The following is a 55,448-nucleotide window of genomic DNA, read 5'->3' as shown; positions in this document are numbered from 1 at the left end:
TGACGTACTCGGTACCCTTATAGTCCATCACGCCGCGAATGCAGTCACCCGAGTCGATGTGATGCTTCTTGCTCAGTTCGACGTAGCCGTTGCTGGTCTTCTTCGTCCCAAAATACAGAGGAAGAGCCGTGATCTTGTCATTCTTCCTCTGGGAACCGAGCGTGACGGTAATATCTCCGGAAACTTGGCGGTCGTAATCGACGGTGAACGTGAAATCACCTGTTTTGCCAACAGAGCCGCCCGTTATGCACAGCTGGCCATTCTGTAGATCGCCGCAACCCGACGGGGTTGCACTCGCGGCCGGTGCGGCGATTACACAAGCGGCGAGAACAGCTGCAAGAGATGCCGCCGTGCCGACCGAACGCCTCATCTTCATGTCGATTCCCCTCTTTTTCTTGCATGGGGGAATGCAGACAGCGGCAACCTGCTCTGAGGCTGACGACTTTGCGATTTTCCCCCGTGGTCGGAGGGGAGTTTATCACGTATTTGATCATCCCATGCGCCGGAAATCAGCCAGCCTTGGTGGGCGATTTTCGCGGATTTTTGATCCTTGCGCGGATTACGCATGCCTCCTGTCGTGCTCGTGCCGTGACGCTCCCCCCCCGCGCGGGAGCGCTCTACAGCGCCCCATGCGTGCGCAACCCTTCACTCGCACCGGGCAAGCGTGCCCCGACCTGCCGCCTCGTAGCCTTCGTGGCGTGCATCCGCGAGGCGATCGCAGAGCGCGGAGAAGAGCCCACATTGTGCGGGATCGGCGAGCAGGTAGGGCTCAGCAGCATCGGCTCGGTGCACTGCCACCGCAGGCAGCTGGCAGGCAACCAGAGCCGCTCGCGCCGGCGACCCGCTGCGCGCGCTCGACCTGCCCGCAGACCCGGTTGTCACATCAGGCGAGTGGGGCGTGGCCAAGCCCCAGCCGGAGTTCTTCCAGCGGGTCATTCAGGTTGCCGGGGTACCGGCCGACTGAATATCTCGACGTCGGCGACCATCCCGCCAACGACGTGTACCCGGCGAAGGCGGCCGGGCTGCGCACGGCGCACCTGCGGCGTGGCCCGCGGGGGGACTTCCGGGCCGACGCTCCTGAAACGGTTGCATCGGCGGACTGGCGGATCAGTGGACTCATGGACCTGATCAGCATCGTTCGGTGACAACCGCGAAGCGGCCTCGCCAAGTTGGCGGCGCTGCTTCGAGTACGCGCGGCATGCGACGTGAGTACCGTTCGGTATGGATGCCCGAACGGTGACAGTATGCCGCTGACCCTCACCTTCGGCTGACGCCCCCGCGTCAGGTGCGCCCCGTCCCCCGGTAGAGGTCCAGCTCCCCGTCGAGTTCCACGGCGAGCACGGTGGCGTACTCGTCCGCGTCCCCCGCCGCCGGCGCGTCCAGCCAGGTCACTCCCGGCACCTCGTGCAACCCGCCCGTGACCCGGTGGCCCAGCTCGGCGCCGGTCCAGTGGACGAAGATCCCCAGCTTGGCGTCGCGGAACCATGGCTGCATCGGCATGCGGCAACGCTAGAGCCCGGGCGACCCGCACGGGCGGCGATCGCTCTGCCCGTGGATTTTCACCGTCCCCGGCCACCAGGGGGCCGGGGCACCACCGGATCTCCCGCCGATCCTCACGCATGGCCCGCGGCCCACCGGGTACGCGAGGCGAAGCACGCCCGGGGCGCGGTTCCGCCTCCGGTGTGGCCTGTACGACCGTCGCTACCTGGGGATCTGCCATGGAGACACCCGCACACAACGACCTGCCGACGCCGGCCCAGCAGGCGCTGGACGCGCTGACCGTGAACGCCGAGGACCAGGCCGCGCTGGACGTCCTCGCCCACAGTGACGTGCTCGTCCCCGTGCCGGACGACGCGGTCGACGGGGAGGGCGCCGACGCCACGACCGTGGCCCTGCCCGTCCTGGAACAGCCCGGAGGCGATCCGGTCGTCCCCGTCTTCACCACGGAGGGCGAGATGGCCGAGCTCCTGCCCTTCGTCTCCCGCTACCGCCTCATCCCCCTCGGCGCCCTGGCCTCCCAATGGCCCGACGAGGATCTCTCCCTGGCCATAGACGGCAATTCCACCCACGCCCTGACGCTCACCTCACAGGGGGTACGCACTCTGCTGGCCCGCTGATGAAGCGCCCCGAAGGGCCGTGGGGAACGGCGCGAGAAGCCACGAGTGACCCGCACCCGCGCAGGAAAGTGATCACCCCACCCCCATGGGCGACAAAAATAGACCCATGGAATACATCGCCGGCGCGGCAGGGGCACTGGTCCTGGTCCTGGTGCTGACCAGCATTCTCCGCACCCTCGTGGTCCCCCGGGGCCTCTACTCCGTGCTGGTCTTCCGTCTCTGGTGGGCCCTGCGCCGAGTCCTCCGGCTCACCGCCGTCCGCAAGGACTACGCATCCATCGACCGCGCACAGACCTGGCTGGCCCCGCTGATGCTCATCGGCATGCTCGCCACCTGGCTCGCCGGTGCGCTGCTCGGCTTCGGCCTCCTGCTGTACTCGCTGTCCCCGCTGTCCTGGACCACCGCGTTCCGGGAGGCGGGGTCCAGCCTGTTCACGCTCGGCTTCGCCGGCGGCGCCCGGCTGAAGCTGTCGGTGCTCGACTTCGTCGCCGCGGCCACCGGGCCGGTCGTGATCGCGCTGCAGATCGCCTATCTGCCCACCCTGTACGCCGCCTACAACCGCCGTGAACTGGAGGTCACCCTGCTCCAGGCACGGGCCGGGGAACCCGCCTGGGGGCCGGAGATCCTCGCCCGGCAGTGGCTGGTCGACACCGAGACCGCGCTGCCGACGCTGTATCGCGCCTGGGAACGCCTCGCCTCGGACATGGGCGAGAGCCACTCGACGTACCCCGTCCTGCTGACCTTCCGCTCCCCGCGCCCGCACCGCAGCTGGCTGGTCGGTCTCGTCGCGGTGATGGACGCGGCCGCGATGCAGCTGGCGCTCGCCCCGCGGCTCGCCCCGCCGGAGGCCCGGCTGGTGCTGCGGGCCGGCTTCACCGCCCTGCGCGACATCGCCCGCGCGCTGCGCATCCCCTTCGACGCCGACCCGTCGCCGGACGCGTCCATCCGGCTCACCTTCGCCGAGTTCGACGCGGCCGTGGCCATGCTGGAGTCGGCCGGATTCCGGGCCGAGCGCCCGCCGAAGGAGGCCTGGCCGCACTTCCAGGGCTGGCGGGTCAACTACGAGGCGATCGCCTACGAACTGTGCCGGCGCTGCGACGCCGTACCCGCTCTGTGGACCGGTCCCCGTGACTTCCCCGGTGGGCCGATCCCGCCCGAGCGCCCGGCGGACCGCAGACCGGGCGCAGGACGGCCGGAACTGCCCCCCGCCGCCGGGTAGTCCCCGGCCCGGCGCGGGAAGATCCCAGCGAGAACAGGTCCGGACGCGTGTCGAAGGAGCCGATGGTCGTGAGGGTCGTCCTGCTGGGCACCGCCGCCGGTGGCGGCTTCCCGCAGTGGAACTGCGCCTGCTCGCTGTGTACGGCGGCAAGGGACGGCAAGCTTCCCTCCCGGACCCAGGAGTGCGCGGCCGTCACCGGCAACGGCCGCGACTGGTGGCTGCTGAACGCCTCGCCCGACCTGCGCACCCAGCTCGCCGCCACACCGGCGCTGTGGCCGGGACCCGGACCCCGGGACACCCCGCTGCGCGGCGTCCTGCTCACCGACGCCGAGGCCGACCACGTCACCGGCCTCGCCGAACTGCGCGGAGCGGCGGGTTTGAAGGTCTACGCGACGTCGCCGGTCCGCGCCGTGCTGGCGCCCGCCCGGGCCGCCCTGGACCGCTATGCCTCGTGGGAGTGGCCGGACAACCTGGCCGACGGCGGGTTCGTGCTGGCCGGCGGGCTCGTGGTCACGGCCCATCCGGTGGGCGTGAAGATTCCGAAGTACGTGCCCGTGCAGTCGCCGGAGCCGGCCGGCCCGTGGGTGACGGCGTACCGCGTCGAGGACCTGGCCAGTGGGGGAGTGCTGGTGTATGCGCCCTGTGTGGGCGCCTGGAGTCCGGCGCTGGACGACCTGTGCGCCGAGGCCGACTGCGTGCTGCTGGACGGCACCTTCCACGCGGCCGACGAGATGGGCACGGCGGTGCGGTCCGGCGCCGGGCAGGCCGCCATGGGGCATCTGCCGGTCACCGGTCCGGACGGCACTCTCGCCGCGCTGGCCCGGCATCCCGGCGCACGCCGGATCTACACCCATCTCAACAACACGAACCCGCTGCTCGACCCCGCCTCACCGGCACGCGCGCGTGTCGCCGAGGAGGGCGTCGAGGTCCTGCCCGACGGTGCCGAGCTGGTGCTCTAGGTGTATTGACCTGAAGCGTTGTTCCCGCGGCTGATCGGTGGGTGGCCGCGGTGCGGCGAGTGGGGTGCCCCCTTTGGGGGAGCGTGCATGGCGTCGCGGGGCTGGGGGCACCGCCCGGCCGAAGGCTGGGGGAGGGAGTTCGACGACAGGGCCTAGTGGTCCTGCCCGGTGCTCCAGCGCTCCTGCCCGGTCAGCATGCGCTCCAGCACTTCGCGCTGCAGCGGCAGCACCTCGGCATGCAGCGCGCGGCCCTTGGCGGTGAGCGCCACCCACACCCCGCGCCGGTCCTCCGCGCACACCGAGCGCTCCACCAGCCCGTCCTTCTCCAGCCGGCCGATCAGCCGGGACAGCGCGCTCTGGCTGAGATGAACCCGGCCGACCAGGTTCTGCACCCGGCACTGGTCGCCCTCCGCGGGCGACTCGGTCGCCAGGATGTCCAGCACCTCGAAGTCGCTGGCGCCCAGCCCGTGCGGGTGCAGGGCACGGTCGATCTCGCACATCGTGCGCGCGTGCACGGCGAGGATGTCCCGCCACCGTTCCTCGAGCCGGGCGTCGGCCGTCTTGACTGCCATACCCGCACCGTAGCACCGATCCAGCCAATCGTTGAGCGTGCAACTAGTGCGGGTGTGGGCGGAGGCCGCGGTGCTCAGGCGGCCGGGTCCTGGAGCAGGCCGATCAGGTTGCCGTCGGGGTCCTTCACGGAGGCGATCAGCCTGCCGTTGCCGACGTCGCGCACGTCCTGGACCACCTCGGCGCCCGCCGCCAGCAGGGCCGCGAGGCGCTCCCGGAGGTCGGTGACGTGCCAGAACGGCACCGGACCGGTCAGGCCCTGAGCGTGCCCGTTGGGGTCGAGGCCGACATCCTGCCCCTCGGCCTTGAAGCCGACGTAGTAGGGCTGGTCCGCGTACGGCTCGACACCCAGCAGGGCGGTGAACAGGGCCTTGGCCCGGTCCTTGTCCTTGACGGGGTAGATGATCGTCTGCACGCCGGCGGTCATGGGGCTCTCCTTCTGAGGTGCGTGGCCCGACGGTTTCTCCGTCGGTGCACCTCACGCTAGGACGGGGGAGCCCGCTCCGGCTTCTTCGATCCTGACCGGTTGCGGGCTCCCCGGTGGCCCTATTCGTTGTGCAGTACTTCGGCGACGGTGAGGCGGGCCGCGCGCCGCGCGGGGACCAGCGCGCCCACCACGGCGATCACCAGACCCGCCAGCGCCAGTTCCGCCAGCTTCGGCGCGTGCCAGACGTCCGTCATGTACGACGGCAGGGTGATGTCGATCCCTGCGGCCATCCGTGGGACGACCACCTCGTAGGCGGCGATGCCCAGCGGGACGCCCAGCACCGATCCGGTCACGCCGAGCACCGCCATCGACGTCACCGTCATCACCGTCACCTGGCGCGGGGTCATCCCGATCGACTTCAGCATGCCGAGGTCGCGGCGCCGGTCGTGGGTGTTGAGCACGGCCGTGTTGAACACGCCGAGGGAGGCGACCAGGGCCAGCAGCAGGGTGAGGGCCGTCGCCGAGTCGATGATGGTCTCGGCGCCGCTGCTCGGGCCGGTCAGTTGGGTACTGAGGCCCTTGTCGACGGCTCGGGCGGCCCGCGCGTACGCCGTCCCGTCCGCGTCCTTGCGCAGTTTGACGTGATAGGCGAACGCCTTTCCGTCCGGGACCAGCGCGGTGAACGTCGGCCAGGTACCGGCGACCACCCGGTCGTTGTCCTGCATCAGCTCGCCGACCACGGTGACCTCCTCCTCGCGGCCGCTCTTGCGCAGCCGGAGGTGGTCACCGATGTGCACCCCGTTGCGGCGCAGGAAGGCCGAGCCGACCACGACCTCTCCCGGACGGTGCATCCAGCGCCCCCGGACGAGCACGTCGTCCAGCGGCAGGTCGGGCCCGCGCCTGCCCTCGATGATGACCCTCTGTGTGGACCCGTCGAGCCGCGCGTCCTCGTCCCCCCGGGCCGTCACCCGTGCCGCCCCCGGCAACGAGCCCAGCAGCGACTGGAGTTCGCGGTCGCCGTGGACCGGCAGCACCTGCTTGCCATGGGCGTAGCTGCTTGCGTAAACCGTGACGTCGTACGCATCCCTGCCGCCTCCGAAGAGGGTCATCGTCGTCGCCAGACCCGTCGCGAACGTCACGGTGGTCACGCCCAGGACCACCGCGGCCAGCGTGAGCGCACTGCGCGCGGGCCGGGCGAACGGCAGCCCCGCCCCGAGGCTCACCGACCTGGGCAACCGCAGCCCCGCGAGCCGCCGTTGGATGCCGAGCGCCCGCCCGGTACGCGGTGCGCTGCCCGCGCTGATCGCCCGCGCCGCCGACAGCCGCTGGGCGCGCACGGACGGGCCGAGCGCGGCCAGTACACAGACCAGCGGCATGCCGAACAGGGACAGCCCGTTCACCCAGGGCGCGATGCCGATGCTGTCGTGCAGCACCCCTGAGTCAGGCCCCGTGAACACGAACTGGAAGAACGGCTTGGCCAGCAGGTTGCCGACGAGCGTGCCGAGTGCGCAGCCCAGCACGGCCGGTACGGACACCATCACGAGATAGACGCCCAGCACCTGCCCCGGAGTGAACCCGAGGGCCTTGAGGATGCCGATGTGCCGGAAGCCGGAGACCACGGCACCGCCGACGACGTTGGCGACGATCAGTACCGCCACCAGGACGCCGAGGATGCCGAACGCCATGAGGTACGGCGCGTACGCGCGCGCGTTGCTGCCGATCCGTTGCTTGAGCGTCAGATAGCTCTGCGATCCGCTCAGCGAGCCCTTGGGCAGCGCCTCGGTCACCCGGGCCAGCCCCGCGCTCAGCGCACTCTGCGAGGACGCGTCCCGGAACCGGTACAACATCTGCGTGGTGTGCGGGTGCAGGGCCGTGATCTGGTCCGGGGCGACCCACACGTCCGCCGTGTCGCTCAGATCGAAGGCGAATCCGACGATGGTGAGGGTCGGCCCGGACGGCAGACGGAACTTCTTGCCGATGTCGGCGCCGGTCCAGTCGGACTGTCGGTTGAGGACCATCTCGCCCGGCCGGGTCGGCCACCGGCCCGCCCACAGGTGCAGCCGGTCCACCGCCCCGCCGGGCCCGGAACGGCCCACGACCGTGACCTCGCCGCCGAGACCCAGGTCCTCCATGCCACGCGGCACGTCCACCGTCGCCTGCGGGAACGGACCGGCCACCGCCTCCACTCCCGGCTGCCTCGCAGCTCGTTCCAGCTGCGCGTCCGACGCCTTGCCCGGGTCGAACTCGGCGACCACATGCGGCCCGTGCTGCTTGCCGAAGACATGGTCGAACGGTGCCGACGCCGCGTCCACCAACCCCAGCGCGACCACGATCGACCCCGTCGACACCAGCGTGACCAGCCAGATCACCAGAGTCTGCAGTATCCGCCTGCGCACGGCCGCCCGCGCGGCCTTCCACGCCGCCCTCATACCGACGGCTCCAGGGCGTGCTCGCCGGTCACCCGGCCGTCGGCCAGCTGCACCAGCCGGCTCGCACAGCGCTGCGCAAGATGCTCGTCGTGCGTGACGATGACCAGGGTCTGGCCCATCTGGTTCAGGTCGATCAGCAGGTCCATCACCTGCTCCCCGGCCCGGCTGTCCAGCGCGCCGGTCGGCTCGTCGGCCAGCAGCAGCGCGGGCCGGTTCATCAACGCCCGTGCCACAGCGACCCGTTGCCGCTCACCACCACTGAGCACCGCGGGGTAGGCGTTGCGGCGGTCCGCGATGCCCAGCTCCTCGAACAGCTCCAGCGCCCGCCGCCGGGCCTGCCGGGCCGGAGTGCCGGTCAACTGTGCGGCCAGCGCCACATTGTCGAGCGCCGACAGATCGTCGATGAGGTTGAAGAACTGGAAGATCATGCCGATCCGGCGCCGCCGGTACAGCGCGAGCCGCTTCTCGCTCAGCTCCCCGACACTCTCGCCGTGGACGACGACACGGCCGGCCGTCGGCCGGTCAAGACCGGCGATCATGTTGAGCAGCGTGGACTTGCCGCACCCCGAGGGGCCCATCACCGCGACCGCCTCCCCGGCCCGGATCTCCAGCGACACCCCGTCGAGTGCGACCGTCTCGCCGTACTCCTTGCGCACACCGTCGAGCCGTACGACGGTGTCACCCGTTCTCACCTCAGTGACCATGGCCAGGACGCTAGACGCGCGACACCGTCCCCGGCATCCCTCCCCGGATGGCACTGCGCCCCCGGACTCATCCTCCGGATGCAGACCGCTGAATCCCCAGGTCGATGCGGATGTCAGTGCCGTCTGCGACCATGAACGGCATGGGGGAGTACGACATGCTGACGGCGGCGCTCGCGGTGGCGTGCGCGGCCGTTCTCGGGCTGACGGTGGCGCTGGTGCGCACCCGGCGCCGCTGGCAGGCGGCGGTCGGGGAGCGCGGCTGGCTGCTGGAGCGCGAGCGGGAGAGCGCCACGGAGGCCGCCATCACGGCCGAACGGGACCGGATCGCCCGCGAGTTGCACGACATCGTCAGTCACAACGTCAGCCTCATGGTCGTCCAGGCGAGCGCCGCCCGCGAGGTGCTGGGCACGATGCCGGACGAGGCGGCCACGGCCCTCAGGGCCGTGGAGGACGCCGGCCGGGGCGCGATGACCGACCTCAGACATCTGCTGGGACTGCTGGCCCCCGCACAGGACGGCACCGACGGCGCCCCCGACCCGGGACCGGACGCGGACGCGGTGAGCACACCCCTCGCCCCGCAGCCCGGCCTCGACCGGCTCGGCCCGCTCGTGGACCGGATATCCTTCGCCGGGCTCCCGGTCGAGGTCCGCATCTCCGGCGAGCCGCGCCCGCTGCCACAAGGCATCGACGTGACCGCGTACCGGATCATCCAGGAGGCCCTGACCAATGCGCTCCGACACGGCGACGGCGGCTCGGCGGAGGTGACCGTGCGGTACGCGGACCACGCTTTGCGCGTGGAGGTCCTCAACACCGGCCCCAGCGTGCTGACCGGCACCGCCCCGGCCATCCCGGGACCGCGGGCCGCCGGCACCGGCCGAGGCCTGATCGGCCTGCGCGAGCGGGTCGCCGTCTACGGCGGTGACCTGGACGCCCGCCGCAGACTCGGCGGTGGCTATCGCGTCCGCGCCCGCATACCCCTGGACCGTCCATGACGGCGGACGCGTCCGGGCGGGCGCCCCGGGTGCTGATCGCCGACGACCAGACGCTGATCCGCACCGGCTTCCGGCTGATCCTCACCGCCCGGGGCATCGAGGTGGTCGGCGAGGCCGCCGACGGCGCCGAGGCGGTGTCCGCGACCCGCCAACTGCGCCCGGACGTGGTCCTCATGGACATCCGCATGCCGGCCATGGACGGCCTGGAGGCCACCCGTCGCATCCTGGCGCAGACGCCCGACTGCCGGGTGCTCATGCTGACCACGTTCGACCTGGACCGGTATGTGTACGAGGCCCTCTCCATCGGGGCCAGCGGCTTCCTGCTCAAGGACGTCACCCCGGAACACCTGGCGGCGGCCGTACGACTCGTCGGCACCGGCGACGCCCTGCTCGCACCACAGATCACCCGGCGCCTGGTCGAGCGCTACGCGGCCGAGGCCGAGCGGACACCCGAGGCCGTACCCGCCGACCTGGCCACGCTCACACCGCGCGAACGGGAGGTCCTGACCCTGCTGGGCCGCGGCCTGTCCAACACGGAACTGGCCGCCGAGCTGACCCTGAGCGAGGCCACGGTCAAGTCCCACGTGGCCCGGATCTTCGCCAAGCTGGGTTTGCGCGACCGCGCCCAGGCAGTGGTCCTCGCCTATGAGACGGGGCTGGTTCGCCCCGGGGCGCGGTAGCGCCGAAGGGGCGCGGGGAACTGCGCGACCAGCCACGACGGCGCTGCAGACGCACGACGGCACAGCGCGGCACCCCAGTGGGCACTTCCGCTCAAGCCGACTCCCGCCGCACCAACTCCGTAGGAAAAATCACCGCCGCCGGATCCTCCCCGCCGATCTGCGCGAGCAGCACCCGCACCATCTCGTTGCTGATCCGGTCCCACGGCTGCCGGATCGTGGTGAGCTGCGGAGTCGCGGCCGTAGCCGCAGGCGAGTCGTCGAAGCCTCCGACAGCGATGTCGTCCGGTACCCCCTTCCCGGCCCGGCGCAGCGCCGCCAGCACGCCCTGCGCCATCAGGTCGGAGGCGACGAACACCGCGTCCATGTCCGGGGCCTGCGCCAGCAGCCGCTCCGCGCCCGCCTCACCGCTCGCCCGGCTGTAGTCCCCGGAGACGATCAGGCTCTCGTCGGCCCCGATGCCCGCCTCGGCCGGCACCTCCTTGTACCCGGCGAGCCGCTCCACACCACCGGGGGTGTCCAGCGGACCGGTGACCGCACCGATCCGCCGCCGGCCCAGCGACAGCAGATGCCGGACCATGTCCCGGGCTCCGTCCCGGTCGTCCGCGGCCACATAACTCACCTTGGAACCGAGACCGATCGGCTTGCCGCAGGCGACGAGCGGCACGCCCGCCTCCCGCAGCTCCTGCGCGACGGGGTCGCCCGAGTGGCTGGACACCAGCAGTACCCCGTCGACGTGCCCGGCGGTGATGTACCGCGTGATGCGCCGCCGTTCGTCCTCGGTGCCCGCCAGCATCAGCAGCAGCGGCACGTCGTGCGCGGCCAGCGCCTGCGTGCAACCACGCAGCAGGACATTGAAGTTGGGGTCCTCGAAGAACCGCTCCTGCGGCTCGGTCAGCAGGAAGCCGACCGAGTCCGAGCGGCCGGTGATCAACGATTCGGCGCCGTCTCCGGCAACGGCTGGGACCCGACCGACGCCACCTCCGGCAACGGCTGGGAGAACCAGGCCCTGTTCGGCTACGACGACAAGGCGCTCTCCTCCATGACGTGGTTCAGCCACCGCTGAACCACCGGTGACGGGCCCGGCCGTAAGGGGCGGACGGGCCTTCGCCGATTTTCCCGGGTCATATGCACCCACTCGGTCGCACGGCCGTTCGGTACCGGACAACGACCGCCGAGTCCCTGACGTGCCGGAGTCGGCCGCGCGACAGTGGGAACACTGCGTACGGGGCGGTCGGGGACGGAGGCGGACGGATGATGGGAAACCCCTCGGGCCGGATGCGGCAGACGATTCTGGAATGGCTCAAGGACCCCGCGGCCCACTTTCCGGCGCACCGTCGCCGCGATCTCGCCGAGACGGGAGTCACCGCGCGCGCCGTGGCCGCCAAGCTGGGCGTGCCCCGCCGGACCGCCGTCGCCCACCTGGACTTTCTCGCCCGGCTCGGCCTGCTGCGCACCCGCCGCAGCTGCTGGGGCACCTGCTACCGGCGCGACGAGATCCGCATCGCGGAGGTGGCCCGGGTTTTCGAGAAGGGCTGGTGAGGGCACGACAACGTCGGAACGGGCCGACCGACCGCGAAGGGCACGCGCATGGACCGACCCACGGCACTCGTCCCGCTGCACCACGTCTCCCTGGGCGCCCGCGGCCCCGAGGACGTCGTCGTCGACGCGGACGGGCGCGTGCTGACCGGAGTGGAGGACGGCCGGATCCTGCGCGTCCATCACGCCGGCGACCCGCGCACGGCACGCGTGGAGGTGCTGGCGGACACCGGCGGCCGTCCACTCGGACTCGAACCCCTCCCGGACGGCGGCCTGTTGGTGTGCGACGCGGAACGCGGCCTGCTGCGCGTCGACCCTGGCGACGGCAGCGGCAGTACGGTCCACGTTCTCGCCGACTCGGCGGCGGGGGAGCGGCTGCGCTTCTGCAGCAACGTCGTCGCCCTGCCGGACGGCACCGTGTACTTCACCGTCTCCAGCCGCCGCTACCCACTGGACCAGTGGATCGGCGACATCGTCGAGCACACCGGAACCGGACGGCTGCTGCGCCTGCCGCCCGAGGGCGGTGAGCCCGAAGTCCTGCTGGACGGGCTCCAGTTCGCCAACGGTCTGGCGGCCGGTGCCCACGGCTCCTTCCTGGTGATCGCCGAGACCGGCGCCTGCCGCCTCACCCGCTACCACCTCACCGGTCCGCGCGCCGGCCACGCCGACCTCTTCGCCACGCTGCCCGGCATGCCGGACAACCTGTGGCGCGAGGGCCCCGACGGCCCGCTCTGGGTCGCGCTCGCCAGTCCCCGGGTTCCGCCGCTGGACCTTCTGCACCGCACGCCGCCCGCGGTGCGCGGCGCCGCCGCCCGGGCCGCCGTACGCGCGCCGTACCGGCCGAGCGGGACGATCGGGGTGATGGCCCTGGACGACACGGGACGGACCGTCCGGCACCTCACCCGCCGCCGCTCCGGCTTCCGCATGGTCACCAGCGTCTGCGCGAGCGGGGACCACCTCGTCCTCGGCAGCCTGTGGGAGCCCGGTGTCGCGGTCTGCGCACGGACCGCGGGCCGCTGACACGGCGGTACGCTGGTGCCCGGCCGTGATCACCCGTCGGGGCAGGCCGAACAGGAGACGCACCAGCATGACAGCCCCGGAAGCCCAGAGCCTCCGCGTCCGCCCCACCCCACGGCGGCGGTCCGAGTGGCGTGCCCAGATACCCGTCGTCGCGATGGTCGCCCTCGGCGGCGCCCTCGGCGCGTGCGCCCGCTATGGCCTCGCCCTCGCCTGGCCCACGCCGCCCGGCGGTTTCCCCTGGGCGACCTTCGTCACCAACGTCATCGGCTGCGCGGTGATCGGCGTCTTCATGGTGCTCATCACGGACGTGTGGGCCGCCCACCGCCTCGTACGCCCCTTCTTCGGCACCGGCGTGCTCGGCGGCTTCACCACCTTCTCCACCTACGCCGTCGACATCCGCAAGCTGGTCGACGCGGGCCGCCCGGGCCTCGGGCTCGGCTATCTCGCCGCGACGCTGTGCGCGGCCCTCGCCGCGGTGTGGCTCGCCTCCGTCGCCGCCCGCCGCGTGCTGATCGGGAGGAAGCGATGACGTCACTCACCGGCCGGGCCCTCAGGCTGACCGTCTACATCGGCGAGGACGACACCTGGCACCACAAGCCCCTCTACTCCGAGATCGTGCACCGCGCGCACGCGGCGGGACTCGCCGGGGCGAGCGTCTTCCGGGGCATCGAGGGCTTCGGCGCCTCCTCGCTCATCCACACCTCCCGCCTGCTCTCCCTGAGCGAGGACCTGCCCGTGGCGGTCGTCGTCGTGGACACCGAGGAGCGGGTACGGGCGTTCCTGCCGCAGCTCGACGAACTCGTCGACGAGGGGCTCGTGACCCTGGAGGAGTGCGAGGTCGTCCGGCACGTAGGGCGCACCGGTGGCCCCGAGGGCACGGATCCGAAGGGTAAGAAGTCGTTGTGAACTGGCTGCTCGTCATCGCGGGGGCCGTGGTCGGCGCACCGCTGCGCTATCTCACCGACCGTGCCGTGCAGTCCCGGCACGACTCGGTCTTCCCCTGGGGCACCTTCGTGGTGAACGTCACCGGCTCCCTGATCCTCGGGCTGCTCACGGGCGCCTTCACCGCCGGGGCGGCCGGGCCCCATCTGCAACTGTTGGTGGGCACCGGGTTCTGCGGAGCGCTGACGACGTACTCGACCTTCTCCTACGAGACCCTGCGGCTGTCCGAGGCCGGCTCCGGCCTCTACGCTGCCGCCAACGTCGTGGCGACCGTGGTGGCGGGCCTCGCCGCCGCCTTCGCCGGAGTCTCGATCGCCGCCGCCCTGTGGGCCTAGGCGCTTGCCAGAGCGCCGGGCGCAGCAAGTACTGTCTACAACAATGTCGACCAACTCTCGTCAGAACTGGATCCCATGAGCGCCATCTCCGTCGGTCAGGCCGTCGTCCTCGGAGTAGTCGAGGGGGTGACCGAGTTCCTCCCGGTGTCCTCCACCGGTCACCTCAAGATCACCGAGGGGCTCATGAACATCCCCGTCGACGACAAGTCCGTCGTCGGGTTCTCCGCCGTCATCCAGGTCGGCGCCATCGCCGCCGTGCTCGTGTACTTCTTCAAGGACATCAAGCGGATCGTCTCCGCCTGGTTCCGCGGTCTGACCAACCGCGAGGAGCGCTACCACCACGACTACAAGTTCGCCTGGTGGGTCATCTACGCCACTATCCCGATCGTGCTGGTGGGCCTGGCCGCCAAGCCGCTGATCGACGGGCCGCTGGGCTCCCTCTGGGTCGTCGCGGGCTCCCTGATCCTCGGTTCCGTCGTGATGTGGTGCGCTGACCAGATGGGCCGGCACAAGCGCGGTGAGGACGACACCTCGTTCAAGGACGCGATGTGGGTCGGCTGCTCGCAGATCCTCGCCCTGCTCTTCCCCGGCTTCTCCCGCTCCGGCGCCACCATGTCCACCGCGCTCATCCTGGACCTGGACCGTGTCGCCGCCACCCGGCTGTCGTTCTTCCTCGGCATTCCGGCCCTGACCGGCGCCGGCATCTACGAGCTCAAGGACGCCCTCGGCGCGGGCGTGGGCGCGGCGCCGCTCGCCGCCGGCACCATCGTCTCCTTCGTGGTCGCCTACGCGTCCATCGCCTGGCTGCTGAAGTTCGTCGCCAAGCACTCCTTCAACGCCTTCGTGATCTACCGGATCGTCATCGGCGTGGGCCTGCTCGGCCTGCTCGCCACGGGCGTGCTCAACGCCTGACCGAACCCTCCTGATCACCCACGGGGTGCGGATGCCTGCATTCAGGCGCCGCACCCCGTGAATGTTTTCTTACGTGACGCCTTGACAGTCCGGGCGCGCAACCCGCAGGATCGCTCCCGTGAACCTGTCAGACAGCCAGACAGGTGGTCTGGGTCCCCGGCGTGTGAGCGCCATGGAAGCGGTCCTCGCCCACCTCCGCGGCGCCATCGAACGCGGCGAGTACGCCATCGGCGACAAGCTCCCCTCCGAGGCCGAGCTGTGCCGCACCCTCGAGGTGTCCCGGCCCGTACTGCGCGAGGCGCTGCGCGCGCTGCAGACGATGGGCCTCACGGTCTCCCGGACCGGCAAGGGCACCTTCGTCGTCGCGAACGCCGTCGAGGACCCCACCTTCGGCGACTACGCGGCCAGCGACCTGCTCGAGGTGCGCCGGCACATCGAGATCCCGGTCGCGGGCTACGCGGCCGTGCGCCGCACCCCGGAGAACCTGGACCACCTGGCCCATCTGCTCGACCGCATGGAGCGGGAGACGGACACCACGGCCTGGGTTGCGATGGACACCCTCTTCCACCTCGCGATCGCCGAGGCCGCCCAGAACCCGGTCTTCCGCCGGGTCATCGAGGAGATCCGCGACGCACTGGCGCGTCAGTCGGCCTTCCTCAACGAGCTGGGCGGCCGCCGCGAGCAGTCCAACCGCGAGCACCGGGCCATCGTCGAGGCGCTGATCGACGGTTCCGAACACGACGCCGTTCAGGCCATGAGCCACCACCTGGACCGCGTCGAGACGACCCTCACCGACATCGTGCGTCCCCAGCGGACAGACGATCTCCCTACGGAAGGCGGACCCGAGGCGTGAGCGAGCAGCACCTCAAAGACGAGACGCGCCCCTCGTCCGGCCATGTCGACGCCGGAGACGCCGGCTACAGCAAAGGCCTGAAGCACCGGCACGTCAACATGATCGCCATCGGCGGAGCCATCGGCACCGGCCTCTTCCTCGGCGCGGGCGGCCGGCTAGCCGACGCCGGGCCCTCCCTGTTCATCGCCTACGCCGTCTGCGGCGTCTTCGCCTTCATGGTCGTACGCGCCCTCGGCGAACTCGTCCTGTACCGCCCGTCCTCCGGCGCCTTCGTGTCGTACGCACGGGAGTTCCTGGGCGAGAAGGGCGCCTACACCGCGGGCTGGATGTACTTCCTGAACTGGGCGACCACCGGCATCGCCGACATCACCGCGGTCGCCACCTACACCCACTACTGGGGCATGTTCTCCGACATCCCGCAGTGGGTGATCGCGCTCATAGCCCTGGCCGTCGTCCTCACCGTGAACCTGATCTCGGTGAAGATCTTCGGCGAACTGGAGTTCTGGTTCGCGATCGTCAAGGTCGGCGCGCTCGTGGTCTTCATGTGCATCGGCATCTTCCTGCTGGTCACCCAGCACCCGGTGGCCGGCCACCACCCCGGCCCGTCCCTGATCACCGACAACGGCGGCATCTTCCCCAACGGCCTGCTGCCGATGCTGCTGATCATCCAGGGTGTCGTCTTCGCCTACGCCTCCGTCGAGCTGGTCGGCGTGGCCGCCGGTGAGACCGAGAACCCCGAGAAGATCATGCCGAAGGCGATCAACTCGATCATGTGGCGCGTGGGCCTGTTCTACGTCGGCTCCGTCGTCCTGCTGTCCATGCTGATGCCCTGGAACGCGTACAGCGCCGGCCAGAGCCCCTTCGTGACCGTCCTGTCGCACATCGGCATCCCCGCGGCCGGCGACGTGATGAACCTGGTCGTCCTCACCGCCGCCATGTCCTCGCTGAACTCCGGCCTGTACTCCACCGGCCGCATCCTGCGCTCCATGGCCATGAGCGGCTCGGCCCCGAAGTTCACCGCGCGGATGAGCCGCAGTCAGGTCCCGTACGGCGGCATCCTGCTCACCAGCGGTATCTGTGTGCTCGGCGTGGGCCTCAACTACGTCGTCCCCGCCGACGCGTTCGAGATCGTCCTCAACTTCGCGGCGCTCGGCATCCTCGCCACCTGGGGCATGATCATGCTCTGCCACCTGCTCTTCTGGCAGAAGACCCAGAAGGGCGAGCTGACCCGGCCGTCGTACCGGCTGCCGGGCTCCCCCTGGACCGAGGCCGTGACGCTGGCGTTCCTCGCCTCCGTCCTGGTCCTCATGTACGCCGACGGCGGCGCCGGACGCACCACCGTGCTCTGTCTGCCGCTGATCGTCGCAACCCTGGTCGCGGGCTGGTACGGCATCCGCGGCCGGATATCCCGCACCTCCACCGGCGCCGACGCGTGACCCGCGACCCGGCCCGTCCCAACCCATCGATGCAGGCAGTGATGTACAGCAGTTCCCCCGCAGACGCACCCCTCGTCCGCGAACCCCTCCACGCCCCGGTCGCCCACCTCATCCGCGGTGGAGTCGTCGAGGGCATCCACCACGGCTCCGTCGTCGTCCTCGGCGCCGACGGCCGGCTGGAGTTCCAACTCGGCGACATCGAGGCCGCCTTCTACCCGCGCTCGGCCGTCAAGCCCCTCCAGGCCGTGGCCATGCTGCGGGCCGGGCTGCCGCTCGACGGCGAACTGCTGTCGCTGGCCGCCGCCAGCCACTCCGGCGAGGACCGTCACCTCGCCGGGACCCGGCGCATCCTCGAACTCGCCGGGCTCACCGAGGACGACCTGCGCAACGTCCCCGACATGCCGTTCGACCCGGTCGTCCGGGACTCCTGGGTGCGCGAGGGCCGCATGCCCTCCCGGCTCGCCCAGAACTGCTCCGGCAAGCACGCGGCCATGCTGTGGACGGCCAAGCTCAACGGCTGGTCCCTGGGTGACTACCTCGACCCGGAGCACCCGCTCCAGCAGGCGATCCGGGAGATCGTCGAGGACCTGACCGGCCAGCGGGTCGCCCGGGTCACCGTGGACGGCTGCGGCGCGCCGCTGTTCGCCATCTCCCTGCACGGCCTCGCCCGCGCCCTGTCCCGGATCACCTCGGCCGCCCCCGGCACGCCCGAGGCCCGGGTCGCCGACGCGATGCGCACGCACGCCGAGATGGCCTCCGGCTCGGGGCGCGATGTGGCCGCGCTGATGCGGGCCGTGCCGGGGCTGCTCGCGAAGGATGGTTTCGAGGGCGTTCAGGTTGCTGCGCTGCCTGATGGCCGAGCCATCGCCGTGAAGATCGCCGATGGGGCGAACCGGGCGCGGATTCCGGTTGCGGCCGCGGCGCTCGCTCGCGCGGGTGTGGATCCCGCGTTGCTGACCGAGTTCGCCGGAGAGCCGCTGCTCGGGGGTGGGGAGCCGGTGGGTTGTGTGCGTGCGGTGCGTGCGCTCGATCCGGTTCCGTTCACTGCCTGCGCGTAGCGCTCGGTGCCCGCGCCCCTCACACCCTCAACCCTCAGAAAGAGGACCGTACCCTCATGACCGCCGCCACCACGCGCAGTGAGCACGATCTGCTCGGCGACCGTGACGTACCCGCCGACGCGTACTGGGGTGTGCACACCCTGCGCGCGACGGAGAACTTCCCCATCACCGGCACCCCGATCTCCGCCTACCCGCATCTGATCGACGCCCTCGCCGCCGTCAAGGAGGCCGCCGCTCTCGCCAACGAGGAACTCGGCCTGCTGGCGCCGGAGAAGGCGCGCGCGATCGTGGCCGCCTGCCAGGAGATCCGGGCGGGCAAGCTGCACGACCAGTTCGTCGTCGACGTCATCCAGGGCGGCGCCGGCACGTCCACCAACATGAACGCCAACGAGGTCGTGGCCAACCGGGCGCTGGAGCTGCTCGGTCACGCCAAGGGCGAGTACGCGCATCTGCATCCCAACGAGGACGTCAACCTGGGTCAGTCAACCAATGACGTCTACCCGACCGCCGTCAAGATTGCGACGGTCTTCGCGGTCCGTGGACTGCTCAAGGCGATGTCCGTGCTGCAGGACTCGTTCGCCCGTAAGGCCGTCGAGTTCCGTGACGTGCTCAAGATGGGCCGTACACAGTTGCAGGACGCCGTGCCGATGACGCTCGGTCAGGAGTTCTCCGCGTTCGCCGTCATGATCGAGGAGGACCGCAGCCGCCTTGCCGAGGCCGTCGAGTTGATCCATGAGATCAACCTCGGTGCCACGGCGATCGGTACGGGCCTCAACGCCCCGGCCGGGTACGCCGAGGCCGCCCGCCGGCACCTGGCCGACATCACCGGGCTGCCGCTGGTCACCGCCGCCAACCTGGTCGAGGCCACCCAGGACTGCGGTGCCTTCGTGCAGATGTCCGGTGTGCTGAAGCGGATCGCGGTCAAGCTCTCCAAGAGCTGCAACGACCTTCGGCTGCTGTCCTCCGGTCCGCGCGCGGGCCTCGGTGAGATCAACCTGCCGCCGGTGCAGGCCGGTTCGTCCATCATGCCCGGCAAGGTCAATCCGGTGATCCCAGAGGTCGTCAACCAGGTCGCCTTCGAGGTGATCGGCAACGACGTCGCCATCACCATGGCGGCCGAGGCCGGACAGCTCCAGCTCAACGCCTTCGAGCCGATCATCCTGCACTCCCTGTCGGAGTCCGTCACGCACCTGCAGAGCGCCTGCCTCACCCTGGCCGAGCGCTGCGTGTCCGGCATCACCGCCAACACCGACCGGCTGCGGGCCACCGTGGAGAACTCCATCGGCCTGGTCACCGCCCTCAACCCGCACATCGGGTACACGGCGGCCACCGAGATCGCCAAGGAGGCACTCGTCACGGGCCGGGGCGTGGCCGAACTCGTCCTGGACAAGGGCCTCCTGCCAGCCGAGCGGCTCGCCGAGCTGCTGCGCCCCGAGGTCGTCGCCGGGAGCGGGGCACCTGCCGCCTGACCTGCGGTTACGGGCAGATATCAACCCGCACGCGAGTGGGCTCCAGGGCCGGTCCGGAGGCACAATGGTGATCATGACAACGACGTCGTCCCTCACCTTCCTGCCGGTCCTGGAGCGCATCGCCGAGGAGATCGAGCGCACACCCGGCCGCGGCCGGGCCGCCGACTACATCCCGGCCCTCGCCGCCTGTGATCCCCGCCGCTTCGGCATGGCCGTCGCCGAACTGGACGGCACGGTGTACGGGGTGGGGGACTGGCGCGAGCCGTTCTCCACGCAGTCCATCACCAAGGTCTTCACCCTGGCCCTGGACCTGGCCCGCGAGGGCGACGAACTCTGGGAGCACGTGGGCCGCGAGCCTTCCGGCAACCCCTTCAACTCCCTGGTCCAGCTGGAGTACGAGAACGGCATCCCGCGGAATCCTTTCATCAATGCGGGCGCCCTCGTCGTCACCGACCGCCTCCAGACCCGTACCGGAGACGCGGCCGGCGAGCTGCTGACCTTTCTGCGCACCGAGAGCGGCAACGCCACCCTGGACTTCGACAAGGAGGTCGCCGCCTCCGAGACCGCGCACGGAGACCGCAACGCCGCCCTCGCGCATTTCATGGCGTCCTACGGCAACATCGACAACGACGTGCCGACCCTGCTCGACCAGTACTTCCGGCAGTGCTCCATCACCGCCTCCTGCGCCGACCTCGCCCTCGCCACCGGCTTCCTCGCCCGGCACGGCATCCGCGCCGACGGCGGCCGGCTGCTCACCCGCAGCCAGGCCAAGCAGGTCAACGCGGTGATGCTGACCTGCGGGACGTACGACGCGGCCGGGGACTTCGCCTACCGGGTGGGGCTGCCCGGCAAGAGCGGCGTCGGCGGCGGGATCATCGCGGTGGTGCCGGGCCGGTGCACGCTGTGCGTGTGGAGCCCGGGCCTGGACGAGCGCGGCAACTCGGTGGCCGGGGTGGCGGCCCTCGACCGGTTCACCACACTGACCGGGCTCTCGGTGTTCTGATCCGTCGGGGAGCAGTTCGCGCATCTGGGCCGCGTGCTCGATCCGCACGAAGTGCTCCGCTGGAGGTGCCGCGACCTTCCGTCCGTCGCCCGCGGCACCGCCGTGGCTGGTCGCGCAGTTCCCCGCGCCCCTTTGGGGGCGCGACGAGCGAGCCGTAACGGACTGCGTCCGCCCCGCACGGCAGCATGTGCTGGAGCAGACCGGTCTGGCCCTGGAGTTCGGGGCGATGACCTGGCGCGTTCCGGCGCGGGCGGGCAGGAGGGCGCCGAGGAACAGGCCGATGGCACACAGAAGTGACCTTCCGTACGCCCGGAAGTCATCGTTTCTCACACGCCGGTCACATGCGGGTTGCCCGCAGGTGAGAGGAGCGTCGCCTTCCGGCCACCCGGAGTTGACACGCTGAAGCAGTGTTGGCCATGGCATTCCCCGTCGATCTCCGCAGCTGCCAGGTGCTCGGGCTGGCCGGCACCGCCTTTCTCGCGCTCGGCGGTGAGACGGCCGGTGCCCTGCCCGTGCAGGATCTCCTGGCTCCCGCCTCGGTGCAGGCGGCGCTCGGCCTGGTCGGGGTGTACTTCGGTGTCGTCCTGCTGATAGCGGCCTGGGTGCTCCTCGGCCGTCTGGTGCGCGGCCCCCAGCCGCCCACCCCGCGCGCCCTGCTGCTGGTGCTCGCCGTGTGGACGGCACCGCTGCTGCTGGCACCGCCGTTGTTCAGCCGGGACGTGTACAGCTACCTCGCGCAGGGCGCCATGGTCGACCACCACATGGACGTCTACGCCCAGGGCCCGGCCCAGCTCGGCGGCCCGCTCGCCGACGAGGTGGCCCCGATGTGGCAGCACACCGGCGCCCCCTACGGCCCCGCCTTCATGGTCCTGGCCTCCGCGCTCTCCGGCCTGACCCGCGGCCAGCTGCCGGCCGGCCTGCTCGGTATGCGCCTGGTCGCCCTGCTCGGCGTGGCCCTGATGGCGGTGGCGCTGCCCCGCCTCGCCCGGCACAGCGGCGCCGACCCGGCCGCCGCCCTCTGGCTCGGCGCCCTCAATCCGCTCGTCCTGCTGCACCTGGTGGCGGGCGCCCACAACGACGCCCTGATGCTCGGTCTGCTGGGGCTCGGCCTGGTCGCCGCGCGCGGGGAACGGCCGGCCGGCGGAGTCCTCGGGGCCGTCCTCGTCACCCTGGCCGCCCTGGTCAAGGCGCCGGCCGCGCTCGGCCTGCTGGCGGTCGTGGCCCTCCAGGTCCGCTCCGGCCGCCGCCCGGTGCCGGCCGTCCTGACCGCGGCGGCAGCCTCCGCCGTGACGACGGTCGCCGCCACGGCCGTCGCCGGCACCGGCTACGGCTGGATCGGCGCCCTGGCCACCCCCGTCTCCCCGCACAACTGGGCCCTGACCAGCCTGCTCGGCCGCGCCACCAGCGCCCTGCTGGAGCACCTCGGCAGCAGCCTGGCCCCGCTGGCCGTGCCGGCCTGGCATCTGCTCGGCCTCGCCGCCACCGCCGTCGCCGTGGCGCTGATATGGCTCCGGCTGCGCGTCAGACCGGTGTACGCCCTCGGGCTCAGCCTGCTCACGGTCGCCGTGTTCGGCCCGGCGATCCGCCCCTGGTACATGCTGTGGGGCCTGTTCCTCATCGCTGCCGCCGCGCCCAGCACCTCGGTACGGCACCGGGTCGCTGCCCTGGCCGGCGTCCTCGCCCTCGCCGTCCTGCCCAGCGGCGGCCCGGCCGACCTCGGGCAACTCGTGCTCGCCGTCTCCGGCGGGGTGCTCGGCGTGGTCGTCCTGTGGCAGGCCCACCAGGCGGCCCAGGCCCCGGCCCCGGGACGCATGGCGTGAGGGGGCCGCGTACGACCAGGGGCCGTCTGCTGCTGGTCCTCGTCCTCGGCGCCGCGGTCACCGTCTTCACGGCGACCGTGCCGCTGCTGCGCGACTTCTTCGACCTGCGCGTCTACTACGGCACCGTGCACACCTGGGCGCACCACGGCGGGCGGATCTACGACTATCGGGTGCCGGGCACCATGTACGGCTTCACCTACCCGCCGTTCGCCGCGGTCGCCATGCTGCCGCTGGCGCTGCTGGACCGTGACTCGGCGATCGCGGCGTCCCTGCTGGTCAACCTGGCCGCGCTGGCGGTGATCCTGCGGATCCTGGCCGGACCGGACTGGCGCCGGCACGGCTGGTACCGCTGGTCGCTGTGCCTGTGCCTGCTCGCGCTGTTCGAGCCGCTGCGGGACACCTTCAGCTTCGGCCAGGTCAATCTGGTGCTGCTGGCCCTCGTCCTGGGGGACTGCCTGCTCCTGGCGACCGGCCGGGAGCGCTGGGCCGGTGCCGGGATCGGCCTCGCCGCCGCCGTGAAGCTCACGCCCGCCCTGTTCATCGGCCTGCTGCTGCTCGCCGGGCGGCGCCGGGCGGCCGGAGTGGCGACGGCCGTCGCCCTCGCGGCGACCGCGCTGGCCGCCTGGGCCGACCCGCGCGCGTCCCGTTACTACTGGACCGAGGCGCTGTGGGACACCAGCCGGGTGGGCCGGCTCGACTATGTGTCGAACCAGTCGCTCCAGGGAGTGCTGGCCCGCCTCGGCGAGCCGGGCCGCCCGCTGTGGGCGACGGCGGTCCTGCTGACCCTGTGCGTCTGGGCGTGGCGGGCCCGTCAGGCGGTGCGGGCCGGTGACTGGACGGCCGCCTTCGCACTCACCGGGGCGGCGGCCTGCCTGGTCAGCCCCATCACCTGGGTGCACCACCTGGTGTGGCTGCTGCCGTCGTTCGCCGTGCTGCTCCGCGCCGGGCACCCGCGGATCGCGGGCGCCCTGTACGCGGTGCTGTGCACGAGCGTGGTGTGGCTGTGGTTCGACGACGCCTCCGGCATCGGCGGCTTCCTCGGCAGCAACACCTACACCTGGATCTCGCTGGGGCTGCTGCTCGGCCTGCCGACGGGTCAGCCGCGCGGGGGGCGCTTGCCCCTGGCCCGCAGCGCCACCACCACGGCGGCTCGCAGCGTCACCACCGCGGCGCCGGCGACGAGACCCGCAAGCCCCGCGACGACGGCGGGGCCCGGCCAGCCCGAGCGGTCGTCCGGTGCCTGCGACGTGGCCGCGGCCACCGGTTTGCCCTTCGACACCGTCCGCGAGGTGACGCGCAGCCCGTCCAGTGAGCCGACCGGGTCCACCCGGCCGGCCGCCGCGAAGCCCCAGTCGAGCAGCTCGCGCGCCTCCTGGTACACCGCCAACCCGCCGCCCTGCTGAGGGTGCATCACGGTCACCACCAGCGTGCGGGCGCCATGGCGGGCCGCGGCCACCAGGGTGTTGCCCGCCTTGGTGGTGTAGCCGTTCTTGATGCCGATGAGCCCGGGATACTTCGCCACGCCGCTCTGGCCGGTCAGCAGCCGGTTGGTGTTCCTGATGCCGTACGACGCGCCGTCACCGGGGAAGTCCGCCTCGGCGGTGGAGCAGTACCGGGCGAAGTCGGGATTGCGCAGGCCCTCCCGGCCGAAGACCGCCAGGTCGTAGGCGGAGGACACCTGGCCGTCGGCGTCGTAGCCGTCGGGGGAGACGACATGGGTGTCCATGGCGCCGAGCGAGCGTGCCTTGGTCTGCATCTCGGCGGCGGTGGCCTCCCAGCCGCCGTTCAGCGAGGCGAGCACGTGCACGGCGTCGTTGCCGGAGTTGAGGAAGACTCCGCGCCACAGGTCGGACACCCGGTAGGTGAGTCCCTCCCGGACGCCGACCAGGCTGCTGCCCGGGCCGATGTCCGCCAGATCCGTGTTGCGCACGGTGTGCCGCATCCCGGCGGGCAGGGCGGGCAGCACGGTGACGGCGAACAGGGTCTTCAGGGTGCTCGCGGGCGGCAGCTTGCGGTGCGCGTCGCTCGCGGCCAGCACCGCCCCGCTGCCGGCGTCGGCCACCACCCAGGACAGCGCCGACACGTGCGGCAGCTCGGGCGCGTCCTGGTGCGGACGGACCAGGACGCCGGAGCGGTAGAGCTGGTTCGGCCCGGGCATCGCTGCCTGGGGCCCGGGCGGAGCGGGTTCCCCGGTACGGGGCCCGGCGGAGGCGGTGGCCGGGGTGAGTGCCAGCACGCCCGCCACGCACAGGGAACAGGCCGACACGGCCACCCGATGAGAAAGTCCGGTGATCATGTGATCAACGTACGAACAGGCTCGCCGTCCCTCGCGCTGGAAGGGCCGTTCGGCCCACGCGAGCAACCCGTAAGCCGCACCCGGCCGCCTGCGGACGGGCTCAGCCGGTGGGCAGGGTGGGACGGATCTGCCGCAGGAACGCGGCGTTGTCGGGGGTGGAGCGCAGCCGCTCCAGCAGGGTCTCCAGACCGGACGGACCGCCCTCGCGGGAGCGCAGGACGCGGCGCAGGCCGTGGACGGCCGTCAACTCGGCCGGAGTGAGGAGGAGTTCCTCGCGGCGGGTGCCGGTGGCGTCGAGGTCCATGGCGGGGAAGAGACGCCGGGCGGCGGCTTCCCGGTCCAGGCGCAGCTCCATGTTGCCCGTGCTCTTCAGCTCCTCGAAGTAGTAGCCGTCGGCGCGGGAGCCGGTGTCCACCAAAACGGTGGCGAGGATGGTCAGCGAGCCGCCCTCCTCGGCCTGCCGGGCGGCGCCGAAGAACCGCTTGGGGCCGACCAGCGCGCCCGCGTCGACACCGCCGCTCAGGGTGCGGCCACCGGCGGCGGAGGCGTTGTTGTGCGCCCGGCACAGCCGGGTCAGCGAGTCCAGCAGGATCACGACGTCCTCGCCGGCCTCCACCAGGCGCTTGGCCCGCTCGACGACGAGCTCGGCGAGGGTGATGTGCTCCTTGGGCGTCCGGTCGAAGGTGGAGGCGTACACCTCGCCGCGCACCGAGCGGTGCATCTCGGTCACCTCCTCGGGGCGCTCGTCCAGCAGCAGGACGATCAGCCGGCACTCGGGGTGGTTGCCGGCCACGGCGGCCGCGAGCTGCTGGAGCAGCACCGTCTTGCCGCTCTTCGGCGGGGCCACGATCAGCCCGCGCTGGCCCTTGCCGACCGGTGCGAAGAGATCGGTGACACGCCCGGCCGGTCCGGACGCGGGGTGTTCGAGGCGGATGCGCTCGTGCGGGTGGAGCGGGGTGAGATCGCGGAAGTGACGCCGGCCGCGCAGGTCCGCCGGGTCGTGTCCGTCGACGCGGGTGATCTCGGTCAGCACGCGCCGGTCACCCCGGACGCCTTCGACGAGGTCGCCCTTGCGCAGCCCGTGGCGCCGGATCAGGGCCGGGGAGAGCTGCGGGTCGGCGGGGGAGGACAGGAGGCTCGGGCCCCTCAGGTGCCCCTTCCCCTGCGCGTCGATGTCGAGTACGCCGGTGACGAGCCGGGGGGCCGGGGCCTGCTGGACCACGGGAGGGTGTTCGAGTGTGGTGGTCATGGTGGGAGGTCCTTTCACGGACGGAAGAAGTGGGAGCTGGGAAGGGGGGAGAGGCCGCGAGCGGGAGGCCTTGACAGCTGCCTCCGGGCGGCGGGAACGACACCTCGGGTACGGCGGAAACGCCCTGGTCACGAGGTGGTGCAGAGAAGAAGCCCGGGCCGGTCTCAAGCCTCGGCCGAGGGGCTGGTGGAGAGGACAGCGGCACCGGTGTCCGTACGGCGGGACACGCACATGCGCTGATCGCACTATACCCGTGCGCTCGGTTCGGTCAACATGATGCAGTCCGCGTCTATTCCCGCCCGAGCCACTGCTCTTCCGCCGAGCCACCCTGCTCTTCCGCCCAACCGTCAGGAGAAGAACCCGTGGAGACCCCTCCCACCCGGCCCGCGCACCGACTCGACCCCGCAGGCGGCTGCCCGCACACCGTCAACGCGCGGCTGCTGGCCGGCGGTGCCGTGGTCCCGGTGGAACTGCCGGGCGGGATCGAGGGGATGGCCGTACTCGGGCACGAGGCGCTGAAGGAGTTGCTGCAGCATCCCGAAGTCGCCAAGAACGCACGTCACTTCACGGATCTGCGGGAGGGCCGGATCCCCGCGGGCTGGCCGCTGCTCACGTTCGCCACCGTGCAGGGCATGACCACCGCCGACGGGGAGGACCACCGGCGGCTGCGGTCCCTGGTCGGGCACGCCTTCACGCCCCGCCGTGTGGAGCAACTGCGGCCCCGGATCGAGCAGTTGACCGCCTCCCTGCTGGACGACCTGGCCCGCGCCGCAGAGGCGGCAGGCGGCGTTGCCGACCTGCGGCGGCACTTCGCCCTGCCCCTGCCCATGGGGGTCATCTGCGAACTCCTCGGCGTAGAAGCCGGGTTCCGCGACCGGCTGCACCACCTCAGCAGCCAGGTCGTGGCCACCGACATCGAGCCGGCCGAGGCCATCGCCGCCAACCGCGAACTCGTCGCGGTCCTCGGCGAGATCGCGGCAGCGAAGGCCGCGGCGCCCGCCGACGACCTCACCAGTGCGCTCATCGCCGCCCGCGACGAGGGCGGCGACCGGCTCGGCGACCAGGAGCTGATCGGCACGCTCCTGCTGATGATCGTCGCCGGGCACGAGACCACGCTGAACCTGATCACCAACGCCGTACGCGCCCTGTGCGCCCACCGCGACCAGCTCGACCTGGTGCGCGCGGGCCGGGCGAGCTGGGCCGACGTGGTCGAGGAGACCCTGCGCTGGGACGCGCCGGTCAGCTACTTCCCGTTCCGGTACCCGGTGCGCGACCTGACCGTCGACGGCACGCTCATGCCCGCCGGCACCCCCGTGCTCGCCGGTTACTCCGCCGCCGGCCGCGACCCCGCCGCGCACGGCCCCGACGCCGACCGCTTCGACGTCACCCGTCCCGCCCGGCCCGGCGCCGTGCGCCATCTCTCGCTCGGGCACGGCGCACACTACTGCCTCGGCGCGCCGCTCGCCCGGCTGGAGGCCGGCATCGCGCTGGAGCGGCTCTTCACCCGCTTCCCCGCCCTCGAAATCGCCGCAGCCGAAGCCGACTTGGCCCCGCACGCCGGTTTCGTCGGCAACAGCGTGCGCACCCTGCCGGTCCGGCTCACACCCGGCGCATCCCCCGGAGCCTGAGCCGCATGGTCATGGAACCGCACGACGGCGTGGACTGGGCGTAGAGGTTGCCCGGCGACGAGGCCTACCTGGTCAGCCAGGACACCCCCGCGCCGACGACCCGGGTCCGGTCAGCAGGCGGAGGGACGCTCACGCCGACCGCGCCTCCGCTTCCTTCACGATCTCGTCGAACCGCGCGCCCATGGCCTCGGCGAGGGCGTGCGCCCCGGACAGCGGACGGACCATGACCATGAGCTCGTCGATCAGGCCGTTCTCGTTCACATGGAGGAAGTCGCAGCCGGTCAGCTCGCGGTCGCCCACCCGCGCGGTGAAGACCAGCGCGTGGTCGGGGGAGGCCGGGTCACCGATCTCCCGGACGTACCGGAAGTCCTCGAAGACCTGGGAGACGGCGCGCAGGATCGCCGCGGTGATCGCCTTGCCCGGATACGGCTTGAAGACCACCGGGCTGGTGAAGACGACGTCCTCGGCCAGCAGTGCCTCCACCGCATCGATGTCGCCGGCCTCGACCGCGGCGCGGAACGCATGCATCGGATCACCTCGCAGAGTTAGTCAATTAATTGAATAGATGCGGATGAGATTAATCAACGACTGCTAGCCTGTCCATATGTCGCTCAAGTACGCCGTCCTGGCCGCCCTGCTGGAGGGCGAGGCCTCGGGCTACGAGCTGTCGAAGTCGTTCGACGTCTCGCTCGCGAACTTCTGGCCCGCCACCCCGCAGCAGCTCTACCGGGAGCTGGAGCGCCTCGCGCAGGACGGGCTCGTCCAGGCGCGGACGGTGCAGCAGGAGCGGCGGCCGAACAAGCGGATGTTCACGCTCACCGAGGCCGGCCGGGCGGAGCTGGACGCCTTCGCCGCCGAGCCCCCCAAGCGGCCCACCGCCATCCGCGACGAACTCCTCATCAAGATCCAGGCGCTGGACGGCGCCGACCCCGAGGTCACCCGCGCACTGATCGAGGAGCGCATGAGCTGGGCGCGCGGAAAGCTCGACCGCTACCGGCGGGTGCAGCGCCGCCTCCTCGACGGCCGGACCGAGGACGAGTACCTCCGCAGCGCCGACCGCGTCGGCCCCTACCTCACCCTCATGGCCGGGATCGGCTTCGAGGAGGAGAACCTGCGCTGGTGCGAGCGGGTTCTCGCGGTCCTGGCGCAGCGGGTGGCCCTAGGCTGAGGAGATGTTCGGTCCCGAAGGCCCCAGCCTGAGTGAACTCGCCGTGCAGGCGCTGTCGTCCGTCGAGCACGGCTACGACCTGCTCGCCCCGAAGTTCGACCACACGCCCTTCCGGACGCCCGACGACGTCCTGGAGTCCGTGGCGAAGGCGCTCACCCCGCTCGGCCCGTTCGAGGACGGACTCGACCTGTGCTGCGGCACGGGCGCGGGCGCCGAGGTACTCGCCGGGCTGTGCCGGCGGAGTATCACCGGGGTCGACTTCAGCGCGGGCATGCTCGATGTCGCCCGGCGCCGGGTGCGGCCCGCCGGCGGGGCCGAGGTCGCCTGGGTGCGCGGCGACGCCCGGGCCCTGCCGTTCGCGGCCGCCTTCGACCTCGTGGTCTCCTTCGGGGCCTTCGGTCACTTCCTGCCGCGCGAACTGCCGGGACTGTTCACCCAGGTCCACTCCGTCCTGCGGCCGGGCGGCCGGTTCGCCTTCCCGGTGCTCGCCCCGCCCCGTCCGGCCCAGGCCGGCTACTGGATGCTGCTCGGCTTCGACGCGGTGATGCGGGTGCGCAACGCGCTGTGGCGGCCGCCGTTCGTCATGTACTACCGGGCCTTCCGGCTCGGTGGTGTGCTCGGTGAGTTGGGCCGCGCCGGGTTCGCCGTCGAGCTGTACGCCCTGCCCGAGTTCGGGCGGCGCGGCGACGGCAGCCCACGGGCCCGGCTGGTGGTGGCCCGGCGGGCTCAGCCGGCCGCGGGCAGCGTGAACTCGTAGACCAGCGCGTCCCGTTCGGCGTCCACCACCAGGTCCGTGATCTCCAGCGGCCGGGCGTACTGGTCGTGCACCCGCCGGGTCACCCGCACCGACGCGGCGCCGTCGACCTGGGTGATGGAATCGCGGTGGTGCAGGGACAGGCCGGCCTTGCGCATCCAGTCGTAGGCCCGGCGCAGCTGCGCGGGGGTGGTGCCGTCGGCCCGGCCCCGGTAGCGGGCCAGCTCCGCGACCTCGGTCAGCGCCACCGCCGAGAACGACGTCACCGCCGTGCGCAGCGCCCGCCCGTCCGGCGTGGCCGACCGGTAGCGGTGCACCAGCGTCGGCCGCTGCGGCGCCAGGCCCAGCTCCCGCGCGTGGTCCGGCGGTGGCGCCTCCCAGGTCACCGTGGCCCGGTCGACCGCGGACGGGTCCGTCGAGCGGGCGCCCAGCGGGAAGGCCGGAGTCCCCGGCGCCGCGACCGGCCGGGCGGGCAGCGTGGCATGGCTGCCCCGCCGGTCGGTGGCGACGGCACCACTGCGCCGCAGCAGCTCCAGCGCCTGCCGGACGGTCTCCCGGCTGACCTGGAAATAGGCGGCCAGGTGCCGTTCGCCCGGCAGTCGTTCGCCCGGCGGAATGGTGCCGGCGCGCAGTTCGTCGAGGAGCAGCGCCGCGATCCGCCCGTACAGGGGCCGGTCGTCGCGCTGCGCGGGTTCGTGCGGGGTGGTGCGGGCCATGCCGCGCCCTCCTGTGGTGACAAGACGTAGTCGTGCGGGCTCGTTGCGCGACCACACTTAGCACTGGTCTAAACCACAAGGGAAGAGTGGCCCGGCGGTTCGGCCGAAACCCGCCCGCGCGATCACGCCGTCACAGGGCGCTGTACAGGGCGTCGATCAGCGCCATCTTCCGCGGGTCGTCGGCGATGCGCGGTCCCATCCGGTTCATCACGTACCCCAGTGACACGCCTGCCTCCGGGTCGGCGAGCCCGCACGAGCCGCCGAACCCGTCATGACCGAAAGCCCGCGGATTCGGGCCGTACGACCCGTTCCGCCCGCTCAGCCACAGACCGAGCCCGACCTCGGTCTCGCCCTCGAAGCCCGCGCCCAGCACCAGATCGCGGCAGCTTCCCTGGCCCTCGCGCACCCGCTCCGCCGCCTCCGGCGACAGGATGCGCCGCCCGCCGTGCGAGCCGCGCCCGGCGAAGACGCCGTACAGCGCCGCGACGGCGCGTGCGGTGCCGTGTCCGTTCGCCGCGGGGATCTCCGCCGCCCGCCACTCGGGTGTGTTCGCCTCCGCCGCGCCGACCACCGGATTCGCCAGCGCCGCCAGCGCGGCGGGCGTCAACTGGCTGAAGATCGCTGCCTGTTCACTGTGGGAGGCGGCCGGCGGATGCACCAGCTCGGCCGCCCGGCCCGCCTCCTTCGCCGACAGCCCGACCGTGAAGTCGATGCCGAGCGGCCCGGTCACCTCGCGCTCCAGGAAGGCCCCCGGCCGCAGCCCCGAGATCCGCCGGACGACCTCGCCGACCAGGAAGCCGTACGTGAGCGCGTGATAGCCGGAGCGGGTGCCCGGCTCCCACCACGGCTCGGTCGCCGCCAGCCGGGCGGTCGTCAGCCCCCAGTCGTACAGGTCCGCCACGGAGTGCGGCTCGCGCAGTCCGGACAGCCCGGCGCGGTGCGACAGCAGATGCCGGACGAGCACCTTCTCCTTGCCCGCCGCCGCGAATTCCGGCCAGTACACGGCCACGGGTGCGTCGAGGTCGAGCAGCCCCCGGTCGGCCAGCAGGTGTGCGCACAGCGCCACCGGGCCCTTGGTGGTCGACCATACGTTGACCAGCGTGTCCCGCTCCCACGGGCGGGTACCGGCCGCGTCCGCCCAGCCGCCCCACAGGTCCACCACCGTGGTGCCGTCGACGGTCACCGCAACCGCGGCACCCAGTTCGCCCCGCTCCCGGAAGTTGTCCTCGAACGCCTCCCGCACCGCCGCGAAGCGCGCGTCGCAGTGGCCGTGGACCTGTGTCTCGTGCGCGGACATGGGACCTCCGTCGTCGCCGGAAACCCGGGCCGCGACGCTGCGACCCGGGCCCCTCGAACGTACCGACTGGTCGGACTGGAGGGAAGTCTCCGGCAGACCCTCCCGCCCGTCCGCCGCCTCAGGCGTACGACCGCAGCCAGCGCAGCTTCTCCACCTCGTGGAAGGGGCCGCCGCCCTCGTGGTCGTTGAAGTCGTAGACCTCGATCGCCTTGTCCTCGTGCGCCCAGGCGTTGAACGCGGCGAACACGGTCGACGGCGGGCAGGTCTGGTCCTCCAGCGCCGCCGAGAACAGCGCCGGGGCCTGGCCACGGGCCGCGAAGTGCACCCCGTCGAAGTAGGACAGCGTGCGCAGCACCTCCGCCGAGCGGCCCCGGTGCGTCTTGAGGAACAGGCCGATCTCACGGTAGGGGTGCCGGTCCGTCAGCGTGGTGGCGCGCGGGAAGTCGCACAGGAACGGCACGTCCGGCGCCACCGCGACCAGGTCGGGGACCAGGCCGCCGACGGCCAGCGTGATGCCGCCGCCCTGGCTGGCGCCGAGCGCCACGGTACGGGCCGCGTCGGTCAGCGGATGCGAGCGGGCCGCCTCGACCGCGCGTACGGCGTCCGTGTACACCCGGCGGTAGTAGTAGTTCTCGGGCGCGTCGATGCCCCGCGTCATGAACCCGGGGTACGCCGGGCCCGTGCCGACCGGGTCCGCGGTGCCGCCCCCGGCGCCCCACGCGCTGCCCTGGCCGCGGGTGTCCATCACGAAGTGCGCCCGGCCCGACGAGGCCCACAGCAGGCTCTCGTGCGGCAGCCCGCGCCCGCCGCCGTAGCCGACGAACTCCACGACCAGCGGCAGCGGTTCGGTCGCACCGGCCGGCAGCCGGAGCCAGCCCCTGACCGGGTGACCGCCGAACCCGGCGAACGTCACGTCGTACACCTGGACCGTCGACAGCCCGGTGTCCACCGGCTCGAAGCGGGCGTCCAGCTCGTGCTCGCGTGCCTCCTCCAGGGTCTTGTCCCAGAAGGCGTCGAAGTCCTCGGGCTCGGTGGACTCGCTGCGGTGCTCGCGGAGTTCGTCCAGGGGCAGGTCGAACAGGGCCATCTACAACCACCTTTGCGAAGGGAGACTGCGTCAGGTCACCGTACGTGGGTGCCGGAGGACTGGCCAGTAAGCGTTTGATCCCTGTCGGTGGCCGGGAACCTGCCCCTCACGCCCGCGGCTGGGTCCACCTCGGTCCCGTCCGCGCCCATTCCCGTTCCCACTCCGCCAGCCGGTGGCGCAGCGCGATCCGGCGCTCGACCCCGTGTGCTAGGAGCACGAGGGCCGCCGTACCGCCCGCCGCGACCAGCCCGACGGTCACCGTGTGCTGCCAGACCGCCGCGTCGTTCGGCGGCGGCGCGACACTGCGGCCCCGGGCGTCGAACCACACCGCGACCGTGTCACCGGTACGGGTGCCCGCCGGCACCCGGGCCCACGCCGTACGGTTTCCCTTGCCGGGCTCGGTCCAGCGGACGTGGGCGCGGTACGGGTACGCGCGATCGCCCTGCTCGGCGGACAGCCGCTCGGGCGGATCGCCGAACACCTGCGCACGGACCTGGTGGCGCTCGGCCCGCTGGGTGGCCGCGATGCTGCGGGCCGTGTCATGCGCGCGCAGACCCGCGGCCACGCCGACCAGCGGTGTGACCACGAACAGAAGGACGGCGACGATCAGCACCGTCCAAGCTTCCACGACATCCGAGTGGCGCCGCAGCGGATTGCGCCGCCAGCGCCAACCACGCACCCCGGTACGCATGTCCACCTCCTCGCACCGCCGGAGCCGGAGAGCCGACGAGCCGGTCCATGAGGCCCGGACCCGTCACCCCCTTCCCCGCTCACGCACACGAGCGTCCACACCCGTCTCGTACCCCGTACGGAGCACCTCGCTCACGCCGCGAACCGCGGGTTCAAGCCCACTTGGAGCACGGAACGCGCCATGCGCCCCACCGTTGCGCGAACGACCCCCGCGCGCGACCCGGACGGTCAGCCGAACCGCTCGATGCGGATCCGGTCCACCGGCTGGCCCGCCGCGACCAGCAGCCGGGACGCGTGCTCGGCGAATGCGGTGGATCCGCACACATAGGCCTCCCACCCACCGGGAGGCTGCTCGGCCAGGAGCGGCGCCACATGTGCGGCCGCCATACGTCCCACGGGCACACCCTGTGGGGCGCTGCGGGTGAAGACGGGCGTCGTCTCGGCGCCCAGCTCGGCCGCGTAGATCAGTTCCTCGGGGCTGCGTGCGGACACCAGCATGCGCAGCGGCACGGTGAGACCGCGGCTGCGGTGGTGCCGCACCATCGACATCAGCGGGACGATCCCGGAGCCGGCGCCGATCAGCAGCGCGGGCCGGTCGCCCGGCCAGGCGAAGAAGCCGCTCAGCGGCCCGCGCACCTCGACGGTGTCACCGGGGCGGGCGATCGTGTGGAACCAGCCGGAGACCTCGCCGTCCGGCACCCGGTCCAGGGTCAGCTCGATATGCCCGGAGTCGTCCGGCGCCGAGGCGATCGAGTAGTGCCGCTGCGCCACATACCCGTCTGCCGCGGTCAGCCGCAGCAGCAGGTGCTGGCCGGGCAGATGTCCCGCCCAGCCCGGCACCGCCAGCCGGAAGGTGGCCGCGTGCGGCGTCTCCCGCCGGATCTCCGTCACCGTGGCGACCTGCCACACGGCCGCCACCTGATCGCTCACGGCGATGCGTCCGGGCACGGCGAAACGCGGGGTGGGGCCGACGGGGCTGGTGGCCGGGCTGCCCGGGGCCGCGCCGGGCGCGGCCGCGCGCGGCGGCGTGACACCGGCGGCGTCTTGTGAGGAGATGGCTGGCTCCGGGGCTGTGGCGGGGCCGGTCGGGTGCGGGACTGTGGCGCGGGCCGCTGAATCCGGGGCGGGGGCTGTGGTGGGGCCGGTCGGGTGCGGGACTGTGGCGGGTGCGGCCGGATCCGGGGCGGGGGCCGGGGCGTGGGCGGACTCGTCCGGCGTGGCAGTGGCCGCCTTCGGTGCCGTGGCGTGGTTGTTCGGGTTCGTCGTCACCGTGTCAGTCACCGGAGTACCGCTGCTCCTGCCAGGGGTTGCCGCGTTCGTGGTAGCCGTTGCGTTCCCAGAAGCCCGGCTCGTCGTGGTCGAGGAGTGTGAGGCCGGCGATCCACTTGGCGCTCTTCCAGAAGTAGAGGTGGGGCACCAGCAGGCGCGCCGGGCCGCCGTGCTCGGCGGGGAGCGGCTTGCCGTCGTACTCCCAGGCGATCCAGGCCCGCCCGCCGGTGAGGTCGGCGAGCGGCAGGTTGGTGGTGTAGCCGGTGTGGGAGCGGGCGAGCACATGGGTGGCGGACACGTGGGGCCGCACCACATTGAAGAACGCGTCCAGCGAGACCCCGCCGAAACGCACGCCGAACTTCGACCAGCCGGTCACACAGTGGATGTCGCCGTCGTACGCCGACTCCGGCAGCGCGTGCGCCGTGTCCCAGTCCCAGCTGTGCGGCTGTTCGACCAGGCCGTCGATGCGGAAGGACCAGTCGGCCGGTGCGAGATCGGGGGTGACCTCGGCGGACAGGACCGGCCAGTCCTCGCGTGCGTCGTACTGCCCGGGCGGCAGCCCCGGATTGTGGACGCGCGGGCGGCCCGTGAAGCCTCGCGTAACGTTCATGCTGCAACCGTACGTGGTCGTTCCGCGTGCTCCCTCCCTGGTCACCGCCCGTCAGGCCGGATGATTGCGGCCGTATGAATTCTTTCGGACCACGGGAATAGCTCTGCGGCGCTTCTCCTTTGCGCTCGATGCCGGCACCGGTACACCGGTGGCAGGGCGAGAGAAGCGAGGGAAACGGCATGTCCAAGGCGTATGTCCACACGCGGCACGGGGGACCGGAGACGGAGGCGCTGATCGACCTCGACCGTCCCAGCCCGGGCCCCGGCGAGATCCTGATCGCGGTCCGCGCGGCGGGCGTCAATCCCGTCGACTGGAAGCTGCGCCAGGGCTTCCGCCGCCCCGGCGAGGGCGAGCCCGTCTTTCCCACGGTCCTCGGCAGCGAGGCCGCCGGCGTCGTCGAGGAGGTCGGCCCGGGAGTCACCGGCTTCGCCGTGGGTGACGAGGTGTTCGGCAGCGCCGCCCACGGCGCGTTCGCCGAGTACGCCCTGCTCACCGCCGACGGGACCGCCCACAAACCCGCCGCGCTGTCCTTCCGCGAGGCCGCCACCCTCCCGGTCGCCGCCGCGACCGCGTACGACGGGGTCCGCCAGCTCGACCTGCCGGGAGGCTCGACCCTGCTGGTGACGGGCGCGGGCGGCGGCGTCGGCAGCGCTGCGGTGCAGATCGCCCGCGCCTTCGGACTGCGGGTCGTGGGCGTGGCGAGCGAGGGCAAGAGGGAGTTCGTGGAGTCGCTGGGCGCGGTGCACGTGTCCTCCGGGCCCGAGCTGGCCGAGCGGGTGCGGGCCGCCGCGCCGGACGGGATCGACGGGGTGTACGACCTGGTGGGCGGCCCGGTGCTCAGCGAGGCCGCCGAACTGCTGAAGGACCGCGGCAAGCTGGTCACCGCGGGCTCGCCGCAGCAGGCGGCGGCCGCACTCGGCGGCGCCCCCGTCCAGCGGGTCCGCACCGCCGCAGTCCTCGAGGCGGTGGCCGACCTCGTCGTACGCGGCGCCCTGAAGCCGCACATCACCCGCAGCTTCCCGCTGGAGCAGGCGGGCCAGGCGCTGCGCGCCGTCGAGGACGGGCACGCCCTCGGCAAGATCGTGATCGAGGTGGCCGCGTGAGCCTCATAGCCGGAGCGGACCTCGGCGACGGGCCCGCCGCCGACGCCCCGCATGTCCTCGACAACCCCGCCCTCGCCTCCCTGACCGGCCCGCACGCCCGGTTCGCCGAGCGGCGCGGCCGCGTGCTGCGCTACCCCGCCGACGTCTCTCCCTGGCTGGCGCTGCCCGACGAACCGGACGCGCGGGACTGGGCGGACCTGGCCGCGCTGGCCGGTCCCGGCGCGGAGATCCCGCTGGCCGGGTACTGCGGCGAGGTACCGGACGGCTGGGAGATCACCTTCCGGATCGACGGCGTGCAGTTCGTGGACGACGGCCTGGCCGCCGCGCCCGACGCGGAGGCGGTGCGCCTCGGCCCGGCGGACGTACCCGAGATGCTCGACCTCGTGGCCCGCACCCGGCCCGGGCCGTTCCTGCCGCGTACCGTCGAACTCGGCACCTACCTCGGCATCCGCCGCGGCGGCGCGCTGATCGCGATGGCGGGGGAGAGGCTGCACCCGCCGGGCTGGACCGAGATCAGCGCCGTCTGCACCGACCCCGCCTTCCGCGGCGAAGGCCTCGCCACCCGGCTGGTCCTCGCGGTCGCGCACGGCATACGGGAGCGCGGCGAGACGCCGTTCCTGCACACGAGCGCCCAGAACACGGGCGCGATCCGGCTGTATGAGTCCCTCGGCTTCCGGCTCCGCCGCCGTACGGCCTTCCTCGCGGCGCGCGCCCCGGAGCAGCCGGCCGACGCGCGGGCCGCGGTGCCGGTGGCGTAGCTCTCGCGGCCGGCGGTCAGCCGGCCCCGGTCTCGCCCGGACCCGCGTTGTACCGCTCCAGGTAGGCCGCGAAGCGCACCAGGTCCTCCTCCGGCCAGTCGGCGAGCCGCTCGCGGAACGCGGCCCGGCGACTGCGGGTGACCTGGGCGAGGATGCCCCGGCCGCCCTCCGTCAGATGCAGCACCTGGACGCGGTGGTCCTCCGGATCCAGGCGGCGCTCGATCAGCCCGGCCCGCTCCAGCGCGGCCACCTGGCGGCTGACCGTGGACTTGTCGAGCGCGTAGTGGGCGGCGAGATCCGTCGCCCGGCAGCCACCCTGCTCCTCCAGGTGGCCGAGCAGGGTGTACGACACCAGGGACAGCTCGGGGTGCATACGGCCCGCCGAGGCCCGGGCCCGGCGGGCGAAGATGGTCATCTCGCGCTGGATCGTCTCGACGGCCGACTCCGCTGCGCTCACGGGAATACCTCCTCCGGCGTTCTAGTTGTATAGTACAACTTGATGTGGGAGTTGTATAAGCCAACTATTTGGAGGTCGCGCGCGATGAGGTCACCCGCACTGCGCCATGTGCTCACGCACCTGATCACCCCGCTGCTGATGTGCATAGGCATGGGGCTCGCGTACATGGGGGCCTTCGTGACCCCGGAGCCGCACCACCTGCCGGTCGCCGTCGTCGGCAGCGCCCCGCAGGCGAAGGTCTTCGCCCAGGCGGTCAAGGACACCGCCGGGGACAAGCTCGACGTCCGCACGGTCGCGACCCGCGCCGAAGCCGTCGGCCTGCTGAAGTCCAGGGATGTGACCGGCGCCTATGTGCCGAGCGACAAGGCGCCCGAGCTGCTGGTGGCGAGCGCCGCCTCCGACATGGGCGCGACGGCGGTCGAGAAGGTCTTCACGCCGGTCGCCGCCGAGGGGGGCGTGCCGCTGAAGGTCACCGACGTGGCCGAGCCGGTCGCCGACGACCCCACGGGGCAGGGCCTGTTCTTCCTGCTCATCGCCATCAGCATCGGTTCCTACGCCTCGGTCGCCGCGCTCGGTGCCGCGGGCGCCGCCCTCCCTGTGCGGGTACGTGCGCTGCTCACGCTCGGTGTCTCCGCGGTGGTCGGCGGCATCGGAGCGCTGCTCGCCGGACCGGTGTTCCACCTCGCCCACCACGACCTCGCCGGCGTGTGGGGCATGGCCTGGCTGTACTCGGCCGGCATCCTGTTCATCGGGGTCGGACTGCACACCTTCCTGAAGCGGTGGACCACGCTCACCATGATGGTGCTGTTCGTGATGCTCAACTTCACCAGCTCCGGCGGGTTGTTCCGCCCCGAGCTGCAGAACGGCTTCTTCGGCACGCTGCACGCCTTCTGGAACGGCGCCGGCTTCGTCGAGGGCGTGCGCAGTCTGCTGTACTTCGGCGACGACGGTCTCTCGCGCAACGTGTGGACACTGGGCGTCTGGCTGCTGGTGGGCCTGGTCGTGACCGGGATCGCGGCCCTGTACGAGCGGCCCCGGCAGGCCGGGCACGCGGTCGGCCACCCCGGCACCGCGACCGGGACCGAGCCGACTGCCGCGCCCGCCGTGGCACCTGCCGAGCGGGAGGCGGCGCGGGCGGCCGAGGAAGAGGTCGAGGAGACGGTCGGCGTCTGACCCGATGCCGTCCGGAACAGGGAGCGCGCCCGGTGACGGGCGGAGCTCCCTGCCGGCACGTCGTCGGACGGGCCCCTGCCCGGCCTGTCACCCCGCCGCCGACCCGATCGTCACCACCCGCGCCCACGCCGGGGGTGTGTCCGGCCGGTAGTCGGGACGGTCCTCGTCGTACGACCCGCCGGCCCGCGGAAACAGCCCCACCACCGTCCGGCACGACGGCCGTTCGTCCGGCCAGGGCGTCTGACCGTCGGTCAGGACCACCACCGCGTCGGGCCGTGTCCGCAGCGCGCGGGCGAACCCGGTGCGCAGATCCGTCCCGCCGCCGCCCACCAGCTCGATGCCCTCCGTCCGGCACAGCGGCTGCACGGTCCGGGCCGCGGCATCGCAGGACAGTACGGAGACCAGGTCCCGCCGGCCGCCCACGGCCCGGCAGATCGCGGCCACCTCCAGCAGCGCGCTGCCCAGTTCGGCGTCGCTGACCGACCCCGAGGTGTCGATGACGACGCACACCCGGGGCGGCCGGCGCCGCAGACTCGGCAGCACGATCCCGGGCAGCCCGGCCGAACGCCGCGCCGGGCGGCCGTAGCTGTAGTCCTCGCCCACACCCGGAGCGGAGACCGCCGAGCGCAGCGCCGAGCCCAGCAACTGCCGCCACGGCTGCGGCGGATGGAACACCTCCTCCGCCCACCGCCGCCAGCTCCGCGGTGCGTCGCCCGGGCTGCCCTTGATGCCCTGCGCCACCCGGAACCGGACGACGTCCCGCTCCTGCTCGCTCAGCCCGTGCGCGCCGTCCGGCCCCAGCTCCCAGCCCCGGTCCAGCCCGTCGGCGCCGCTGCCGCAGTCCAGCCAGGCCAGCCGATCCAGTCGCGGCCGGAGCCGGAAGGCCCGCAGGTACTCCTCCATCAACCACCCCGAGGGCAGGCTCATCGTCTGCGGTGTCACCGCGCCTTCGGGCTCCACCAGCCCCTCGCCGTACACGTCGTCGTTGATCTCGCAGTCGGCGGCGATGTTCATGCGCAGCCGCTCCGCGGGCCCGGTCAGCTGGTGCTCGCGGGCGAACCGGTCGCTGCGGCCGTGATGATCGCGCAGCAGATGGGCCACCTCGTGCACCCACACCGCCGCCAGTTCCGCCACCGGTGTGCGGTCCACGAACGCCGGTGACACATAGCACCGCCAGTACCGGTCGACCCCCATCGTCGGGACCTCCCGCGATTCCACCGTCCGCAGCGCGAACAGCGCGGTGGCCAGATACGGCCGGACGCGGGCCGCGTGCAGCCGGGCGGCGAACAACTTGCCGAGGTCGAGCGCGCCGGGCGCATCCGCCGTCATCGGTGTGCCCCGGCGACCCGGGCGGCCTGGTCGGCCCGCCGGGACAGCGACACCACACCGGCCAGCCGCTCGATCGCCGCCGGTACGTCCCAGTCCTCCCGGCGCAGGGAGGCCAGTGTGGTCGCCGGCACGACCACCACGTCCGGCGCCCCGGACTCCATCGCCCGCACCAGCAAGGCCCAGGCGGCGTCCCAGCGGGCCCGCTCGGGGCGCCCCCGGACCGCGTCCACCACGCCGTCCAGTACGGCCTGCCGCAGATCTCCGCGCTCGGGCAGTTCGGCGCTCGCCGGGTCGGCGAGCAGCGTCTCGGGGTCGGGCAGGTCCATCCGGTCCAGGCTCGCCAGCAGTTCCAGGCCGGGGCCGTCCCCCACGGTGCCCCGCACCAGCAGCGACAGCACGTCCCGCGAGGATCCGGCGGCGGTCGCGAAGGCGATCAGCCGCAGGGTCGCCTCCCAGCTCCGGGGCGACGGCCATGCGCCGCCCCGGCGGCCCTCCCCGCTCGGCAGCCGGTGCACCAACCCCGGCCGTGCCACGAGGAATTCGCACACCGCACGCCGGGCGAAGGCCACGGCCTCGGACAGCCGCTCCGGGTCGAGCCGGGGCAGGGTCGCCCGCGGCCAGGTCCCGCCGAGGCCCCGCACGACGACGTCGTGATCGTGGCTCCACTGCAGATGCACGAACCGGTTGGCCAGCGGCGGGCTCAGCTCCCAGCCGTCGGCCGCCGAGGAGCGCGGGTTGGCGGCGGCCACGATCCGCACCCCGGGCGGCAGCCGCAGTGCGCCGATCCGCCGCTCCAGCACGAGCCGCAGCAGGGCCGCCTGCACCGCCGGGGGAGCGGTGGACAGCTCGTCCAGGAACAGCAGTCCCCGCCCGGCCCGGACGAGCCGCACCGCCCAGTCCGGCGGGGCCATCGGGACGCCCTGCACCGCCGGATCGTCTCCCACGACGGGCAGACCGGAGAAGTCGGAAGGCTCATGGACGCTCGCGATGACGGTCGTCAGCGGCAGGTCCAGGGCGGAGGCCAGCTGGGTCAGCGCCGCCGTCTTGCCGATGCCCGGCTCGCCCCACAGCAGCACCGGGAGATCGGCGGCCACGGCCAGGGTCAGCGCCTCCAGCTGGACGTCGGAGCGCGGTTCGGTGGTCGTGTCGCGGAGCAGGGCCGACAGGGCTTCGGCGACATCGAGTTGCGGAACGAGGGAGACACGGGTGGTGGCAGCAGTCATGTGGGATCACCTGAAGTGTGTGAAGTGGGCGGAAGAGGAAGGAGGTTCAGAAGAAGGTGACGGTGCGGGTCTGCCGTCGGGCGGGGCGACGGTTTCGGCCGGCGCGGCGGTTCGCATCGGTGGAGGTGCCGCCAGGGCCGGTCAGAGCGGCCCGGTACAGCCCGTAGGCGATGCGCCGCTCGGCGGCCGCCGTGAGTTCGTCCCGCAGCGGTCCCTCGCGCAGCACCGCGCCGGGGCCCAGCAGCCCCTCGACCACGGCCAGGGCGCCTTCGGTGTCCCCGTGGTCCAGCCGTTCCCGCACACCGGCCAGGCAGTCGGGGCGCCGGTGCGCCTCGTCGATGACCCACAGACAGGGAAGTGGCGGTCCGCCGAGCGCGGCCAGCAGCTCCTCGCGCCGGATCTCGTCCGGACCGTGGTCCAGCGGTACCAGGACACCGCCGACCAGGCCGATCCGGTGCGTGGCTCCCCGGCACTGCACCTGACGCGCCTGTTCCACCGGATCCGGATCGCGGAGCGCACCGGTGGCCCTGTGACTGGGCACCAGGCGTCGGCGACCAGGGGATGCAGCCGGTCCGCGCCGATCAGCCCGGCACGCAGCAACTCCAGATCGGGCGCCACCCAGGTCGCCGCATCGGGCAGCACCGGTACGGCGGAGAGCCCGCCCGGCGGAAGCCCGCCGACGATCCTCAGGTGCGGCGCGCCGTCACGGTTTGCGAACTGGTGCGGATGCTCGGCCGGATCCGGGGCGTCGCGCCCTTCGGTGCTGTGGCGGGGGTGGCGGTGGTGCCGTATTCCGGCCGGGCCCGGCGGCCCGTCGGCCGGGCAGGCTGCGTACGGGGGTTCGGTCGGATCCAGGATGTCGTGCCCGTCGGGGAAGTGGTCGGGTCGGCGATGGTGCCGTAACCCGGTCGGGCAGGCTGCGCGCGGGGGTTCGGTCGGATCCTGGGTGTCGCGCCCGTCCGCGACAGGGTGCGGTGGGCCACCGTGCCGTATCTCGGCCGGGCCCGGCGGCCTGTCGGATGGGTCGGTCCCGCGCCGGTTCTCGGCCGGCTCCGGTGTGTCCCCATCCGCCGCCACCGCCAGCAGCAAGCGGCGGCCGCCGCCGAGCCGTACGGCGAAGGTTCCGCCGGAGTGTCCGTCGGCGCGCAGCAGGATGCCCGCCTCGGCCGCCCACCGGCCGACGGCACAGCCGTGCCCCGGCGGGACGAGACCCAGCGGATCGTGGTCCGGCGGCGCGGGACCGCCGGCGCCCGACCGGTCCCGCAGCTCGCCGGCCCTGCTCGCGTCCCACAGATGCCGGTGCAGATCGAGCCGGTAGCGGCGGTTCGGGCGGGGATGCGGATGGCGGCCGGCGGGCGGGTCGGCCGGATCGAACAGGGCGAGGCTGATCCGCTGCCCGGCGTCCGCCCAGGCCGGCGGCGTACGGGCCACGAGATGCAGTGGGCCGGCCCGGCCGGGCCGCTCGTACCGGGCCAGTGTCAGCGTCAGGCCGGGGCGCAGCAGTCCGTCGGGTGCGATCCTCGGCATGTGCCAGCGCAACAGGTCCGGGGCGAGACAGCGCAGGTCGGCGCGGAGCCGGGCCGCGGTCTCCCGGCCGTGGGCCCGGGCGACGGAACGCAGATCGAGGTCGACGTCGATCCGGGCGGCGGCGCAGGCCCCCGCCCAGTCCCCGGCGGCACGCCGGCCGGTGGCGAGCTCGATCATGGACGGTGGCACGGCGTACGTCCGTACGCGCAGCCACAAGGAAAGCCGGGAATCCCCGTACGCGGTGGAAGGGAGCATCAGCGCTCACCTTGCGCGGACGGGACCCCCAATCTCTGCGAGGCGTGAGTCGTCATCGCGGCGAGCGTAGCCGCCCGGCCCGCACCGCGCCAGGCGTTTTTCCCACCCGGAGCCGGGCGCACCCGTTGGGGTAGGGTGGCCGTCCGGTCGCGGACGGCGCACCGGCAGCGGTGACCGCGAGAGCGCCCTGAAGTCCCGCGGTCCGAAAGGCTTTCCGCCCCATGTCTTCTCCCGGTTCCCTGTCTTCTTCGTCCCCCGCCACCCTCGTCTCCGCCCTGCGCGCCGCCGGGTGTGTCTTCGCCGAGGACGAGGCGGAGCTGATCCTCGCCACCGCCCGCACGCCCGAGGAAGCGGCCTCGATGGTGGAACGGCGCGCCGCCGGGCACCCGCTCGAACACATCCTGGGCTGGGCCGAGTTCCGCGGACTGCGCGTCACGGTGGAACCGGGGGTCTTCGTCCCCCGCCGCCGTACCGAGTTCCTGGTCGACCAGGCGCTGGCCCAGGTGCCGCGGGCGAGCGTCGTCGTGGACCTGTGCTGTGGCTCCGGCGCGCTCGGCGCGGCCCTCGCCGCCGCCCTGGACGGCGCCGAGGTGCACGCGGCCGACATCGACCCGGCCGCCGTGCACTGTGCCTCGCGCAACCTCGCCGCCTTCGACGGCCGGGCCCATCAGGGCGACCTCTACGACGCCCTGCCCACCGCGCTGCGCGGCCGCGTGAGCATCCTCACCGCCAACGTGCCCTACGTCCCCACCGCCGAACTGCCCCTGCTGCCGGCCGAGGCACGCGACCATGAACCGCGCGTCGCCCTGGACGGCGGCGCCGACGGCCTGGACGTCCTGCGCCGGGTGGCCGCAGGAGCGCCCGAGTGGCTCGCACCGGGCGGCTGTCTGCTGACCGAGACCAGCGAACGCCAGGCACGCGCCGCCGTACGAGCCTTCTCCGACGCGGGTCTGACGGCCCGTCTGGCAGTGTCGGAGGAGCTGTCCGCGCACGTGGTGATCGGCGTACTGCCGTAACCGTCAGGGCAGTTCCAGCGCCCGGGCGATGAGCAGGGCGACGTCGTCGTGGTTGTCGGGGTGGTGCAGGGTCCGCAGAAGGAAGTCGCAGGTCTCCTCCAGGGGGCGGGCCGGGTCGTCGAGCAGGGACAGCAGGAAGTCCAGGCGCTCGTCCAGGGAGTGGGAGCGGGTCTCCACCAGCCCGTCGGTGTAGAACACCAGCTCGTCGCCGGGCTCGAAGTCGACGGTGACGGTGGAGAACGGGACCCCGCCCACGCCCAGCGGCACCCCGGTCGGCAGGTCGAGCAGTTCCGGCGGCCGACCCGGGCGGAGCCGGGCCGGCGGCAGATGGCCGGCGTTGGCGATCCGGCACTGCCGCAGATGCGGATCGTGCACGGCGTACATACAGGTCGCGATGGAGTGGTCCAGGGCCGACGTGGTCTTGTCCAGGTGCTCCAGCAGCAGTGCCGGGTCGAGGTCCAGGGCGGCCAGCGTGGTGGTCGCGGTGCGCAGCCGGCCCATGGTCGCGGCCGCGCTGAGCCCGCTGCCCATCACATCGCCCACCACGAGCGCGGTCTTGCCGCCCTCCAGCGGGATGACGTCGAACCAGTCGCCGCCGACCTCGCTGGTGGCCCCGGCGGGCTGGTAGCGGGAGGCCACCTCAAGGCCGGTCGTCACCGGCGGGCTGCTGGGCAGCAGACTCCGCTGCAGGGTGAGGGCGGTGTTGCGGGCGTTCTGGTACCAGCGCGCGTTGTCGATCTGCACGGCCGCGCGGGCCGCCAGCTCCCGGGCGAGCAGCACGTCGTCCTCGTCGAACGGCGCCGGATTGCGGGTGCGTTTGAGATCCAGGGCGCCCAGCACCTCGCCGCGCGCGATCAGCGGCACCGCGAGATACGAGTGCAGCCCCGCCCGGCCCAGCTGTTCGGCCGCCTCGGGGCAGCGGGCGATACGCGGCAGATCCTCGTCCTTCACCTGCGGCACCAGCACCGCCTCGCCCGAGCGCACACACTCGGTGACCAGCCGGTCGGGTCCGTACCGCGCGATCCGGCCGGGCGGATCGGCGGCCAGCACCGTGTCCGAGCCGTCCTGCGGACGCACCGCGAGAGCCCGGATCACCGCCGACTCCGACGGTCCGAGCGTGCTGCGCCGGCCCTCCACCACCGAGTCCAGCAGATCCACGGCCGCCACGTCGGCGAGCTCCGGTACCGCGACCTCGGCCAACTCGCAGGCCGTGCGCTCCAGTTCGAGCGTCGTACCGATCCGGGCGGAGGCGTCGGCGATGACCGCGAGTCGACGGCGGGCGGCCTCCGCCTCCATGGAGGCCCGGTGCTGCTCGGTGATGTCGACCACCGTGACCGCGACACCGAGCACGTTGCCCATGGCATCCTCGAGCCGGTACAGCGAATGAGCCCAGGCGTGGTCCTCGTCCGGGTCGGCGGGAGTACGGCCGACCAGTGTGTTGTCGATGACGGGCACGCCGGTGTCCAGCACCTGCCGGGCGTCGGTCTCCACCGGCTCGGAGTCCAGCATGGGCAGCACCTCGCGCATCGTCCGCCCCACGTGTTCTGCGGCCGGCACCCCGTTGATCTTCTCCAGGGCCGGGTTGACCGAGACGAACCGCAGCTGGGTGTCCAGGACGGCGTAGCCGATCGGCGACTGCCTCACCATCCGCTCGGACAGTGCCACGTCCTGCTCCAGACGCCGTACGGTCGACTGGTCGGCGCACAGCCCGAGCGCGTACACGTCACCGCGGTCGTCCAGCAGCCGCATGTTGCGGAACTCCACCAGGCGGGTGCTGCCGTCCTTGTGCCGGATCGGGAAGCCGCCGGCCCAGCTCTGCCCGGTGCGCATGACGTCGGCGAAGAGCTTGCCGACCAGCTCGAAGTGCCGCTCGTGGACCATCAGCCGGGCGGCGTACTGGCCGAGGGCCTCCTGTGCGCTGTATCCGAACAGCTCCTCCGCCTGCGGGCTCCACAGCACGATCCGGCCGGTGGTGTCCAGCACCACGGACGCCACGCCCAGCACGTCGAGCAGCCCGCCCGGCCGCACCGGTCCGCGCGCGGGCTCGCCGCCCTCCGTCACCGGAGCCTCGGCTGCACTCATGCCATGCACCGCCTTCGCCCGTCCGCACGGCACGTCGTCCCCCGTGCCGACTCCCCTTGATCCACCGCGTTCACACCCGACTCTCCGACGCCGTCGCCGGTACCTCCACCATCTCTCACCACAGCCGTGCACGTCCGCCGAAGCCGTCACGCCGGGACCGGACTCCTGTCCCGGACATCCTGCACGCCCGTTCGGTGGACGGGGAGAGTTCACGCTCATGTTGCTGCATTGGCCTGTACATGACCATCACGCCACGCCAGACTGTCCGCCGACCGAGTGTTCCCGCCCCCGCACCCCGCCCGAGGAGTCGGCCATGCCCGCGCCCGCCCGGCAACGTTGTCACGCAGTCCTCGCCGGAATCGTCACCTTCGTCACCGCCGCCGTCGTGTCCCTCACCGCACCCGCGCCTGCCTCCGCGGCCGACAACTGGACGGAGACCGGCTCCGACCACGCCAGACCGCTGGACGAGAGCCAGGGGCTGACCTCCGTGGAGGTTCCCGCGAACAGCCCCAACCGGTACACCGGTATCGGCACCATTCCCCTCGGTGTCTCCATGCGCGGCTGGAACCACGTCGGAGACCCCGATGCCTCGTACAACGGCTACTACATCGAGCCCTACCAGCAGGATTCCGGCAACTCGAAGATGTACCGCGTGCAGGCGCCCGACGGCACCTGGTCGGAGTACGTCCACACGCTCAGCCCCGGCGAGGCCCTCAACAACTCCTGGGACGCGATCTCGCCCGACGGCCAGTGGATGCTCTCGGGCGAGTGGGGCACGATGAACCGCCTGCTGGTCTTCCCCACCCCCGGCGTCAACCCGTCCACCTCGCCCTCGGCGAACCTCCCGCAGGTCTCCACGGTCAACCTCGACCACGCCGTCCGCGACGTCCAGGGCTGCGACTTCTCCGGCCCCACCACCCTGCTGTGCGCCTCCGACGACCCCGACGGCAGCCTCTTCGGCCTCACCAAGCCGCTGCTCCAGATCGACCTGTCGGCCCCGCCGAACGGGTCCGGGGACGTCACCGGCCATGTCACCGCTCTGCGCCGGCTGCCGCTGCGCAGCTCCTGCTCGGGCACCTTCGAGGTGGAGGGAATCGACTACGACCGCCGCACCGGGATCCTGCGCGTGATCGTGATGTCGCCGGGCTTCTGCATCCTGACGGACAGCAAGACGTACAAGTTCTCCCGCGGCTGAGCCCGCCTGGGGTGTGCCGACCGGCGGGTGGTGCTTTCCTGGGGATGGACGCGGTTCGGCGGGGTACTCCGTTCCACCGCGGCGCGGCACGAAAGGAGCGATCAATGGCACACACGGAGCGGTCGCATCCGGAAACCGTCACGGTGGAGATCAGCGGTTCCAAGGAGGACGCCCGCCTCGTCTTCGACGCGCTGAGGTCCTGCTTCGCGTCCGACCGGGGCGCGGACGAGATCCCTCAGCAGCTCCACGAGGTCCGGCCGATGGTGTGGCTGGGCACGTACGACGTCGCCGACGCCCGGGGGCCGGGCTGCCCGCCGGTCCACCTCGACGGGGCCGTCCAGGCGGACGTCCAGGGCGGCTACTGGGCCGTGGACCGGTTCCGGCACACCCTGGACTCGATATTCACCGTCGAGGAGACCTGCACGGCCTCCGGCGACCAGGAGAGGGACCTGCATCTGCTGCTGAGCAGCCGCTGATCCTCCCGGGTGCCACGCAGAGTTCTGGCGGGCTCTGACTGTACATACTGGTAGGTACAGAGTGGTCGGTGTCACCTTGCGATGGTTGTGCAACTAGTTGCATAAAGGCTCGGGCTTCCTCTACAACAAGAGGCGACGACACCGCGCACGGAGGGCCCGATGAGCCGTTACCCGCATCTGATGACCCCGCTCGACCTGGGCTTCACCACTTTGCCCAACCGCGTGCTCATGGGCTCCATGCACGTCGGCCTGGAGGAGGCCGAGCGCGGCTTCGAGCGCATGGCGGCGTTCTACGCGGCCCGCGCCCGCGGCGGCGTGGGCCTCATCGTCACCGGCGGCATCGCGCCCAACGACGAGGGCCGGCCGTACGAGGGCGGCGCCAGGCTCACCACCGAGGCGGAGGCCGAGCAGCACCAGGTGGTCACCGAGGCCGTGCACCGCGAGGGCGGCCGGATCGCCATGCAGATCCTGCACTTCGGGCGGTACGCCTACCACCAGGACCTGGTCGCACCCAGCCCGCTCCAGGCACCGATCAGCCCCTTCGTGCCGCGCGAACTCACCGACGCCGACGTCGAGCGCACCATCGACGACTACGCCCGCGCCGCCCGCCTCGCCCGGCAGGCCGGCTACGACGGCGTGGAGATCATGGGCTCCGAGGGCTATCTGATCAACGAGTTCATCGCCGCGCAGACCAACCAGCGCACCGACCGCTGGGGCGGGTCGTACGAGAACCGGATGCGTTTCCCCGTCGAGATCGTCAAACGGGTCCGCGAGGCCGTCGGCGAGGACTTCATCGTCATCTACCGGCTGTCCATGCTCGACCTGGTCCCGGGCGGTTCCTCGCTGGACGAGGTGATCGCCCTAGGCAAGGCGGTCGAGGCCGCCGGGGCGACGATCATCAACACCGGCATCGGCTGGCACGAGGCCCGCATCCCCACCATCGCCACCTCCGTCCCGCGCGGCGCCTACACCTGGGTCACCAAGAAGCTCATGGGTGAGGTGTCCGTGCCGCTGGTGACCACCAACCGCATCAACACCCCGGAGCTGGCTGAGGAGTTGCTGGCCGGCGGCTACGCGGACATGGTCTCCATGGCCCGCCCGATGCTCGCCGACCCCGACTTCGTCGCCAAGGCCGCCGCCGGCACTCCCGAGGCCATCAACACCTGCATCGGCTGCAACCAGGCCTGCCTCGACCACACCTTCAGCGGCAAGATCACCTCCTGCCTGGTCAACCCGCGCGCCTGCCACGAGACCGAGCTGCTGCTCTCCCCGACCCGGCTGAAGAAGCGCGTCGCCGTCGTCGGCGCGGGACCGGCGGGCCTGGCCTGCGCGGTGAGCGCCGCCGAACGCGGCCACGAGGTCACGCTCTTCGACGCCGCGAGCGAGATCGGCGGCCAGCTCAACGTCGCCCGCAAGGTCCCCGGCAAGCAGGAGTTCGACGAGACGCTGCGCTACTTCCGCCACCAGCTCGACGCGCACGGGGTCGACGTACGCCTCGACACCTGGGTCACCGCCGAGACCGTGGCGGGCTACGACGAGGTCGTGGTCGCCACCGGCGTCACCCCGCGCACCCCGGACATCCCCGGCGTCGACCACCCCCGCGTCGTCGGCTACCTCGACGTGCTCCAGGGCCGCGTGCCGGTCGGCGACCGGGTCGCCGTCCTCGGCGCCGGCGGCATCGGCTTCGACGTCGCCGAATACCTCACCGACGGCGCGGACAAGGCGAGCGAGGACCCGGAGACGTACTTCCGCGCCTGGGGCGTCGACATGGACTACCGGACGCCGGGCGGCCTCGCCGCGCCCCAGCGGCCCACCCCGCCCCGCCAGGTCCACCTGCTGCAGCGCAAGACCACCAAGGTCGGCGCGGGCCTCGGCAAGACCACCGGCTGGATCCACCGCACCGAGCTCAAGCACCGCGGCGTGACCATGGTCCCGGGCGTCCGCTACGACCGGATCGACGACGCGGGCCTGCACCTGACCGTCGGCGAGGAGAGCACGGTGCTGGAGGTCGACACGGTGGTCCTGTGCACCGGCCAGGAGCCGCGCCGCGACCTGTACGAGGAGCTGGCCGCCGCCGGGCGCAGCGTGCACCTCATCGGCGGCGCGGACGTCGCCGCCGAGCTGGACGCCAAGCGGGCCATCAAGCAGGGCACGGAGCTGGCGGCGGCGCTGTAGGGCGCCAGCCGGCGATCCCTAGGATGAGGGCATGTCACTCCCGCACGCGATCCTCACCGCCCTGCTGGAAAAGCCGTCGTCGGGACTGGAGCTGACCCGCCGGTTCGACAAGTCGATCGGCTACTTCTGGTCCGCGACGCACCAGCAGATCTATCGCGAGCTGGGGAAGCTGGAGGCCGACGGCCTCATCCGCACCCTGCCGGCGCAGGCGCCGGCCCGCGGGCAGAAGAAGAGCTACGAGGTCCTGCCCGCGGGCCGCGCCGAACTGGCCCGCTGGACCGCCGCCGCGCAGGACCCCAAGCCGCTGCGGGACACGCTCCTGCTGCGGCTGCGGGCCGCGGCGGTGGTCGGCACGGCGGGCCTGGAGGCGGACCTGCGCCGTCATCTGGAGCGGCACCGGCGGCAGTTGGCCGAGTACCAGGAGATCGAGAAGCGCGACTTCCCGCCGGACCGGGACGCCCCCGAGGACCGGCTGCGCCATCTCGTGCTGCGGGCCGGCATCGACCTGGAGACCTTCTGGACCCAGTGGCTCACCCATGCCCTGGCGGAGTTCGCCGAACTGCCGCCCGAGGGCGACTGAGCCGGGTCCGCGGCCGCTGCGTCAGAGCCGGTACGGCTTCGCACGCCGGCGCAGATACCAGCCCGTGGCGATGGCCCCGGTGCCCACCAGGGCCGCGCCGATGCCCAGCGTCAGCGGACCGTAGTCCCGGGCGGCACCGCCCAGACCGCCCAGCACACCCCGGGAGGGCGCCGGCGAGGACGTCGAGGATTTCGTCTGCCCCGAGCCGGACGAGACGATCACCGACCGGGTGCCCGCGGTGCTGCCGTTGGAGCAGACCACGACCACGGTGTACGTCCCCGGGTTCACCTTCGACCAGGCCGCGGACTGGCGGACGGACGTGCCGGCCAGTGGCACCTGCCGGCCCTGGGAGAAGTTCGCCTGCTTGCTGGTGAGCAGGGCCGCGTTGCCCCAGCTGCCGTTGATCTCGGAACAGGCGCTGGTGACCACCGAGACGGTGGACCCGGTGGTGCTGACGGAGATGCCGGAGGCCGCGGCGGACGGTCCGGCGAGGGTGGCCGGGAGCGCCGCGGCGGCCGCCAGGGTCAGGCCGGAGCGGACGAGCAGTCGCGAGGTGTGCATGGGCTGGCCTTTCGGTGGCACGGCCGGCGGTACGTCCCATGCGCCGCCAGGGGTCGGAGAACGTCCGTGCTGTCTGGGCAGCAGCCAACGCGGCCACGGGGGTGCCCGCACCCGGTGGGCAGCCGGTCAGGTGACGGTTTCCTTCGGCCGGCGCAGGGCGGCATGGGCTGCGCCCTCCCCCATCAGCCCTACGTCGTCACCGTCAGCTCCGGCGACCAGCCGCCCCACGTGCCGTCCGGCAGCCGTGCCCGCAGCCGCACCCGGTGTTCCTCGCCCGGGGCCCGGCCGACGTAGAAGCTGTAGGTCGCCCGGCCGCGCGGGGGAGTGCCGCCCCACACCAGCGAGGTCGCCGCGGTGCCGTCGAGCCTGATCTGGTACTCGGTGACCACGCCGTCCGTGCGCGGCGGATCCCAGGACAGATCGATGTAGTTCGCCCCGCCGGCCCGGTGGGTCTTCGCGGTGAAGCCGGCGGGCGCGGTGTTCCGGCCGTCGTCGGTGCCCGGGGTGGTGAGGCGGACCGGGGCGCTCGCGGGGGAGAGGTTGTCGGCGGCGTCGTGGGATCGCACCGTGAAGACGTAACGGGTGCCGGGGCGCAGTCCCGTGACCACGGTCGCGGTCTGGTTCCCGCCGACGCTGTGGATCTTCGCCTCGCCCTGGTACACGTCGTACGACACCACGCCCCGGTCGTCGCGGGACGCGCCCCAGGACAGCTGGACCTCCCGGGCGCCGAGCACCCGCCCCGCGGGATGCGACGGCCGGGTGGGTGCCGAGCGGTCCGCCGCCACCCTCGCCGGGGTCCGCGCCCGCACCGTACGACTCGGCGGCCCGAGCCGCCCCTCGGTGTCCCGGGCCCGCACGGTGAAGGCATACACGGTGGACGGCCTGAGCCTGGTGACGTCCACCATGTGCTGTGAACCAGGCACGTCCTCCACCTTCGTGGTGCCGCGATACACCTCGTAGGTGCGGATGCCGGGGCTGTCCGGCACCGCGTTCCACATCACGTGCACGCTGGTGGCGCTGCCCGCCTGCGCGGTGACCCCGCCAGGAGCGCCGGGTGCCCGGCCTTCGTCGCCTTCGTCGGCCTGGCTCCAGGCGCAGGACGCGACCAGCAGCAGGGCCCCGCAGACCGGCACGAGCGGCCATGGAACACGTCGCACGGCTCTGCCTCCCCGGGGACGGCGCCATGGGCATAACGCAAAGGTCCGGACCAATATGGGGCGGCGGGTGCGGGCGCGGCAAGAGGGCCGCACGGGTGACCTGAGGGGCCCGCGTTGGTGACCATGCCGGGAAGTTACGTATGCTGAGGCTTCCTAGGGCTGAACTACCCGAGAGGGCAGGGAAGTTCATGCCGCTGGCGCGGACACGCTGTCGTCGCCGAAGCCGCGCCGACGCGGGTGGCCGGGGGATCGGGGGCGGACTTGTTCCCGATCCCCGGCCCCTGTTGTCCCGCACCTTCCTCTTGTCCCTCATCAGGCGTCAGAAGCGTGCTCCATCCAGCCTCTTACAGGCGGCCGGTACGCTCGGCCGCCGGGACCCGCACCAGAGTGTGCTGGATGTCCGCCCGTCCCCGACGAGAGGGTTCTCTCATCGTGCGTGTCCCGTCGCTGACGCCGGCCCTGGCCGGCGTCGCCCTGCTCGCCCCGGCCGCACTGCACGTTCCGGCCGCACTGCACGTTCCGGCCTCAGTGCCCGTCCCGGCCGCCCCCGTCCCGCCACGGGAACGGCCCGCCGCCCGCAGCGAGGGCGCGGTGGCCGCCACTGACCTGCTGGCCCGGCTGGGCGAATGCCACCGGATCTCCCGCGGCCGGTACCGCACCGACGCCGGCAGACCCGCGACCGTGCCCGTCTGCGGCACCCAGGACGCCGTCTTCTGGAAGGCCGACATGGACATCGACTGCGACGGACGGTCCACCGCCCGCTGCAACCGCCGCACTGATCCGCAGTTCGCCACCATGACCGCCTACCAGCAGTCCGACGGCCGGCATCTGAACGCCGAGACCCTGCCCTACATCGTCGTCCCGGCCCCCAGCCGTATCTGGAACCCCCGCAAGCACGGTGTACGGGGCGGCTCGGTCGCCGCCGTCATCTACCGGGACCGGGTGCAGTACGCCGTGGTCGGCGACACCGGCCCGCGCGACCTCATCGGCGAGGCCTCCTACGCCACCGCCCGGGCCCTCGGCATCCGGGCCGATCCGCGCAGCGGCGGGGCGCCCTCCGGGGTCACCTACATCGTCTTCAAGCGCTCCCGTGTGCACCCCATCGAGGACCGCACGGCGGTCGCCGCCGCAGGAGCGCGGCAGGCCAGGCTGTTCATCGCGAACAGATGACCAGCCGGCCCCCGTGGTCGTGTCACACCTTGCGGTAGCCGTACGCCTCCGCCGCCGCGGCCTCCACCGCGTCCAGGTCGGCCCCGGCGGCGGCGGTGACCACCGCCGCCACCGCGCCCTCGACGAACGGAGCGTCCACCAGCCGGGTGCCGTCCGGAAGTTCGTCGCCCTCGGCGATCAGCGCCTTCACGGTGAGCACGGCACTGCCGAGATCGGTGAGCACCGCCACCCCCACGCCCCGGTCCACCGAGGCCGCCGCGGCGCAGATCAGCTCGGCACTGGTGCCCAGCCCGCCGCCCTCGGCGCCGCCCGCCGGAGCCACGGGCACCGCCGGCGCTCCGCCCGCCAGGCCCTTCGCCAACTCGGCGACCGAGGCGGCCACTTCCGCGCTGTGCGACACCAGCACGATCCCGACCACCTTCTCGTCACTCACCGTCCGCCCTCCGCCGCCTCTTCGAGACCGGCGATCAGCAGCGCCGACGAGGTCGCCCCCGGGTCCTGGTGGCCGATGCTGCGCTCGCCGAGATAGCTCGCCCGGCCCTTGCGGGCCTGCAGCGGGGTGGTGGCCACCGCGCCCTCCTCGGCGGCGGCCCGCGCGGCGCCGAAGCCGTCGCCGAGCGCGTCCACGGCCGGTACCAGGGCGTCGATCATCGTCTTGTCGCCGGGGGCCGCCCCGCCCAGCGCCATCACCCCGTCCACGCCCGCGCGCAGCGCCTCGGCCAGCTGCTCCTCGCTGACCTCCGCGGCCTCGCCGAGGGCCTTGCCGGTCCGGCGCAGCAGCGTGCCGTACAGCGGACCGGAGGCACCGCCGACCGTGGAGATGAGCTGCCGCCCGGCGAGCACCAGGACCGCGCCCGGCGTGTCCGGCGCCTCCTTCTCCAGGGCTGCCTGTACGGCGGTGAAGCCACGCTGCAGATTGCTGCCGTGGTCGGCGTCCCCGATGGCCGAGTCGAGGGCGGTGAGCCGCTCCGCCTCGCGGTTCACGGACGCGGCGGTCGCCGCCATCCAGCGGCGGAAGAAGTCGGCGTCGAGCACTGGATCTCCTTGCGTGGTAGGGGTGATGACCGGCGTGCTACGGGTGAGGGTCGACTCGTCCGCCGTATCACATCCCCCACCGCAGCGCGGGAGTCTTCACCGGCGCGTCCCACAGCCGCAGCAGTTCCTCGTCGGCCTGGCAGAGCGTCACCGACACGCCCGCCATGTCCAGTGAGGTGACGTAGTTGCCGACGAGCGTGCGGGCCACGGCGACCCCGCGCTCGCGCAGCACCCGCTGCACCTCGGCGTTGAAGCCGTACAGCTCCAGCAGCGGGGTGGCGCCCATGCCGTTGACCAGCACCAGCACGGGGCTGCGCGGCGGCATGTCCTCCAGGATCACGTTCACCGCGAAGTCGGCGATCTCCCCGGAGGTCATCATCGGCCGCCGCTCCCGGCCCGGCTCGCCGTGGATGCCGATGCCCAACTCCAGCTCGCCGTCCGGCAGATCGAAGGTGGGGCTGCCCTTCGCCGGGGTCGTGCAGGCGCTGAGCGCGACACCGAAGCTCCGGGAGTTCTCGTTCACCTGACGCCCGATGGACTCGACCCGCTCCAGCGGCTGACCCTCGGCCGCGGCGGCGCCCGCGATCTTCTCCACGAACAGCGTCGCACCCGTGCCGCGCCGCCCGGCCGTGTACAGGCTGTCGGTGACCGCCACATCATCGTTGACGAGCACCTTGGCGACCTGGATGCCCTCGTCCTCGGCCAGTTCGGCGGCCATGTCGAAGTTGAGCACGTCGCCGGTGTAGTTCTTCACGACGAACAGCACACCCGCGCCGCTGTCCACGGCCGCCGCGGCACGTGCCATCTGGTCCGGCACCGGGGAGGTGAACACCTCTCCGGGACAGGCGGCGGAGAGCATGCCCGGGCCCACGAACCCGCCGTGCAGCGGCTCGTGCCCCGACCCGCCACCGGACACCAGCGCGACCTGCCC

General features: G+C 72.4%; 53 protein-coding genes and 3 pseudogenes (2 of these 56 cut by a window edge). 30 read left to right on the top strand and 26 right to left on the bottom strand.

Going from position 1 to position 55,448, the window contains the following annotated elements:
• Together ACZ418_RS30815 and ACZ418_RS30810 are read right to left on the bottom strand one after the other, a co-directional pair.
• Positions 1–376, bottom strand: the 5' portion of a protein-coding gene (locus ACZ418_RS30815) for a hypothetical protein (protein ID WP_468369427.1). 20 nt of this gene lie to the left of the window's left edge; only the first 376 of its 396 coding nucleotides appear in the window; its start codon is at positions 374–376; its stop codon lies beyond the left edge, outside the window.
• Between the two features lie 905 nt (positions 377–1,281).
• A pseudogene (locus ACZ418_RS30810) lies at positions 1,282–1,446 on the bottom strand (alpha-L-fucosidase); the annotation flags it as partial.
• Positions 1,447–1,718: 272 nt separating this feature from the next.
• Between ACZ418_RS30810 and ACZ418_RS30805 the strand changes: the two are divergent.
• The 3 genes from ACZ418_RS30805 (at position 1,719) to pqqB (ending at position 4,295) form a co-directional block, all read left to right on the top strand.
• Positions 1,719–2,117: an SseB family protein gene (locus ACZ418_RS30805; protein WP_450670467.1), complete on the top strand. Its 399-nt coding sequence runs from the start codon at positions 1,719–1,721 to the stop codon at positions 2,115–2,117.
• A gap of 106 nt (positions 2,118–2,223) precedes the next feature.
• Positions 2,224–3,336 (top strand): hypothetical protein, encoded by a 1,113-nt coding sequence (locus tag ACZ418_RS30800; protein ID WP_468369425.1) that lies wholly within the window; start codon positions 2,224–2,226, stop codon positions 3,334–3,336.
• Between the two features lie 68 nt (positions 3,337–3,404).
• Complete coding sequence (pqqB, locus tag ACZ418_RS30795) at positions 3,405–4,295, top strand: pyrroloquinoline quinone biosynthesis protein PqqB (RefSeq protein WP_468369423.1); 891 nt, start codon at positions 3,405–3,407, stop codon at positions 4,293–4,295.
• A gap of 152 nt (positions 4,296–4,447) precedes the next feature.
• Here pqqB and ACZ418_RS30790 read toward each other — a convergent pair whose 3' ends face one another.
• From ACZ418_RS30790 to ACZ418_RS30775, 4 genes are all read right to left on the bottom strand, one after another.
• Complete coding sequence (locus tag ACZ418_RS30790) at positions 4,448–4,867, bottom strand: MarR family winged helix-turn-helix transcriptional regulator (RefSeq protein WP_468369421.1); 420 nt, start codon at positions 4,865–4,867, stop codon at positions 4,448–4,450.
• A gap of 74 nt (positions 4,868–4,941) precedes the next feature.
• The gene (locus ACZ418_RS30785) at positions 4,942–5,292 is read right to left on the bottom strand and encodes a VOC family protein (RefSeq protein ID WP_069782639.1); all 351 of its coding nucleotides are present in this window, start codon (positions 5,290–5,292) and stop codon (positions 4,942–4,944) included.
• 119 nt (positions 5,293–5,411) lie between these two features.
• Positions 5,412–7,721 (bottom strand): ABC transporter permease, encoded by a 2,310-nt coding sequence (locus ACZ418_RS30780; protein ID WP_468369418.1) that lies wholly within the window; start codon positions 7,719–7,721, stop codon positions 5,412–5,414.
• Positions 7,718–8,425 carry an ABC transporter ATP-binding protein gene (locus ACZ418_RS30775; protein WP_468369415.1) on the bottom strand — a complete coding sequence of 236 codons (708 nt, stop codon included), beginning with the start codon at positions 8,423–8,425 and terminating at the stop codon, positions 7,718–7,720. Before ACZ418_RS30775 ends, ACZ418_RS30780 begins: the two co-directional genes overlap by 4 nt.
• A gap of 140 nt (positions 8,426–8,565) precedes the next feature.
• Between ACZ418_RS30775 and ACZ418_RS30770 the strand changes: the two genes are divergently transcribed.
• Positions 8,566–9,417, top strand: a complete 852-nt coding sequence (locus ACZ418_RS30770; RefSeq protein WP_468369413.1) for a sensor histidine kinase — start codon at positions 8,566–8,568, stop codon at positions 9,415–9,417.
• Positions 9,414–10,097, top strand: a complete 684-nt coding sequence (locus ACZ418_RS30765) for a response regulator (protein ID WP_468369410.1) — start codon at positions 9,414–9,416, stop codon at positions 10,095–10,097. The genes ACZ418_RS30770 and ACZ418_RS30765 overlap by 4 nt, the downstream gene beginning before the upstream one ends.
• A gap of 91 nt (positions 10,098–10,188) precedes the next feature.
• Here ACZ418_RS30765 and ACZ418_RS30760 read toward each other — a convergent pair.
• A pseudogene (locus tag ACZ418_RS30760) lies at positions 10,189–11,037 on the bottom strand (LacI family DNA-binding transcriptional regulator); the annotation flags it as partial.
• Between the two features lie 311 nt (positions 11,038–11,348).
• Here ACZ418_RS30760 and ACZ418_RS30755 point away from each other — a divergent pair.
• The 13 genes from ACZ418_RS30755 (at position 11,349) to ACZ418_RS30695 (ending at position 23,884) form a co-directional block, all read left to right on the top strand.
• On the top strand, positions 11,349–11,636 hold the full coding sequence (locus ACZ418_RS30755; protein ID WP_468369408.1) for an ArsR family transcriptional regulator: 288 nt from the start codon (positions 11,349–11,351) through the stop codon (positions 11,634–11,636).
• A gap of 48 nt (positions 11,637–11,684) precedes the next feature.
• Positions 11,685–12,653 carry an SMP-30/gluconolactonase/LRE family protein gene (locus ACZ418_RS30750; RefSeq protein ID WP_468369405.1) on the top strand — a complete coding sequence of 323 codons (969 nt, stop codon included), beginning with the start codon at positions 11,685–11,687 and terminating at the stop codon, positions 12,651–12,653.
• 67 nt (positions 12,654–12,720) lie between these two features.
• A complete protein-coding gene (gene crcB / locus ACZ418_RS30745) occupies positions 12,721–13,182 on the top strand; it encodes a fluoride efflux transporter CrcB (protein WP_468369403.1) in 462 nt (153 codons plus the stop codon).
• On the top strand, positions 13,179–13,559 hold the full coding sequence (locus ACZ418_RS30740; protein WP_468369400.1) for a DUF190 domain-containing protein: 381 nt from the start codon (positions 13,179–13,181) through the stop codon (positions 13,557–13,559). Before crcB (ACZ418_RS30745) ends, ACZ418_RS30740 begins: the two co-directional genes overlap by 4 nt.
• A complete protein-coding gene (gene crcB, locus ACZ418_RS30735; RefSeq protein ID WP_468369397.1) occupies positions 13,556–13,930 on the top strand; it encodes a fluoride efflux transporter CrcB in 375 nt (124 codons plus the stop codon). Before ACZ418_RS30740 ends, crcB (ACZ418_RS30735) begins: the two co-directional genes overlap by 4 nt.
• Positions 13,931–14,005: 75 nt before the next feature.
• Positions 14,006–14,842 carry an undecaprenyl-diphosphate phosphatase gene (locus ACZ418_RS30730; protein ID WP_468369395.1) on the top strand — a complete coding sequence of 279 codons (837 nt, stop codon included), beginning with the start codon at positions 14,006–14,008 and terminating at the stop codon, positions 14,840–14,842.
• Positions 14,843–15,014: 172 nt separating this feature from the next.
• Entirely contained in the window at positions 15,015–15,695 is a 681-nt protein-coding gene (locus ACZ418_RS30725; protein WP_388629238.1) for a FadR/GntR family transcriptional regulator, read from the top strand.
• Positions 15,692–17,131 (top strand): amino acid permease, encoded by a 1,440-nt coding sequence (locus ACZ418_RS30720; RefSeq protein ID WP_468369393.1) that lies wholly within the window; start codon positions 15,692–15,694, stop codon positions 17,129–17,131. The genes ACZ418_RS30725 and ACZ418_RS30720 overlap by 4 nt, the downstream gene beginning before the upstream one ends.
• Before the next feature lie 41 nt (positions 17,132–17,172).
• Entirely contained in the window at positions 17,173–18,189 is a 1,017-nt protein-coding gene (locus ACZ418_RS30715; protein WP_468369391.1) for an asparaginase, read from the top strand.
• A gap of 56 nt (positions 18,190–18,245) precedes the next feature.
• Positions 18,246–19,658, top strand: coding sequence for an aspartate ammonia-lyase (aspA, locus tag ACZ418_RS30710; protein WP_468369389.1), 1,413 nt, complete (start codon positions 18,246–18,248; stop codon positions 19,656–19,658).
• A gap of 64 nt (positions 19,659–19,722) precedes the next feature.
• Positions 19,723–20,661 (top strand): glutaminase, encoded by a 939-nt coding sequence (locus ACZ418_RS30705; RefSeq protein ID WP_451008559.1) that lies wholly within the window; start codon positions 19,723–19,725, stop codon positions 20,659–20,661.
• A 416-nt stretch (positions 20,662–21,077) separates the two neighbouring features.
• On the top strand, positions 21,078–22,481 hold the full coding sequence (gene mptB, locus ACZ418_RS30700; protein ID WP_468369387.1) for a polyprenol phosphomannose-dependent alpha 1,6 mannosyltransferase MptB: 1,404 nt from the start codon (positions 21,078–21,080) through the stop codon (positions 22,479–22,481).
• Positions 22,478–23,884 (top strand): glycosyltransferase family 87 protein, encoded by a 1,407-nt coding sequence (locus ACZ418_RS30695; protein ID WP_468369384.1) that lies wholly within the window; start codon positions 22,478–22,480, stop codon positions 23,882–23,884. The genes mptB and ACZ418_RS30695 overlap by 4 nt, the downstream gene beginning before the upstream one ends.
• 62 nt (positions 23,885–23,946) lie before the next feature.
• On the opposite strand, the pseudogene ACZ418_RS30690 reads toward ACZ418_RS30695, so the two are convergent.
• Both ACZ418_RS30690 and rho read right to left on the bottom strand, forming a co-directional pair.
• Positions 23,947–24,639: pseudogene (locus ACZ418_RS30690) on the bottom strand (D-alanyl-D-alanine carboxypeptidase family protein); the annotation flags it as partial.
• 238 nt (positions 24,640–24,877) lie between these two features.
• Positions 24,878–26,026 carry a transcription termination factor Rho gene (rho, locus tag ACZ418_RS30685; RefSeq protein WP_468369382.1) on the bottom strand — a complete coding sequence of 383 codons (1,149 nt, stop codon included), beginning with the start codon at positions 26,024–26,026 and terminating at the stop codon, positions 24,878–24,880.
• 362 nt (positions 26,027–26,388) lie between these two features.
• Between rho and ACZ418_RS30680 the strand changes: the two genes are divergently transcribed.
• Positions 26,389–27,654 carry a cytochrome P450 family protein gene (locus tag ACZ418_RS30680; RefSeq protein ID WP_468369379.1) on the top strand — a complete coding sequence of 422 codons (1,266 nt, stop codon included), beginning with the start codon at positions 26,389–26,391 and terminating at the stop codon, positions 27,652–27,654.
• A 129-nt stretch (positions 27,655–27,783) separates the two neighbouring features.
• Here the strand turns inward: ACZ418_RS30680 and ACZ418_RS30675 are convergent, their stop codons facing one another.
• Positions 27,784–28,182 carry a nuclear transport factor 2 family protein gene (locus ACZ418_RS30675; RefSeq protein ID WP_468369376.1) on the bottom strand — a complete coding sequence of 133 codons (399 nt, stop codon included), beginning with the start codon at positions 28,180–28,182 and terminating at the stop codon, positions 27,784–27,786.
• A 76-nt stretch (positions 28,183–28,258) separates the two neighbouring features.
• Here ACZ418_RS30675 and ACZ418_RS30670 point away from each other — a divergent pair, with 76 nt between their 5' ends.
• Both ACZ418_RS30670 and ACZ418_RS30665 read left to right on the top strand, forming a co-directional pair.
• Complete coding sequence (locus ACZ418_RS30670; RefSeq protein ID WP_468369373.1) at positions 28,259–28,822, top strand: PadR family transcriptional regulator; 564 nt, start codon at positions 28,259–28,261, stop codon at positions 28,820–28,822.
• Positions 28,823–28,826: 4 nt separating this feature from the next.
• The gene (locus tag ACZ418_RS30665; RefSeq protein WP_468369371.1) at positions 28,827–29,579 is read left to right on the top strand and encodes a class I SAM-dependent methyltransferase; all 753 of its coding nucleotides are present in this window, start codon (positions 28,827–28,829) and stop codon (positions 29,577–29,579) included.
• On the opposite strand, the gene ACZ418_RS30660 is transcribed toward ACZ418_RS30665, so the two are convergent.
• The 6 genes from ACZ418_RS30660 to ACZ418_RS30635 form a co-directional block, all read right to left on the bottom strand.
• Positions 29,549–30,292, bottom strand: coding sequence for a GntR family transcriptional regulator (locus ACZ418_RS30660; protein WP_468369369.1), 744 nt, complete (start codon positions 30,290–30,292; stop codon positions 29,549–29,551). The two genes, ACZ418_RS30665 and ACZ418_RS30660, sit on opposite strands and share 31 nt — an antisense overlap.
• A 130-nt stretch (positions 30,293–30,422) precedes the next feature.
• Positions 30,423–31,589, bottom strand: coding sequence for a serine hydrolase domain-containing protein (locus ACZ418_RS30655; protein ID WP_468369367.1), 1,167 nt, complete (start codon positions 31,587–31,589; stop codon positions 30,423–30,425).
• Positions 31,590–31,707: 118 nt separating this feature from the next.
• On the bottom strand, positions 31,708–32,676 hold the full coding sequence (locus ACZ418_RS30650; RefSeq protein ID WP_468369364.1) for an acetylxylan esterase: 969 nt from the start codon (positions 32,674–32,676) through the stop codon (positions 31,708–31,710).
• A 106-nt stretch (positions 32,677–32,782) separates the two neighbouring features.
• On the bottom strand, positions 32,783–33,367 hold the full coding sequence (locus tag ACZ418_RS30645; protein ID WP_468369362.1) for an Rv1733c family protein: 585 nt from the start codon (positions 33,365–33,367) through the stop codon (positions 32,783–32,785).
• A 227-nt stretch (positions 33,368–33,594) separates the two neighbouring features.
• Positions 33,595–34,314, bottom strand: coding sequence for a ferredoxin reductase (locus ACZ418_RS30640; RefSeq protein WP_468369637.1), 720 nt, complete (start codon positions 34,312–34,314; stop codon positions 33,595–33,597).
• A 325-nt stretch (positions 34,315–34,639) separates the two neighbouring features.
• Positions 34,640–35,245: a sulfite oxidase-like oxidoreductase gene (locus ACZ418_RS30635; RefSeq protein ID WP_468369359.1), complete on the bottom strand. Its 606-nt coding sequence runs from the start codon at positions 35,243–35,245 to the stop codon at positions 34,640–34,642.
• Positions 35,246–35,424: 179 nt separating this feature from the next.
• Here ACZ418_RS30635 and ACZ418_RS30630 point away from each other — a divergent pair, with 179 nt between their 5' ends.
• Together ACZ418_RS30630 and ACZ418_RS30625 are read left to right on the top strand one after the other, a co-directional pair.
• A complete protein-coding gene (locus ACZ418_RS30630) occupies positions 35,425–36,348 on the top strand; it encodes a quinone oxidoreductase family protein (protein ID WP_468369357.1) in 924 nt (307 codons plus the stop codon).
• A gap of 5 nt (positions 36,349–36,353) precedes the next feature.
• Positions 36,354–37,106, top strand: a complete 753-nt coding sequence (locus tag ACZ418_RS30625) for a GNAT family N-acetyltransferase (protein WP_468369634.1) — start codon at positions 36,354–36,356, stop codon at positions 37,104–37,106.
• A gap of 16 nt (positions 37,107–37,122) precedes the next feature.
• Here the strand turns inward: ACZ418_RS30625 and ACZ418_RS30620 are convergent, their stop codons facing one another.
• A complete protein-coding gene (locus ACZ418_RS30620; protein ID WP_468369631.1) occupies positions 37,123–37,521 on the bottom strand; it encodes a MarR family winged helix-turn-helix transcriptional regulator in 399 nt (132 codons plus the stop codon).
• 126 nt (positions 37,522–37,647) lie between these two features.
• On the opposite strand from ACZ418_RS30620, the gene ACZ418_RS30615 reads away from it, so the two are divergent.
• The gene (locus tag ACZ418_RS30615) at positions 37,648–38,736 is read left to right on the top strand and encodes an ABC-2 transporter permease (protein ID WP_468369354.1); all 1,089 of its coding nucleotides are present in this window, start codon (positions 37,648–37,650) and stop codon (positions 38,734–38,736) included.
• Between the two features lie 87 nt (positions 38,737–38,823).
• On the opposite strand, the gene ACZ418_RS30610 is transcribed toward ACZ418_RS30615, so the two are convergent.
• The 3 genes from ACZ418_RS30610 to ACZ418_RS30600 form a co-directional block, all read right to left on the bottom strand.
• Entirely contained in the window at positions 38,824–40,065 is a 1,242-nt protein-coding gene (locus ACZ418_RS30610; protein WP_468369351.1) for a vWA domain-containing protein, read from the bottom strand.
• On the bottom strand, positions 40,062–41,288 hold the full coding sequence (locus tag ACZ418_RS30605; RefSeq protein ID WP_468369348.1) for an AAA family ATPase: 1,227 nt from the start codon (positions 41,286–41,288) through the stop codon (positions 40,062–40,064). The genes ACZ418_RS30610 and ACZ418_RS30605 overlap by 4 nt, the downstream gene beginning before the upstream one ends.
• Before the next feature lie 141 nt (positions 41,289–41,429).
• On the bottom strand, positions 41,430–43,070 hold the full coding sequence (locus ACZ418_RS30600) for a hypothetical protein (protein WP_468369345.1): 1,641 nt from the start codon (positions 43,068–43,070) through the stop codon (positions 41,430–41,432).
• A 221-nt stretch (positions 43,071–43,291) separates the two neighbouring features.
• Between ACZ418_RS30600 and ACZ418_RS30595 the strand changes: the two genes are divergently transcribed.
• The gene (locus tag ACZ418_RS30595) at positions 43,292–44,086 is read left to right on the top strand and encodes a putative protein N(5)-glutamine methyltransferase (protein ID WP_468369343.1); all 795 of its coding nucleotides are present in this window, start codon (positions 43,292–43,294) and stop codon (positions 44,084–44,086) included.
• 3 nt (positions 44,087–44,089) lie between these two features.
• On the opposite strand, the gene ACZ418_RS30590 is transcribed toward ACZ418_RS30595, so the two are convergent.
• Positions 44,090–46,168 (bottom strand): SpoIIE family protein phosphatase, encoded by a 2,079-nt coding sequence (locus tag ACZ418_RS30590; RefSeq protein WP_468369340.1) that lies wholly within the window; start codon positions 46,166–46,168, stop codon positions 44,090–44,092.
• A 313-nt stretch (positions 46,169–46,481) separates the two neighbouring features.
• Between ACZ418_RS30590 and ACZ418_RS30585 the strand changes: the two genes are divergently transcribed.
• The 4 genes from ACZ418_RS30585 to ACZ418_RS30570 all read left to right on the top strand — a co-directional run bounded on the left by ACZ418_RS30585 (position 46,482) and on the right by ACZ418_RS30570 (position 50,594).
• The gene (locus tag ACZ418_RS30585) at positions 46,482–47,363 is read left to right on the top strand and encodes a hypothetical protein (RefSeq protein WP_468369337.1); all 882 of its coding nucleotides are present in this window, start codon (positions 46,482–46,484) and stop codon (positions 47,361–47,363) included.
• Positions 47,364–47,467: 104 nt separating this feature from the next.
• Positions 47,468–47,839, top strand: a complete 372-nt coding sequence (locus ACZ418_RS30580) for a hypothetical protein (RefSeq protein ID WP_468369334.1) — start codon at positions 47,468–47,470, stop codon at positions 47,837–47,839.
• A 159-nt stretch (positions 47,840–47,998) separates the two neighbouring features.
• Positions 47,999–50,014: an NADPH-dependent 2,4-dienoyl-CoA reductase gene (locus ACZ418_RS30575; protein WP_468369332.1), complete on the top strand. Its 2,016-nt coding sequence runs from the start codon at positions 47,999–48,001 to the stop codon at positions 50,012–50,014.
• Positions 50,015–50,045: 31 nt separating this feature from the next.
• Positions 50,046–50,594, top strand: coding sequence for a PadR family transcriptional regulator (locus ACZ418_RS30570; RefSeq protein WP_468369329.1), 549 nt, complete (start codon positions 50,046–50,048; stop codon positions 50,592–50,594).
• 21 nt (positions 50,595–50,615) lie between these two features.
• Here ACZ418_RS30570 and ACZ418_RS30565 read toward each other — a convergent pair whose 3' ends face one another.
• Both ACZ418_RS30565 and ACZ418_RS30560 read right to left on the bottom strand, forming a co-directional pair.
• Entirely contained in the window at positions 50,616–51,155 is a 540-nt protein-coding gene (locus ACZ418_RS30565; RefSeq protein WP_468369326.1) for a hypothetical protein, read from the bottom strand.
• A gap of 188 nt (positions 51,156–51,343) precedes the next feature.
• Positions 51,344–52,312 carry a fibronectin type III domain-containing protein gene (locus ACZ418_RS30560; RefSeq protein WP_468369323.1) on the bottom strand — a complete coding sequence of 323 codons (969 nt, stop codon included), beginning with the start codon at positions 52,310–52,312 and terminating at the stop codon, positions 51,344–51,346.
• Between the two features lie 432 nt (positions 52,313–52,744).
• Between ACZ418_RS30560 and ACZ418_RS30555 the strand changes: the two genes are divergently transcribed.
• Entirely contained in the window at positions 52,745–53,482 is a 738-nt protein-coding gene (locus tag ACZ418_RS30555; RefSeq protein WP_468369629.1) for a glycoside hydrolase family 75 protein, read from the top strand.
• Between the two features lie 22 nt (positions 53,483–53,504).
• On the opposite strand, the gene ACZ418_RS30550 is transcribed toward ACZ418_RS30555, so the two are convergent.
• The 3 genes from ACZ418_RS30550 to dhaK form a co-directional block, all read right to left on the bottom strand.
• Positions 53,505–53,915: a PTS-dependent dihydroxyacetone kinase phosphotransferase subunit DhaM gene (locus ACZ418_RS30550; RefSeq protein ID WP_468369321.1), complete on the bottom strand. Its 411-nt coding sequence runs from the start codon at positions 53,913–53,915 to the stop codon at positions 53,505–53,507.
• Entirely contained in the window at positions 53,912–54,517 is a 606-nt protein-coding gene (dhaL, locus tag ACZ418_RS30545) for a dihydroxyacetone kinase subunit DhaL (RefSeq protein WP_468369319.1), read from the bottom strand. The genes ACZ418_RS30550 and dhaL overlap by 4 nt, the downstream gene beginning before the upstream one ends.
• A 67-nt stretch (positions 54,518–54,584) precedes the next feature.
• Positions 54,585–55,448, bottom strand: the 3' portion of a protein-coding gene (gene dhaK / locus ACZ418_RS30540; RefSeq protein WP_468369317.1) for a dihydroxyacetone kinase subunit DhaK. The gene runs 129 nt beyond the window's last position; 864 of the gene's 993 nt are visible here — the last part of the coding sequence; its start codon lies off the right edge, out of view; it ends in the stop codon at positions 54,585–54,587.

This window comes from Streptomyces sp. NPDC030820 (assembly GCF_055572075.1).
Note: the sequence above shows the minus strand (reverse complement) of the source record. Positions and strands in the feature narration are given on the sequence as shown.

Coding starts and splice junctions, on each gene's coding strand:
- ACZ418_RS30805 (WP_450670467.1), top strand. CDS start 1,719: ATGGAGACACCCGCACACAACGACCTGCCGACGCCGGCCCAGCAGGCG.
- ACZ418_RS30800 (WP_468369425.1), top strand. CDS start 2,224: ATGGAATACATCGCCGGCGCGGCAGGGGCACTGGTCCTGGTCCTGGTG.
- ACZ418_RS30790 (WP_468369421.1), bottom strand. CDS start 4,867: ATGGCAGTCAAGACGGCCGACGCCCGGCTCGAGGAACGGTGGCGGGAC.
- ACZ418_RS30785 (WP_069782639.1), bottom strand. CDS start 5,292: ATGACCGCCGGCGTGCAGACGATCATCTACCCCGTCAAGGACAAGGAC.
- ACZ418_RS30780 (WP_468369418.1), bottom strand. CDS start 7,721: ATGAGGGCGGCGTGGAAGGCCGCGCGGGCGGCCGTGCGCAGGCGGATA.
- ACZ418_RS30775 (WP_468369415.1), bottom strand. CDS start 8,425: ATGGTCACTGAGGTGAGAACGGGTGACACCGTCGTACGGCTCGACGGT.
- ACZ418_RS30770 (WP_468369413.1), top strand. CDS start 8,566: ATGGGGGAGTACGACATGCTGACGGCGGCGCTCGCGGTGGCGTGCGCG.
- ACZ418_RS30765 (WP_468369410.1), top strand. CDS start 9,414: ATGACGGCGGACGCGTCCGGGCGGGCGCCCCGGGTGCTGATCGCCGAC.
- ACZ418_RS30755 (WP_468369408.1), top strand. CDS start 11,349: ATGATGGGAAACCCCTCGGGCCGGATGCGGCAGACGATTCTGGAATGG.
- ACZ418_RS30750 (WP_468369405.1), top strand. CDS start 11,685: ATGGACCGACCCACGGCACTCGTCCCGCTGCACCACGTCTCCCTGGGC.
- crcB (WP_468369403.1), top strand. CDS start 12,721: ATGACAGCCCCGGAAGCCCAGAGCCTCCGCGTCCGCCCCACCCCACGG.
- ACZ418_RS30740 (WP_468369400.1), top strand. CDS start 13,179: ATGACGTCACTCACCGGCCGGGCCCTCAGGCTGACCGTCTACATCGGC.
- ACZ418_RS30730 (WP_468369395.1), top strand. CDS start 14,006: ATGAGCGCCATCTCCGTCGGTCAGGCCGTCGTCCTCGGAGTAGTCGAG.
- ACZ418_RS30725 (WP_388629238.1), top strand. CDS start 15,015: ATGGAAGCGGTCCTCGCCCACCTCCGCGGCGCCATCGAACGCGGCGAG.
- ACZ418_RS30715 (WP_468369391.1), top strand. CDS start 17,173: ATGTACAGCAGTTCCCCCGCAGACGCACCCCTCGTCCGCGAACCCCTC.
- aspA (WP_468369389.1), top strand. CDS start 18,246: ATGACCGCCGCCACCACGCGCAGTGAGCACGATCTGCTCGGCGACCGT.
- ACZ418_RS30705 (WP_451008559.1), top strand. CDS start 19,723: ATGGTGATCATGACAACGACGTCGTCCCTCACCTTCCTGCCGGTCCTG.
- mptB (WP_468369387.1), top strand. CDS start 21,078: ATGGCATTCCCCGTCGATCTCCGCAGCTGCCAGGTGCTCGGGCTGGCC.
- rho (WP_468369382.1), bottom strand. CDS start 26,026: ATGACCACCACACTCGAACACCCTCCCGTGGTCCAGCAGGCCCCGGCC.
- ACZ418_RS30675 (WP_468369376.1), bottom strand. CDS start 28,182: ATGCATGCGTTCCGCGCCGCGGTCGAGGCCGGCGACATCGATGCGGTG.
- ACZ418_RS30670 (WP_468369373.1), top strand. CDS start 28,259: ATGTCGCTCAAGTACGCCGTCCTGGCCGCCCTGCTGGAGGGCGAGGCC.
- ACZ418_RS30665 (WP_468369371.1), top strand. CDS start 28,827: ATGTTCGGTCCCGAAGGCCCCAGCCTGAGTGAACTCGCCGTGCAGGCG.
- ACZ418_RS30660 (WP_468369369.1), bottom strand. CDS start 30,292: ATGGCCCGCACCACCCCGCACGAACCCGCGCAGCGCGACGACCGGCCC.
- ACZ418_RS30655 (WP_468369367.1), bottom strand. CDS start 31,589: ATGTCCGCGCACGAGACACAGGTCCACGGCCACTGCGACGCGCGCTTC.
- ACZ418_RS30650 (WP_468369364.1), bottom strand. CDS start 32,676: ATGGCCCTGTTCGACCTGCCCCTGGACGAACTCCGCGAGCACCGCAGC.
- ACZ418_RS30645 (WP_468369362.1), bottom strand. CDS start 33,367: ATGCGTACCGGGGTGCGTGGTTGGCGCTGGCGGCGCAATCCGCTGCGG.
- ACZ418_RS30635 (WP_468369359.1), bottom strand. CDS start 35,245: ATGAACGTTACGCGAGGCTTCACGGGCCGCCCGCGCGTCCACAATCCG.
- ACZ418_RS30630 (WP_468369357.1), top strand. CDS start 35,425: ATGTCCAAGGCGTATGTCCACACGCGGCACGGGGGACCGGAGACGGAG.
- ACZ418_RS30620 (WP_468369631.1), bottom strand. CDS start 37,521: ATGACCATCTTCGCCCGCCGGGCCCGGGCCTCGGCGGGCCGTATGCAC.
- ACZ418_RS30615 (WP_468369354.1), top strand. CDS start 37,648: ATGAGGTCACCCGCACTGCGCCATGTGCTCACGCACCTGATCACCCCG.
- ACZ418_RS30610 (WP_468369351.1), bottom strand. CDS start 40,065: ATGACGGCGGATGCGCCCGGCGCGCTCGACCTCGGCAAGTTGTTCGCC.
- ACZ418_RS30605 (WP_468369348.1), bottom strand. CDS start 41,288: ATGACTGCTGCCACCACCCGTGTCTCCCTCGTTCCGCAACTCGATGTC.
- ACZ418_RS30600 (WP_468369345.1), bottom strand. CDS start 43,070: ATGCTCCCTTCCACCGCGTACGGGGATTCCCGGCTTTCCTTGTGGCTG.
- ACZ418_RS30595 (WP_468369343.1), top strand. CDS start 43,292: ATGTCTTCTCCCGGTTCCCTGTCTTCTTCGTCCCCCGCCACCCTCGTC.
- ACZ418_RS30590 (WP_468369340.1), bottom strand. CDS start 46,168: ATGAGTGCAGCCGAGGCTCCGGTGACGGAGGGCGGCGAGCCCGCGCGC.
- ACZ418_RS30585 (WP_468369337.1), top strand. CDS start 46,482: ATGCCCGCGCCCGCCCGGCAACGTTGTCACGCAGTCCTCGCCGGAATC.
- ACZ418_RS30580 (WP_468369334.1), top strand. CDS start 47,468: ATGGCACACACGGAGCGGTCGCATCCGGAAACCGTCACGGTGGAGATC.
- ACZ418_RS30575 (WP_468369332.1), top strand. CDS start 47,999: ATGAGCCGTTACCCGCATCTGATGACCCCGCTCGACCTGGGCTTCACC.
- ACZ418_RS30570 (WP_468369329.1), top strand. CDS start 50,046: ATGTCACTCCCGCACGCGATCCTCACCGCCCTGCTGGAAAAGCCGTCG.
- ACZ418_RS30565 (WP_468369326.1), bottom strand. CDS start 51,155: ATGCACACCTCGCGACTGCTCGTCCGCTCCGGCCTGACCCTGGCGGCC.